Genomic DNA, 57,671 nt, shown 5'->3' on the forward strand with positions numbered 1-57,671 from the left:
CCGGCAGGCCGGAAATGAAGGCGCGCGTGCCGTCGATCGGGTCGATGACCCAGACATATTCGCGGTCGAGACCGACATTGCCGTGCTCTTCGCCAAGAATGCCATGCTCCGGAAAATGCGCCTCGATCAGCGCACGGATCGCCGCTTCAGCCGATTGGTCCGCTTCCGTCACAGGATCGAAGCCGCTTTCGAGCTTGTTGACGACGCTGGTCCCGATCCGAAAGCGCGGCAGGGTTTCCGCCTTGGCGGCATCTGCAAGACGATCGAAGAAGGCGCGGTCAGGCAACATGGCGATCTCTCTGAAAAACATGGAGTAAGGTACGTCCTGAATAGACGAAAATTGTCGAAAGGCAAACGACCGAGCACGCTCATCTGCGGGCGTCTACGGCGCCAGCACGGGAGCCTTTCGCACTGCACCACGGTCGCTTTGCGCTTCAAACGCGACTTTGGCAAATTCAATCGGTTGATTCGCCATTTCCGGCTGAAAAACTTTTGACGCGATGCAAAAGTTTTCACCGGCAAACTTGACATTTGTGCAGTGCAATAATATGGTTCTCCTACAGTCACCTGTGACTGTAAATACCCTCCTTGGGTGTTTCCTCCCTAGACTTGACCGCGCCGTTGGCGCGGTTTTTTTTGAACCTCCCCGACAGAAATACCAAGCGCCGCCAGCACCTTGCTGGACGTCACCCTTGTCTGTTCTTCCTGGTTTCTAGGAAAGGCTACTCGGCCGCCAGCGGCAGATAAGCGCCGTAGTCTTCGACGTGGCGGGCAAGCGAGCCGATGAAGGTCGTGAGGTCGGCAACCAGCGCGCCGAAGCCGGGTTTGCGCACCAGCGTCGCCTCGTCGACATAGAGTGCCCGGTTGATCTCGATCTGCAGCGCGTGCAGCCCACGCGTCGGCCGACCGTAATGCTCGGTAATGAAGCCGCCGGCATAGGGCTTGTTGCGCACGACACTGTAGCCGAGCTGCTGCAGCAGATCGACGGCAGCACGCGAAAGCTCGCCGGCAGCACTGGTGCCGTATCGATCGCCGATGATGAAATCCGGTCTCTGGGCGCTGCCCGGCAGATGCACGTTCCCCGGCATCGAATGGCAATCGATCAGCACCGACAGGCCGAACTGCACATGCGTGCGGGCGATCAGCTTGCGCAGGGTGGCGTGATAGGGCTTGTAGATCGTCTCGATGCGCATCAGCGCATCCTCGACCGGGAACCGCCCGCGATAGATCTCCATGTTCTCGGCCACCAGCCGCGGGATCGTTCCGAGCCCGCCTGCAACGCGCATTGAGCTGATGTTGGCATGGGGCGGCAGCGACCCCTCGAACATGCGCGGATCGAGCTCATAGGGCTCGCGGTTGACGTCGAGGAAGGCGCGCGGGAAATGCGCAAGCAGCATCGGCGCGCCGAGGAACGTCGCGTTCTGGAACAGCTCGTCGACATAGTGGTCTTCCGACCGACGAATCGAAAGCGCATCGAGCCTGGACTGGTCTAGGAAACTCTTGGGATAGGACCGGCCGCTATGCGGCGAATTGAACACAAAGGGAATGCGCTGGATTGGAGGTTCAAGGACCTCGAACAGTTCCCTCTCCGCAATTTCCCCCATCTGAACCCTTTTTTACCATATGCGGTACTTGCAATTGTCATCATGTTGCCAGTTGGCCCGCTCTGTGTCCATAGTGGCCAATCACAGCACCAAGGGGAATTGACGTCCCCCGTTCACGAGATATTTACCGCGCTGCGGTTTGGATAAAACGCCGCAATCTACGCGCAATGAACTGAATTAAAGAGAAGCACGGCCGATTCATGACTGCGAAAATCCTTCTTGCCGAAGACGACAACGACATGCGCCGATTCCTGGTGAAGGCGCTGGAAAAGGCCGGCTACAAGGTCATGTCCTATGACAATGGCGCCAGCGCCTATGACCGGCTTCGCGAAGAGCCCTTCTCGCTGCTCTTGACCGACATCGTCATGCCCGAGATGGACGGGATCGAACTGGCGCGGCGCGCCACCGAACTCGACCCGGACCTCAAGGTCATGTTCATCACCGGCTTTGCCGCGGTTGCCCTCAACCCGGACTCCAAGGCGCCGAAGGATGCCAAGGTGCTCTCCAAGCCCTTCCACCTGCGCGACCTCGTGGACGAGGTCAACAAGATGCTGGCTGCTGCCTGATCAGGACAGTTTTCCACAGGCGCGCCTTTCCGCGACTGTAAAGAATGCGACTTCGGACCGACCGCCGCGATCCACAGGGATCTCCGGCGGTCTTTTCGTTTCAATACCTTAGCGGAAACCCAACAAATCCGGGCTCTTGCCGGTGTCGCATCGACGCCGTTCCCGTGGGGAAAATCATTGCCTCTAAATTTCTGTCAAAAAACCTTCGAAAACCCTATTGACGCGACAACGGCTTTTGTGGTCTATGCGCCACATCGGATGGGCGTGTAGCTCAGCGGGAGAGCACTACGTTGACATCGTAGGGGTCACAAGTTCGATCCTTGTCACGCCCACCATTCGAATTCAAAAAGGCCTTTCGAGAAATCGAAAGGCCTTTTCTCGTTTCCCCTATTTCTTCCCCCTTCAGCTTGCGCATTCGCAAAGGCGTCGATCAAAGCGCTGCCCACCACGTTGCCCACAGCCGGCGCTCAGACTTTGGTCCGACAGAGGACGGCAAAGGTCCGGGGCGCATTGTCGAATCGGCTTCGCGATGACTTGATGCCGATGCGCCCGGAAGCAAGCCCGCCTCCTGGACGCAACCGGTCCCAGGGCGATGCCCCGTAGCCCCAATACGCCGCTCTGGGACCCCGTTTTTCCTCAACATGACTGACACCGCCTGCTGTCGCGGCCACCCGAGCCAAGGGGCGGTCGTCCGTTACGAAAATTTGTGGCTTGCGTCATGGAAGGCACGTCTTGTCGCCCTAATTTCGGGCTGCAATCTCAACGCTTTGCCAAGCGCCAAGCGCAAGGCTGAGCAAGCCACCGAACAGACGACGGGCAGCACCCTCGCACACCTCTCCAGGACGAGTGTGCTGCCGAACCGAGCACCTCTCCATTCGAGCGAAAGGAACGGACCATGCCGGCAGTCAAGAATATCGTGCTTGTACACGGCGCCTGGGGCGATGCCTCCCATTGGCGCCACGTGATCCCGCCGCTGCACGCCAAGGGCTACAGGATCGCGGCGGTGCAAAACCCGCTGACCTCGCTTGCCGACGATGTCGAGCGCACCCGCAAGCTGGCGGAATCGCTGGACGGTCCGACTCTGCTCGTCGGCCATTCCTATGGCGGCGCGGTGATCAGCGGCGCCGGCCACGCGTCCAACGTCGTCGGTCTGGTCTATGTCGCCGCTTTCGCGCCGGATGAGGGCGACAGCCTCGGCAGCATCTTCGCAAGGCGTGATCCGCCGTCCGGCGCCGCCAGCATCCGCCCCGACAAAGACGGCTTCCTCTGGCTGGCGCAGGATACGTTCCGTGAGAGTTTCGGCCAGGATCTGAGCGAGACCGAAGCTTTGGTCATGGCGGTCGCGCAGAAACCGATCGCCGGGCGTTGCTTCGAGGACAAGGCAGGGGCTCCCGCCTGGAAGACGAAGCCCAGCTGGTACCAGGTCTCGCGCCACGACCACATGATTCCGCCGGAAACTGAACAATGGATGGCCGAGCGCATCAAGGCGAAGAAGATCATCACGCTCGATGCCAGCCACGCCTCCCTTGCCTCGCACGCCAAGGAAATCGTGGCGCTGATCGACGAGGCGATCGCTTCGCTCGGCTGAATGTCCGGAAGCGCAGCGTCCCGACAAGAGAAACACCGTCGGCTCCGAGCCGACGGTGTTCCTTCTGTCTCATTGGACCTCAGGCATAGGCGCCGCGCTGGCGCTGTCGCGTGGCCCTCGGCCCGCGCGAAAACGTATCGAGATCGATCGCCGCCCCTTCCGGCGCCCGGCACACCTCCTCCGGATGCCGGTCGCTCGCCTCGACGGCGAAATGGATCGCGGCGCTCTCATTGGTAAAGAGGCCGCCGACGAGGCCCTTGCGGTCGGATACGACCCACCAGCCGTGCCGGTCGCGGCCGACGACGAAACGCGCCCGCGCCAGGAAACCACGGCGGATCTGCTGCATACTGCCCATGATCGAACAATCCTTGTTGAGGAAAAGACGGCTTAACCGGCGATCCACGGCAGTGCGGCCTGAATGCCGTAGGCAAGGCCGAGCACGATGGCGAGCCGGATGCCGATGCCGAGAAAGGCATCGCGAACGGCGCTGTCCTTAGGCGGAAGGTGCTCGGCGCGCTCGCTGTTTTCGATGCGCCGGCGCCCAGCGGCGCGCGCAGCAAGATGGGGAAAACGGGACATGGTCTTTCCTTTCGGGTGAGATGGATGCGGACGGCGGGAGCCGCCGCGGCAATCGGGCACGACAGATCCGTGCGAGGACGAACCGTCAGCCAGCAAGCGCGATGCGCACCCCGCGGCCGATCTGGGTGGAGGCTGGAAGCTCGGTCAGCGGTTCGAGCGCCGCGCGGATCTCGGCCGCCGTCTCCGGCGCCACCTGCGTCAGCGGCAGACGCACCTCCGGGCTGAGCGCCCGCACCAGGTGCAATGCGTATTTCACAGGTCCGGGATTGGTCTCGCGCTCCAGCGCCGTGAGCAGCGGCCGCTGGCGCTCATGAAGGGCGAGCGCCGCTGCGACATTTCCGGTCGCGACGGCCTGATGCATGGCGACCACCAGCCGCGGCACGACATTGGACGCCACCGAGATGGTGCCGTGACCGCCGCTAAGATTGAACGGCAGCGCCGTCTGGTCGTGACCCGAGAGCTGCTTGAGCCTGGCCTTCAGGGCCGGCGACGACGACAGGAAGCGGCCGATGTCGCCGGTGGCGTCCTTGATGCCGACGACATTTTGAAGCTCCGCCAGCCGCTCGATCGTCCGTGGGGCGAGATCGACCCCGGTGCGCGAGGGCACGTTGTAGATGATGACGGGAAGATCTACCGCTCGGGCGACCGCCTCGAAGTGGCGATAGAGCCCCTCCTGCGACGGCTTGCTGTAGTAGGGCGCAACGACGAGCGCCGCATCCGCACCGAGGGCCTTGGCTTCCGCCGTCAGTTCAATCGTCGTCGCAGTACTGTTGGTGCCGGTTCCGGCGATAACCGGGATCTTGCGTTCCGCCACCTCGACGCAACGTTCGATCACCATGGCCCGTTCCGCCCGCGACAGCGTCGGCGCCTCACCGGTGGTGCCGCAGGCGACAATGCCGGAAATGCCGTGTCGGATCTGCCATTCCACGAGCGACATCAGGCCGACGACATCAACCTTGCCGTCCCGGAACGGCGTGACGAGCGCCGTGATCGCGCCTTCGAGGCGCAGCGAATGCATGTTCATGGAAATATCCTTCAGGTGGGAAGTTGGCCACGGCCGGCAGCAGCCGCAAGCTGATGGCCGCGGCAGGAGCGCAGGAAGGCGCCAAGGATCGCCGCGGCAAGGTCGGCATGCCGTGCCTTGAAGGTGATGCGGCCGGCTCCGGGTGGCTGATAGCGCAGCGCGCAGGTCCACAGCCCGAACTCGTGACTGAGCGTTCGAAGGCACAGTTTCGGCTCGGTCGCCGACGTCAGGTGAATGACGGCATCGACCAGTGCATCGGCAGCCATCAGTTCACGGAACCGGCGCGACGGCCATTCTCCAGCCGCCAGATCCGGCATGTCCGCGATCACCCGCACGGCTTCCCAGACATGGTGCTCGCGCAGGCGGCGAACGGCGGTCAGTCGAAGCATCAGCGCATCGAGCGCTTGCGCAACCGTTTCGCCACCGGTCAGCTCCTGGTCCACATCGACCTTACGCAGGGCCGGAAGAATATGACGACGGATGTTTAAATCCTGAAGAGACATGGCACGCATCCCTATTCGATGCGGCAAGGCTAGACCCGGCAGGCGTCCGGTTTCGATTGCGACTTCCGGCGCCCGGCATAAGATTTCCGTAAAGCGCTCAAGTGGGTGTTGTGGAAGACGCCGGCCGCGGTCTAGATTTGGTTTCCGAACAGGCGAAGGCCCGGCGCGACAGCGCGCGCGGCGTCGAAATAATCTGACGCAAAAGATGACGCGCACGCAATTTTGCGCTAGGTAGCCCATTCGGTGGCGATCAGGGATCGCCATTCCCGAGCAATACCCCTTGTCCGTGAAGGAACATGCCATGCCTGCCTATCGCTCACGTACCACCACCCACGGCCGTAACATGGCCGGCGCCCGCGGCCTCTGGCGCGCGACGGGCATGAAGGACAGCGATTTTGGCAAGCCGATTATTGCGGTGGTGAACTCGTTCACCCAGTTCGTGCCGGGCCACGTGCACCTCAAGGATCTTGGCCAGCTCGTTGCCCGCGAGATCGAGGCTGCCGGCGGCGTCGCCAAGGAATTCAACACCATCGCCGTCGACGACGGCATCGCCATGGGCCACGACGGCATGCTCTATTCGCTGCCCTCGCGCGAGATCATCGCCGATAGCGTCGAGTACATGGTCAACGCGCACTGCGCCGACGCCATGGTCTGCATCTCCAACTGCGACAAGATCACCCCCGGCATGCTGATGGCCGCACTTCGCCTCAACATCCCCGCCGTCTTCGTTTCCGGCGGCCCGATGGAAGCCGGCAAGGTCGTGCTCCACGGCAAGACGCACGCGCTCGACCTGGTCGATGCCATGGTCGCCGCAGCCGACGACAATGTTTCCGATGAAGAGGTCAAGGTTATCGAGCGCTCGGCCTGCCCGACCTGCGGCTCCTGCTCCGGCATGTTCACGGCCAACTCGATGAACTGTCTGACCGAAGCCCTCGGCCTGTCGCTGCCCGGCAACGGCTCGACGCTCGCCACCCACGCCGACCGCAAGCGCCTGTTCGTCGAAGCCGGCCACCTGATCGTCGACATCACCCGACGCCACTACGAGCAGGACGACAACAGCGTCCTGCCGCGCAATGTCGCCTCGAAGAAGGCGTTTGAAAACGCCATGGCGCTCGATATCGCCATGGGAGGCTCGACCAACACCGTGCTGCACATTCTCGCCGCCGCCCATGAGGGCGAGGTCGATTTCACCATGGCGGACATCGACCGCCTGTCGCGCAAGGTTCCGTGCCTGTCGAAGGTCGCTCCGGCGAAAAGCGACGTGCACATGGAAGACGTGCACCGCGCCGGCGGTATCATGTCGATCCTCGGCGAACTGGAAAAGGGCGGCCTCATCAACCGCGATTGCCCGACGGTGCACAGCGCCACGCTCGGCGACGCCATCGACCGCTGGGACATCACCCGCACGTCGAGCGAAACGGTCCGCAATTTCTTCCGTGCAGCACCGGGCGGCATCCCGACCCAGGTCGCCTTCAGCCAGGAAGCCCGCTGGGACGAGCTCGACACCGACCGCGAAAAGGGCGTCATCCGCTCGGTCGAACATCCCTTCTCCAAGGATGGCGGCCTCGCCGTCCTCAAGGGCAACATCGCCATCGACGGCTGCATCGTGAAGACCGCGGGCGTCGACGAGAGCATCCTGAAATTCTCGGGCCCTGCCCGGGTATTCGAAAGCCAGGACGCGTCGGTCAAGGCGATCCTTGCCAACGAGATCAAGGCCGGCGACGTCGTCGTCATCCGCTATGAAGGCCCGAAGGGCGGCCCGGGCATGCAGGAAATGCTCTATCCGACGAGCTACCTGAAATCGAAGGGCCTCGGCAAAGCCTGCGCGCTGATCACCGACGGCCGCTTCTCCGGCGGCACTTCGGGCCTGTCGATCGGCCACGTTTCGCCGGAAGCGGCCAATGGCGGCACGATCGGCCTGGTGCGCGAGGGCGACATGATCGATATCGACATCCCGAACCGCACGATCAGCCTGCGCGTCGACGAGGCGGAACTTGCCAAGCGCCGTACCGAGCAGGACGCCCAGGGCTGGAAGCCGACCGAACAGCGCAAGCGCAAGGTGACGACGGCGCTGAAGGCCTATGCGGCTTTCGCCACCTCCGCCGACCGTGGCGCCGTGCGCGACCTCGGCGAGCACTGACCAGCCACGTTCTGGCAGCGCTCGAGAGGCGCAAGAAACAACGAAGGGCTCCCGCGCGGCGGGGGCCCTTTTCTTTGATCTCGTCCTAGGGATAGGCCCGGCTTTGCCGGACAGGAACCATCTGTTATTTTAGTTTACCCTAAAATCACACAGGTGGATCATGGCGGACGAGTCTGGATTGCTCGGCACCTGGAAGATGCTTTCCTGGACGCGCGAGGTCGTCGCCACTGGCGAGGTCAGCGATGCCATGGGTCCTGACCCCATCGGTTATCTCTCGTATTTTCCGGATGGCCGGATGACTGCCGTCGTGGTGAAGCGCGATCGGCCACAGCTCAAAGGGCTCGTGCCCTCTCACAACGAAAAAGCGGCACTGTTTGATTCCATGCTCGCCTATTCCGGCTCCTATTCGCTCAAGGACGGCCGGATCATCCATCATGTCGAGGCAAGCTGGAACCCGGCCTGGGGCGTCTCCGACCTGATCCGCCCCTTTGTCCTGCAAGGCGACAAGCTGGTGATCTACGGCGCGCCGGGCGTGGACCCGGCAACCGGCGAGGAGGTCATCTACCACCTCGAATTTCGCAAGATGTGACCAGCTTGGCCACGGGCGTCAGAGATGACGCGTCTCGGCCGGCGCGTGGAACCAGTTGTTGTTGCGCCCGTCCATGTATTGCACCGGTGCTTCGGCCAGCACCGCCGGGTCGAGATCGTCGAGGCAGGCGACGTTGACGGAATAGTAGGCGCCGCCGATCTCCTCGATGTAGCCGTGACCGAAGGCGGCAACGCCGCAGGTCCTGCAGAAGCGGTGATGCACGCTGTTGCTGCCGAACTGGTAGTCGGCGATGTTGGCTTCGTCGCACTGCAGCCGGAAGGCGTCGGGCTTCACGACCACCCCCCAGTAGCGCCGCTTCCAGCAAATCGAGCAGTTGCATTTGCCGGTGCCGGCATCGAGGTCGATATCGGCCTCATAGCGGATGTTTCCGCAATGGCAGCTTCCTTTGTAAGTCAGTTTCATAGCTGTCGCTCCCGCTGGTGGGCCCGTCAGCCCCCATATTGCCGCCCACCCGGCAGGCGATATGCCTGCCGGGTGAAGCTCATGCAACGCAAATGCCATATTGACAACATATTGTCAATTAGAACCGAATCCAAGCACGTGTCAGAGATGACGGACTTCGGCGGGTGTTTGATCCCATCGGTCGTTCCGACCATCCAGATATTGCACCGACACCTCGGCAAGTACCGATGGATCGATATCATCCAGCGTGGCAACATTGACGCTGTAATAGGCACCACCGAGTTCCTCGACATAACCGTGGCTATAGGAGGCGATGCCGCAGGCTGGGCAGAAACGGTGATTGCCAACCTTGGCGCCGAACTGATACCGGCCAACCTGATCTTCCGGCGACAGGAGGCGAAAATCTTCCGGCTGGACCTGCGCACCCCAGTAGCGGGCTTTGCCGCAGAACGAGCAATTGCATCGCGTCGTCCCGGCATCGAGATCGAAAGTCGCCTCGTATCTGAGCTTGCCGCAATGGCAACCGCCGCTGTAAGTCCTTCTCGCCATGCTCTCATCTCCCTTGCTAAAATGACTTGCTGAAACAACTGCATCATGACAACATGATGTCATATAAACATTCACACGACGCTGGTGCTGTCAACATGAAAGATCCTGATCGGACACCCGCCGGAGACGCCTTTGCGGAGTTCGCCATATCGGTATTACGGCTGGCGGGGCCCCTGACGCAGGCCGGCGATGCGCTCGCCAAACCTTCCGGACAAACGAGCGCCCGCTGGCAGGTGCTGGCCGCGGCAAACCATGCGCCGATGTCGGTGGCCGATGCGGCACGCGCGCTCGGCCTTGCGCGCCAGGGCGTGCAGCGCATCGCCGATCTCCTGGAGGCCGAAGGGCTAATCGCCTACAGGGACAACCCGACCCACCAGAGGGCGAAGCTCATGGTCCTGACCGCGGCGGGAGATACGGCGCTGCACGATATCAAGGAGCGGCAGGCGGCCTGGGCGGATGGCCTGGGCGGCGCGCTCGGCGAAAGGCGGCTACGCCAGGCTTCCGCCTTGATCGCCGAGGTGATCGAGGTACTCAGGGAACGCCCCACGCCAGAGCGGTCCGAGGCCTGACCGGCTGCCGGTCAGGCCAGCCTTAGGAGATCCGCACGCAGGCGGTCCGGACCACCGTCCCCGAACACCGGATCGAGCGCCTCATGGAGGTCCCGCCAGATCGGCACTGCGCGCGCCAGCAGCCCCTGCCCCTCCAGCGTCAGCCGCAATCGGCGCGACCGCCGGTCGTCGGCATCCGGGAAGCTTTCGACCAGGCCGCGTCGTTCCAGTGGCTTCAGCGCCGCCGTCAAGGTCGTCCGGTCCATGGCGAGAAGCGATGCCACCGAGCCCATATTGGGCGCTACCGGGCGGTTGAGCGACATCAGCAGAGAGAACTGTCCGTTGGTGATATCGAGCGGGCGCAGCCCCTCGTCGAACCGGCGGGCAAGGGCGCGCGCGGCACGCTGCACATGCAGGCAGAGGCAGGTGTCCTTCACATGCAGGGTGGTATCGAACGAAACGAGCGGCATCTTTGACATGACCGATTAATGTTGATATCAACGTAAATAGTCAAGTGCAACGTTGGAAGGAGGAACGGGGATGAGACAGGACCACGCAGTGGTATCGCCTGGAGAGTGGCTGAAGGCGCGCAGAGACCTGCTTGCGCTGGAAAAGGAACACACCCACGCACGCGACAAGGTCAATGCCGCCCGGCTGGCCTTGCCCTGGGTGAAGATGGAAAAGACCTACGTCTTCGATACGCCGGCGGGCCGCAGATCACTCTCCGAGCTTTTCGACGGCCGCAGCCAGCTCATGGTCTATCATTTCATGTTCGGCCCCACCTGGGAGGCCGGCTGCCCCGGCTGCTCCTTCCTGGTCGATCACTTCGCCGGCATGCTGCCGCACCTCAACCATCACGACGTCACGCTGATCGCCACATCGAACGCGCCGCTGGTCAAAATCGAAGCCTACAAGAAACGCATGGACTGGCATTTCCCCTGGGTCTCGGCGCAAGGCAACGGCTTCAACCATGACTTCCACGTGGCCTTTTCGGCAGACGAACTCGCCAGTGGTAAGGTCGGTTACAATTTCACCGACATCGAAAGCGCCAATGCGCATGAGGAACTGCCCGGTCTCAGCGCCTTTCAGAAGAGCGAGGACGGCACGGTCTACCACACCTATTCGTCCTATGCCCGAGGGCTCGAGGAACTGGTGGGCACACTGATGCTGCTCGACCGCGCGCCGAAGGGCCGCAACGAAGACGGTACGATGGACTTCGTCCGGCGCCACGACGAATACGACAAGGAGCCGGGCCGCAAGGCGGGCTGACCTTCGCATCCGCCGCGGGCGGAACTTTTCGCCCGCGAAATCGTTGTGAGAACGCTCGCGTGCCGGGCCGATTGCCTGTGCCCGCACGAATCCTGTGCCCAACAAGGAAATCCCGTGAGAGCAGAACCGGAAGAACCGCACCGCTGGCTTGAGCAATTGCTGGGCGACTGGCACGTTCGCACGGCCGGATCCGATGGCGAGCCCGACGGCAGCGGCCCCTGGACCGAACATGTCCGGTCCCTCGAAGGCCTTTGGATCGTCTGCGAAGGTCAGGGAACGATGCCGGGTGGCAGTTTCGGCCAGACGCTGATGACGCTCGGCTTCAATCCGCAGACCGGGCGTTACGTCGGCACCTGGATCGGATCGATGATGAAGCACATGTGGATCTATGACGGCGAACTGGACGCGGCCGGCACGTCCCTCTCCCTCTCCTGCGAAGGGCCGGATTTCGAGACCCCCGACCGGACCGCGCGCTACCGTGACGTCATCACGCTTGACGGTCCATCCCGGCGGCTACTGACGGCGCAAATGCAGACAGCGGACGGACGCTGGAAAGATTTGATGACCGCGGAGTACCTGCGCCGGGATTGAAAGCGATGCTGGCGGCCGCCCTTCGGCTTTGCGGTCACACATCCCGTCAGGCTGCCCCTGCGACAGTTCATTCGAACAGGCAACCAAGCGGCGCGAAATACGCCGCGCCAAGGCAATCGGAGGAAGGCAATGGCAGATCACGGCAAATTCGTTTGGTACGAGCTGATGACAACCGACATGGCGGCCGCCGAAACGTTCTACAAGGACGTCGTCGGGTGGAATGCCGCCGATTCCGGCATGGCCGGCATCAGCTACACCCTGTTCAACGTCGGCGAGATTCCGGTGGCCGGCTTGATGACCATGCCGGAAGGCGCGCTTGAAATGAACGTGCCGCCCGCCTGGCTAGGTTATATCGGCGTCGACGATGTCGATGCGACCGCCGCCAGCATCGCCGCCAAGGGCGGCAAGGTGCACCGGGCGCCGGACGATATCCCCGGCATCGGGCGTTTCGCCGTCGTCACCGACCCGCACGGCGCGGTGTTCTCGGTCTTCAAGGGGACGGGCGATCCACCGCCGGTCACCGACCCGATGGCTCCCGGATTGATCGGCTGGCACGAGCTTGCCTCCGGCGACCTCGACACTGCCTTTCCCTTCTATTCCGAACTCTTCGGTTGGACCAAGGACCAGGGCATGGACATGGGCGAGATGGGCATCTACCAGATCTTCGCCCATGGCGGCGCCCCGATCGGCGGGATGATGACCAAGCCGAAGGAAGTGCCCGCGCCCTATTGGCTCTACTATATCAACGTGCCGGCCATCGATGCCGCCATCGAACGCATCAAGGCTGGCGGCGGCAAGATCGTGCTGGAGCCGATGGAAGTCCCGGGAGGTGCCTGGATTGTTCAGGCGCTCGACCCGCAAGGCGCCCTCTTCGCACTGGTCGGGCCGAGGCGCTGAGACTGTTGCATGTCTCCTTAAATCTTCCTCGATTTAAGGCAAAAGACACGCAGCAGATCAAAGTGCCACGGCGACATTTGAGGGTTTGATGGGACGCGAGGCACTCCAGGCGCAGCACAGATCACGTTGCCGCGAAGAGTTACAGAAGTAAATCACGGCAGACCAAGTCCAGGCCCGCTTTCAGCAAGAAAACGGGCCTGATTTATTGCGATCATGGATCGGAAAGCGAACACCGAGACCGCCAAAACCGTAGCCTGCCCTGCGCCGGACGCATCCCTCGGTTGCGGATTAGCCCCTAGTATTTCAGGGTATTTCAAGCTTATTTAACACCTTATACGATAACAGGGGCGACAAGCACACTGATTTCGGATGGGTTTCTTGTCGGGTGACAAGAATTTGTCGTGACTGTCGAGACGACGAGCGGCGACATGAGTGGAGCAACTTCGCGCAGATGAGCAGTAAGGGCAGCAGCTATGCGTCCCCTCAGATGGGCGTCGGGGAAGCACGCACGGCCAAGGCCCTGCGACGCAAGCTCCAATGGCTGGTGGCCATTGTCGTTGCCTGCACGGGCATTCTTGCGACCGAAATCATCGCCGCGTCCTACAGCGATTTCGTCATCGCGCGCCGCAATCTGGCGGAAGTCATGGCCTTTTGCCGCGTCCTCGACGCCGCGAACTATCTCTCGGCCGAACGTGGTCCGTCGAACGGCATGCTCGGCCTCGGCGTGGCGCCCGGGTCCACCGTTCAGGCGCGGCTGGCGGAGTTTCGTAACCGCAGCGACGCGGCACTCGCCGAGATCACCGCCGACATCGACAATGCCAGCCGTTCCGAACCGGCCGGCGCACTCTCGCCCATCCTGGTCGAGGTGCACCGTCGCTTGATGCTTGCGCGTGCGGAAGTCGATCGCATTGCAGCCCTTCCGCCGGAAGAGCGGAATCTTGCCGAAATCGAAGGGTCGATCGAGGCCATGTTCGGCGTGATCGATGCGCTCCGCCCCGCGATCGACTGGAACATTCAGCGCCTGACCAATACGGACCCGAACCTTGCGGGCATTGCTCTTGCGGCCCAGATGCTCGCCAATCTGCGTGAAGACGGTGGCCGCCTCGGCTCGCAGGTCATGGCGCCCGTTGCCGTCGGCAAGCCGCTCGCGATCAAGAACCTGGCCGACAGCGAGCGCACACGCGGCAGGCTACAGGAGGTCTGGGCGATCGTCGGCAAGCCGGGCGCGCTTCCCGGCCTCGATCCGGCGAAGATCGGCGATCTCGCCAAGATCGACCACGAATTCTTCGGCGAAGGTTTTGCGATCATCGACAACATCGTCGCGGTCGGCAAACGCTCGGGCAACTACCCGCTGACCGCCGAACAGCTCACCGACATTTTCGTCCCGAAGATGAAGCCGCTTGAAGATCTGCGTCGCGCCTTCATGGATTCGACCGTCGAGCGCCTGTCGACCAACAAGACGCGCGCGTCGATCAAGCTCGCCGTCGCGAGCCTTGCGACCTTCTCGCTTTTCCTGGTGCTCCTGGTGTTGATGCGCCGCGCCCGCTCGCTGGTCTTCGAACCGCTGCTCCTCGCGCGCCACAGCATCATCGAGCTCGCCAACGACCGCCCGATCCCGCGCCTCCAGGGCAAGGGCGGAGAAGGCGAAATGGGGCGCCTGTTCGATGCGATAGACATCCTGCGCCAGCGCCTCGACGAGCGCACGCTGCTGATGCAGCATCTCGAGCGCCAGGCGGAAACGGACGAATTGACCGGCCTGCTCAATCGCCGCGCATTGGAGCTGATCGGCGGCGCGGAGGACACGAACGGCAAGGATCAGGACGCCTGTCTGATCCTGATGGATATCGACCATTTCAAGCAGATCAACGATACCCACGGCCACCTGATCGGCGACATCGTGCTTCAGGAAACCGCACGCATAATCCGCAATTCCGTGCGCAATTCCGATCTCGTCGCCCGTTTCGGCGGCGAGGAGTTCGCCGTGATCACGCCCGGCGACAGCATCGAATCCGCTCTTGCCCTTGCCGAAAGGATCAGGGTCAACCTCGCACGCGAACCGATCGTCCTTGCAGACGGGCAGAAGCTGAATGTTACCGCCAGCTTCGGCGTGGCCGAAGGCCGAAGCGCGGACGGTGGCTGGAAGCACCTGATCGAACTTGCCGATACGGAGCTCTATCGCGCCAAGTCCGAAGGCCGCAATCGCGTCTGCGGCCAGCCGGACGAAGCCGCGAACTCGCCGTTCAAGGCGGTGAAATCCGCGCGCGCTTAGCCAGGAAATCGAGCACCACCCGCACACGCGCCGGCAGGGCTCCACCCTGCCCGTGGAACACCGCATGGAAGGCCTCGATGTCGCCCGGGTTCAAATGCTCGGCAACCGCCGTCAGCCGGCCGCAACGGATATCCTCCTTGACCGTAAACGTCGGCAGTCGCGCCAGGCCGACGCCGGCGAGCGCAAGCTGGCGCAAGCCCTCGCCGTCACTCACGCGGACCTGCTCCGTCGGTGCCAGCGTGATCGGCTCCCCGTTCGACAGGAGTGGCCAGCCATCGATCGAACGGGCGTAGCTATGGCTCAGCCTGTTCATCGCTTCGAGATCCTCAACACTCTCGGGCGTGCCGAACCGTTGAAGATAGGACGGCGCGCCGACGATCGTCATCGACGTGCTGCCGAGCTTGCGGGCGATCAGGCTTGAAGACTTCAGCGGACCAGCACGCACGGCGATGTCGGCCCGCTCCGCCATCAGGTCGACCACGGCATCGGTCTGCAAAATGTCGAGCGAGACAGACGGGAAGGCCGAAAGAAAATCCGACAGCACCGGCATCAGCACATGCACCGCATAGGAAGCGCTGACGTTCAGACGCACGCGACCCTCCGGCGTCTCGCCTGAACCCGCCTCGCGCTCCGCCTCGTCGATATCGGCAAGGATGCGCACCGCCCGCTCGTAGAAGGCGCAGCCCTCCGCCGTCAGTTGCAACCGCCGCGTAGAGCGGTTGACGAGCCGGACGCCGAGCCTTTCTTCAAGCCGCTGCACGAGCTTGCTGACGGCCGAGGGGGTCATACAGCAGACCTTTGCGGCGGCCGAAAAACCGCCTAGTTCCACCGCCTTGGCGAAAACCGCCATCTCCCCCGAACGATTGATCGACAAGCGCGACATGTGACTTCAGCTCACAAATGATGTTCTTTCATTATGTCTACATCGCAAATAGCAACGACACCACCTTCTCCTCGTGGGCGAGCGGACATCCGGTCTCGCAAAGGCCAACCATCGAGGAGTTTGACGACATGGAATACAGACGGCTTGGATCATCGGGACTGAAAGTGCCTGCCTTGAGCTTTGGCGCCGGCACGTTCGGCGGCAAGGGGCCGCTCTTCAGCGCCTGGGGCAACAGCGACGCCGCGGAAGCCAGGCGGCTGATCGACATCTCGCTCGAGGCCGGAGTCAGCCTCTTCGACACCGCCGACGTCTATTCCGACGGCGCATCCGAGAGCGTGCTTGGTGCGGCCGTCAAGGGCCGGCGCGATGCCGTGCTGCTCTCCACCAAGATGGCATTGCCGATGGGCGACGGCCCGAATGACGCCGGCACGTCGCGCACGCGTCTCGTCAAGGGCGTCGACGATGCCTTGAAGCGGCTCGGCACCGACTATATCGACCTGTTGCAACTGCACGCCTTCGACGCGGGAACGCCGGTCGAAGAGGTGCTTTCGACACTCGACGGTCTCGTCACTGCCGGCAAGCTGCGCTACGTCGGCGCCTCAAACTTCGCCGGCTGGCAGCTGATGAAATCGCTGGCGGCGTCGGAGAAGCACGGCCTCGTGCGTCATGTGGCCCACCAGGTCTACTATTCGCTTGTCGGACGCGACTACGAGTGGGAACTGATGCCGCTTGGTGCCGACCAGGGCGTCGGCGCGCTGGTCTGGAGCCCGCTCGGCTGGGGGCGCCTGACCGGCAAGATCCGCCGCGGCAAGCCGTGGCCGGAAGGAAGCCGCCTGCATGACACAGCCGCCTTCGGCCCGCCGGTCGATGACGAAAAGCTCTACGATGTCGTCGACGTGCTCGACCAGCTTGCGGAGGAAACCGGCAGGACGATCCCACAGATCGCCATCAACTGGCTGCTGCAGCGCCCGACGGTCTCGAGCGTCATCATCGGCGCCCGCAACGAGGAGCAGCTTCGCCAGAACCTCGGCGCCGTCGGCTGGTCGTTGTCGCGGGAACAGATCGCCCGGCTCGACGCGGCGAGCAAGACGACTCCGGCCTACCCCTACTTCCCCTACTACCGCCAGGAGGGTTTCGCGCGGATCAATCCGCCGATCGTCTGATCGTCAGGCAACCGCATTCGCACGCCCCGCACTGGCGTGCGAAAGCACTGCGCTGCCTCGATTTTCCAGGCACGCTTTCGCGCTTGCATTCTCGATTTGCATTGCACAAACTTCGTGGCGATGGGGGCACCAGACCCCCCACAACAGCGCCGCGCGCCGAAGGCGCGCTAAGGCCGCTGTCGCACTTAGAACGGCAGCATGTTTTGGTCCTTAAATCGAAGGTGATTTAAGGAAACATGCTGCAGGGGGATCAAATCCGGCATGTCGATCAAGGCCAGTATCTATCACCTGACCCACTACACCTATGACCGTCCCGTCAGGCTGTCGCCGCAGATCATCCGGCTGAAGCCCGCCGCTCACTCTAAGACAAAGGTCATCAGCCACTCGCTGAAGGTCTCGCCGGGCAACCATTTCGTCAACCTGCAGCAGGACCCCTACGGCAACTACCTCGCCCGCTTCGTCTTTCCCGATCCGGTGAGTGAGCTGAAGATCGAAGTCGATCTCGTTGCCGACATGACGGTCTACAACCCCTTCGACTTCTTCGTCGAGGAAGAGGCGGAGCATTGGCCCTTCCCCTACCCCGAAGATCTCAGCGACGATCTGAGGATCTACATGACGCCGGAGCCGCTCGGCCCGGCGCTCTCCGCCTTCATGGCAACGGTCGATCGTTCCCGCCAGCGTACCATCGACTTGGTCGTCGGGCTCAACGCGCGCCTGCAGCAGGAAATCGGCTATGTCATCCGCATGGAGCCAGGCGTGCAGGATCCGGAGCAGACGCTGACATCGGCGAGAGGATCTTGCCGCGATTCCAGCTGGTTGCTCGTACAAATCCTGCGCAATCTCGGCTTCGCTGCCCGCTTCGTCTCCGGCTATCTCATTCAGCTGACACCCGATCTGAAAGCCCTCGACGGCCCCTCCGGCACCGACCACGACTTCACCGACCTGCATGCCTGGGCGGAAGTCTATCTGCCCGGCGCCGGCTGGGTCGGGCTCGACCCGACCTCGGGCCTCCTGACCGGCGAAAGCCATATTCCGCTTGCCGCAACGCCGCACTATCGCAACGCCGCGCCGATCTCCGGCGGCTTCTTCGGCGATCCCGAGACCCGAACCGACTTCGCCTTCGACATGAAGGTAAAACGTGTCGCCGAGCACCCGCGCATCACCAAGCCGTTCTCCGACGAGAGTTGGGAGGCGCTGAATGCGCTCGGTGAAAGGGTTGACCGGGTGCTCGAGGAAAACGACGTCAGGCTGACGATGGGCGGCGAGCCGACCTTCGTCTCGATCGACGATTTCGAGGCGGAAGAATGGAACACCGCCGCCGTCGGCCCGACCAAGCGCGAGAAGGCGGACGATCTCATCCGCCGGCTGCGCGAGCGTTTCGCCCCCGGCGGGTTCCTGCATTACGGCCAGGGCAAGTGGTATCCCGGCGAAAGCCTGCCGCGCTGGACCTTCTCGCTCTACTGGCGAAAGGACGGCGTGCCGATCTGGAGCCGGCCCGATCTCATCGCCGAGGAAGCCGGCCGCCACGACGTGACCGAAAAGGATGCCGAACGCCTGCTGCACGCGATCGCCGGCGAGCTCGATGTCGCGGCCGACATGGTGGTGCCCGCCTTCGAGGATCCGGCCGAATGGCTCTTGAAGGAGGCGAACCTCCCGGACAATGTCGATCCCGCCAATTCGAAGCTCAAGGACCCGGAGGAACGCAGCCGCATGGCGCGTGTCTTCGAGCGCGGGCTGACGACGCCGACCGGCTACGTTCTGCCGGTCCAGGCCTGGAACGCGCAGGCCTCCGGACGACAATGGATGAGCGAGAAGTGGAGCACCCGCCGCGGTCGGCTCTTCCTCGTGCCAGGCGATAGCCCCGTCGGCTACCGCCTGCCGCTCGGCACTCTGCCCTATATCGCGCCCTCGCATTTTCCCTATATCCACCCGCTCGACCCGACCTTGCCGCGCGACGATCTGCCGGATTTCTCCGAGGAGATCAGCCGGCCGCAACAGGCACGCTTCCAACCCTTGGAAGCGCCGGAGACACCGCTGCCGGTCGCGCGGGACGAAATCGCCGGCCTGGTGCGCACCGCCATCAGCGTCGAACCGCGCGACGGCAGGCTCTGCGTCTTCATGCCGCCGACGGCAAGCATCGAGGAGTATCTCGACCTGATCGCGTCTGCGGAACGCGCCGCTGCCGCCATTGGCCTGCCGGTGCATATCGAGGGCTATGCCCCGCCGCAGGACGAGCGCATCAACGTCATCCGCGTCGCGCCCGATCCCGGCGTGATCGAGGTCAACATCCACCCGGCCGCCCATTGGCGCGACTGCGTCGATATCACGACCGCGATCTACGAGGAGGCGCGCCAGAGCCGGCTCGGTGCCGACAAGTTCATGATCGACGGCCGCCACACCGGCACCGGCGGCGGTAACCACGTGGTCGTCGGCGGCGCCAATCCCAATGACAGCCCGTTCCTGCGCCGCCCGGATCTCCTGAAGAGCATGGTGCTTCACTGGCAGCGGCATCCCTCGCTTTCCTACCTGTTTTCCGGCCTCTTCATCGGCCCGACGTCGCAGGCGCCGCGCATCGACGAGGCCCGCCACGACCAGCTCTATGAACTCGAAATCGCGCTGGCGCAGGTGCCGATGCCCGGCTCTGCAACGCCGCCGCCCCTGCCCTGGCTCGTCGACCGGCTGTTCCGCAACCTGCTCGTCGACGTAACCGGCAACACCCACCGGGCGGAAATCTGCATCGACAAGCTGTTCTCGCCCGATGGCCCGACCGGCCGTCTCGGCCTCGTCGAGTTCCGCGGCTTCGAGATGCCGCCGAACGCCCGCATGTCGCTTGCTCAGCAATTGCTGGTGCGCGCGCTGATCGCCCGCTTCTGGAAGCACCCGGTCGACGGACGCTTCGTGCGCTGGGGCACGGCGCTGCACGATCGGTTCATGCTGCCGCATCATGTCTGGCAGGACTTTCTCGACGTGCTCGCCGATCTGCGGGCGCATGGCTTCGATCTGAAGCCGGAATGGTTCGAGGCCCAGCTCGAGTTCCGCTTCCCCTTCTGCGGCGAGGTCGAATACGAGGGGGCTAAACTCGAGCTCCGCCAGGCGCTCGAACCCTGGCACGTGATGGGCGAACAGGGCGCGATCGGCGGCACCGTGCGCTATGTCGACAGCTCGATCGAGCGCCTTCAGGTCAAGCTCGATACCGCCAACCCCGAACGTTACACTGTCGCCTGCAACGGTCGGCCCGTGCCGCTCACACGCACCGGCTCGAACGGCGCGGCGGTGGCCGGCGTGCGTTACAAGGCGTGGCAGCCGGCGTCCGGGCTGCACCCGGTGCTGCCGGTCAACACTCCCCTTACATTCGATATCTATGATACATGGTCGAATCGGGCGACCGGCGGCTGCATCTACCATGTCGCCCACCCGGGTGGGCGCAACTACGACACGTTTCCGGTCAACGGCAACGAGGCGGAGGCGCGGCGCCTGTCGCGGTTCGAGCCTTGGGGCCATACGCCGGGAGGCTACCCGCTGCGCCCCGAAAGCCCGTCGACGGAATTCCCGATGACGCTTGATCTCAGGCGTCCACCAGGAGCGTAAATGCCGAAGAAGCAGACAGCCGCCGCAAGCCATCCGGGCACCGACGACGATCCGGTCTTCGGCTATCGGGCCCTTCCCGGTATTGCCGACGAAATGCTCGACCAGGAAGGCAATGTCCGCCCGGTCTGGCAGCGGCTGCTCGCGACGCTTGGACGGCTCGACGAGACCGAGCTTGCCAATCGCTTCGCCCGCGCCGACCGCTATCTGCGCGATGCCGGGGTGTTCTATCGCGTCTATGGCGCCAAGGAGAGTTCCGAGCGCAGCTGGCCGCTGTCGCACATTCCGGTTCTGATCGACGAAAAGGAATGGGCGCACGTCTCGCAAGGCCTGGTGCAGCGCGCCGAGCTGCTGGAAAAGGTGGTCGCCGACATCTATGGCGAGAACCGGCTGGTGCGCGAAGGGCTGCTGCCGCCGGCGCTCGTTGCCTCCAATCCGGAGTTTCTGCGCCCGCTTGTCGGCGTAAAGCCGGCCGACGGCCACTTCCTGCATTTCGTCTCCTTCGAGATCGGCCGCGGCCCCGACGGAAACTGGTGGGTCTTGTCCGATCGCACCGAGGCGCCCTCGGGCGCCGGCTTCGCCCTGGAGAACCGGGTCGCGACCACGCGCGCCTTCTCCAATCTCTATGCGGAAAGCCACGTCCACCGGCTGGCCGGTTTCTTCGGCGAGTTCCGCGACACGCTTCAGAGCCGCCGGCTGCATCCGGACGACCGCATCGCCGTTCTTTCGCCGGGGATAGCCAACGAGACCTATTTCGAACATGCCTATATCGCCCGCTATCTCGGCTTCATGCTGCTTGAAGGCGAGGATCTGACCGTCGTCGGCGGCCGGGTGATGGTGCGCACCGTCGCCGGTCTCAAGCCCATCGGCGTGCTCTGGCGTCGTCTCGACGCCGCCTTTGCCGATCCGCTCGAACTCAATCAGTCCTCCCATATCGGCACGCCCGGCATCGTCGAGGCGCTTCGCGCCGGATCGGTCTCGATCGTCAACGCGCTCGGCACCGGCATCGTCGAAACCCGCGCTTTCCTCGCCTTCACGCCTGCGATCTGCCGCCATCTGCTGGGCGAGGAACAGAAGCTGCCCTCGATCGCCACCTGGTGGTGCGGCCAAAGCGCGGAACGCGAACAGGTCGCCGCCAACCTCGACCGCATGGTCATCGGCCCCGCCTACCAGACACGCCCCTTCTTCGACGACAATGGACAGTCGGTGCTCGGCCGCACGCTCGATGAGAAGGCCCGGGCCTCGATCGCAGACTGGCTTTGCGCCGAGGGCGGCAAGCTCGTGGGCCAGGAAGTGGTCACGCTCTCGACCACCCCCGCCTGGGTGCGCGGGCGGCTGACGCCACGGCCGATGAGCCTGCGCGTGTTTGCGGCACGCACCCGCGACGGCTGGCAGATCATGCCGGGCGGCTTTGCCCGCATCGGCTCCGGTGACGATGTCGCTGCGATCGCGATGCAGGCGGGCGGCACCGCTGCCGACGTCTGGATCGTCAGCGACCGGCCGGTCGAGCGCACGACGCTGCTTCCGGCCGAGGAAAGCTTCACCCGCAACATGCCGGGCAGCCTGCCGAGCCGGGCGGCCGACAATCTCTTCTGGCTCGGCCGCTACATCGAGCGCGCGGAAGGGGCGCTTCGTATCCTGCGCGCCTGGCACGGCCGCTTTGCCGAAACCGCCGATCCGGACCTGCCGCTCCTGAAGGATGTCGGCGACTATCTCGCCGCTCTCGACATCGATGCGCGCCAGCCGGTGCCCGACAGCCTGCTTGCCAATATCTCCAGCGCGCTTTTCAGCGCCGGAAACATCCGCGACAGGTTCTCGCCGGACGGCTGGCTGGCGCTGAACGACCTGTCGCAGACGGCGCGCAAGTTCCACGCGACGGTGCAGGCCGGCGACGACGCGACGCGGGCGATCACCGTGCTCCTGCGCAAGCTCGCCGGCTTTGCCGGTCTCGTGCATGAAAACATGTACCGGTTCACCGGCTGGCGCTTTCTTTCGATCGGCCGCTACATCGAGCGCGGCCTGCACATGACGCGGCTGCTCGGCCACATGTCGGGGCCGGACGCACCCGACGGCGCCTATGACATGCTGCTCGAAATCGGCGACAGCGTCATGACCCACCGCCGGCGCTACAATGTCAGCACCGCCGCGTTGACCGTCACCGACCTCCTGGCGCTCGACCCGCTCAATCCGCGCTCGGTGCTTTACCAGTTGAATGAGATCAAGACCGAGGTCGAGCTCTTGCCGAACGCCTTCGTCAACGGACAGATGTCCCCCTTCTACCGCGAGGCGATGCGGCTGCATTCGGGCCTGGCGGTGATGACGCCGGAAGCCATGAACCTCGGCGTCTACAATCGGTTGGAGCGGGATCTCGAAAGCCTGTCCGATCTGCTCGCACGCACCTATCTCGGCTAGCCATGCTCTACGACATCAGCCTGAAGATCACCTATGACTACGAAGTGCCGGTGTCCGGCGGCCGCCACCTCGTGCGTGTGCTGCCGGCAACGCTGCCGGGCCGCCAGCGTCTCGTCGTCGGCTCGCTCAGCTGCCATCCCATGCCGGCCGAGCGCACCGAGAGCATCGACTTCTTCGCCAACCCGTTCACGTCGATCCTCTTTCGCAATTCGCATGCCGACCTGACGATCCGCATGCAGGCGCGCGTGCAGGTGGAGGCCCAGGCCTTGACCGCGGACTTTTCCCCCGACCTTACCGGCCTGCCGGCAGAGCTTGCCGCCTGCTGGTCCGTCGATGCCGACGCTCCGCACCACTTCGCCGGCCCGAGCCCGCTCTTGCCCGAGGCCACCGAAATCGCCGCCTATGCTCGCGACACGGTCACCGACGGAATGACCGTGCGCCAGATCGCCGTCGCACTGTGCGACCGCATCCATCGCGACTTCACTTATGATGGTGAGGCGACGACCGTGAACACGACGCCGGCAGAAGCGTTCAAGCTCAAGCGCGGCGTCTGCCAGGACTTCGCCCATGTCATGATCGTGGCACTCAGAAGCCTCGGCATCCCTGCCGGCTATGTTAGCGGTTTCCTAAGGACGATCCCTCCGCCCGGCAAGGAGCGCCTGGAGGGGGCCGATGCCATGCATGCCTGGGTGCGCGTCTGGTGCGGCACAACCGGTGGGTGGCTCGAACTCGATCCGACCAACAATATTCCGGCTGGAACCGACCATATCGTCGTCGGCCATGGCCGCGACTATGGCGATGTCGCGCCCGTCATCGGGGTCCTGAAAAGCTACGGCAGCCAGACGACGAAACAGGCGGTCGACGTCATTCCGGTACCGTGACCCGATTTGGCACAGGCCAGTTCCCGCTTCAGGACAGATCGGATGCCGCAAAACCCCTTACAACAACTGGTTTTCCGGCGATCCATTAAAATTGCACGCATTACCGGAACGATATCGTAAGCCATCGCCGCTATTGATGCCCCCAAGCTTGCAACGTGTTCCTTTGGGGTGTGCAAAGATGGGAAGACGATACACGGTAGGCCGGTCCTTCGTAGCCATGCTCAAGGACCGGGGTGGCAATTTTGGTGTGATGGCTGCACTCGCGGCGCCATTGGTCTTGGCAGCCGGCGGCGTCGCCGTCGATCTGGCCACCATGATGACGACGAAGAACCAGATGCAGGATGCGGCCGATGCGGCGGCTCTTGCGGCTGCGTCGGCATTGGTTGCCAGCAAGGATGGACTGACGCCCGAGAAGGCCAAGGAAATCGCCTTGAACTTCCTGAAGGCGCAGTCGACCGCAAGTTCGACGGATGTGCCTGGCGGCAACGACCCGGGCATGGGTACAGCCTCGGCGGGCGGCGTGACCGATCCGACGGAGACCCAGGTTCAGCCGACGGTCGACATCGTTACCACGCCGGTCGGCAAGAGCGACAAGGCCTTCAAGGTCACGATCGTCAACAAGCAGACCATTCAGCTCAACCCCATGACGCGGTTGCTCGGACAGAAGTCCGTCAATCTGGAAACGGTAGCCGTTGCCGAGAGCGCGACGGAAACCAAGAACGCCATGTCGATGTATCTCGTGCTCGACCGCTCGGGCTCGATGGCCTTCGTGACGAATGTGAAGGACGAGAAGCGCACCAAGTGCAAGAACTGGACGGCGGAGAACTGGGGCAAGAGCATCTCTGAGACCAGCCCTTGCATGATCGACAAGATCACGACCTTGAAATCCGCGGTTGAGACGCTGCTGAAGCCACTCACCGAGATGGACCCCGACAACAAGTATGTCCGTGTCGGCGCTGTTTCCTATAGCAGCTCCATCTTCCCGGAAGAGAAACTGGCCTGGGGCACGACGAAGGCCAGTACCTACGTCAAGAACCTGGAGGCGAACGGCGGCACGGATTCGAGCGGCGCCTTCGCCAAGGCCGTCACGGATCTGAAGCTCAAGGGCGAAAACGACGCGCACACGGCATCCAACGGCCTGACGCCGAAAAAGTACATCGTCTTCATGACCGATGGGGCGAACACACATTTCGAAGGAAAGGCGTTGACCATCCCGGCGGCGCCAAAGCCGGAACCGGAACTCGACAAATACAAAGCCCAGGATTCCAAATCCGACACGGCAACGCTCAAGGCGTGCCAGGATGCCAAGGACGCCGGCATTCGCGTCTTCACCATCGCCTTCATGGCGCCGATCCAGGGAAAATCGGTGCTCAGCCGATGCGCCAGCAGCACAGCCGACTACAAGTCGCCGGAAGATGCCGCAGCTCTGGTCAAGGTTTTCGGCGAAATCGGCGCCACCACCTCGGGCAAGATGGCACGCCTGACAAGGTAAGACAGACCACATCGCTGATGATGCCGCCCGGCCCCACCGGGCGGCATTTTGCGTTTCGGCGGGACACGTTCTCCACCGTCTGAGGCAAGTCTAATCCATTTAAAAACATCTGTTGCAAGCGCTTCGGATCGATGCATAAATTGCCTTTATCCCCGGTCGGGTCCGGCCTGCGATCTCCCAACGCAAAAGGGTAAAGACAGTTTCATGATGAACAGGCTCTCCACCAACGACGTGCCGCAGCCCGCCCCAAGGTCGTCTGAACCTAGCCAGCTCGCCGTCGAAATCCTCGAACGTCTGAAGTACCGCATCGGCAAGGACCCGAAGGTCGCCAAGCCTCATGACTGGCTGACCGCGGCAATCCTGGTTGCGCGCGACCGGATCACCGACAAGTGGATGGACTCCACCCGCAAGACCTATTCAACCGGTGCAAAGCGCGTCTACTACCTCTCGCTTGAGTTTCTCATCGGCCGGCTGATGCGCGACGCCATGACCAATATCGGCCTGATGGACGAGATGCGCGATGCACTCGCCTCCCTCGGTGTCGATATCGACGTCGTCGCCCAGCTCGAGCCGGACGCAGCGCTTGGCAACGGCGGTCTCGGACGACTGGCCGCCTGCTTCATGGAATCGATGGCGACCGTCGACGTACCCGCCTATGGCTACGGTATCCGCTACATGCATGGCCTCTTCCGCCAGCAGATGGCCGATGGCTGGCAGGTGGAACTACCCGAAACCTGGCTTGCCCACGGCAACCCCTGGGAATTCGAACGCCGCGAAAGCTCCTACGAAATCGGCTTCGGCGGCGTCGTCGAAACCGCCAATGTCGACGAGGAAATCCAGCGTTTCGTGTGGAAACCGGCCGAGCGCGTCATCGCCACCGCCTTCGACACGCCCGCCGTCGGCTGGCGGGCAAAACGCGTCAACACGCTTCGTCTCTGGACCGCGCAGCCGATTGACCCGATCCTGCTGGCCGCCTTCAACGCCGGCGACCACATCGGGGCGCTGCGCGAAAGCAACAAGGCGGAAAGCCTGACCCGCGTTCTCTATCCGGCCGACGCTACACCGGCCGGCCAGGAACTGCGGCTGCGCCAGGAATACTTCTTCTCCTCGGCCTCGCTGCAGGACATCCTACGCCGTCACCTGCAGCAATATCCGGATTTCAGCTCGCTGCCGGATGCCGTCGCCATTCAGCTCAACGATACCCATCCGGCGATCTCGATTGCCGAACTGGTGCGGCTGTTGACCGACCTGCATGGCCTCGATTTCGAGCAGGCCTGGGACATCACCCGCCGCACGATCTCCTACACCAACCACACGCTTCTGCCCGAAGCGCTCGAAAGCTGGCCGGTGCCGCTGATCGAGCGGCTTTTGCCGCGCCACATGCAGATCGTCTATGCGATCAACGCCAAGATCCTGATCGAGGCCCGCCGCCAGAAGGGCGCGACGGACGACGAGATCCGCAACATCTCGCTGATCGACGAAAGCGGCGAACGGCGGGTGCGCATGGGCAACCTCGCCTTCGTCGGCTCGCACTCGATCAACGGCGTTTCGGCGCTGCACACCGAGTTGATGAAGGAAACGGTCTTTGCCGACCTGCACAAGCTCTACCCGGACCGCATCAACAACAAGACCAACGGCATTACCCCGCGCCGCTGGCTGATGCAGTGCAATCCCGGTCTCTTCGGACTGATCCGCGAGGCGATCGGCGACGAGTTCATGGACAATACCGAGGCGCTGCAGGCGCTCGACGCCTTCGCCGACAAGGCGGATTTCCAGGAGCATTTCGCCGCGGTCAAGCGCGCCAACAAGGTTCGCCTCGCCCAGCTCGTGCAGAGCCGTCTCGGGATCCGGCTCGACCCGTCGGCGATGTTCGACATCCAGATCAAGCGCATCCATGAATACAAGCGCCAGCTCTTGAACATCATCGAGGCCGTGGCGCTCTACGACCAGATCCGCTCCCATCCGGAGCTCGACTGGGTCCCGCGCGTCAAGCTTTTCGCCGGCAAGGCGGCGCCGAGCTATCACAATGCCAAGCTGATTATCAAACTCGCCAACGATGTCGCTCGTGTCGTCAACAACGACCCGGCGGTGCGCGGCCTCCTGAAGATCGTCTTCGTGCCGAACTACAACGTCTCGCTTGCCGAGATCATGGTCCCCGCTGCCGATCTTTCCGAGCAGATCTCGACGGCCGGCATGGAAGCATCGGGCACCGGCAACATGAAGTTCGCGCTGAACGGCGCCTTGACGATCGGCACGCTCGACGGCGCCAATGTCGAGATGCGCGACTGGATCGGCGAGGAAAACATCAAGATCTTCGGCATGACCGCCGAAGAGGTGGCGCGCGCGCGAGCCGAAGGCCACAATCCTCGTGCCATCATCGAAGGCTCGCGCGAGCTGTCGCAGGCGCTGCAGGCGATTGCCTCCGGCGTATTCTCGCCCGACGACCGCAATCGCTTCGCCGGCCTCGTCGACGGCATCTACAATCACGACTGGTTCATGGTCGCTGCCGATTTCGAAGCCTACGCCAAGGCACAGCGCGAGCTCGACCAGCTCTGGACGACGCCGTCCGACTGGCAAGCACAGGCAATCCGCAACACGGCACGGATGGGCTGGTTCTCGTCCGACCGCACTATCCGGCAATATGCCGGGGAAATCTGGAGAGCCGGATGACGTCTTCGGCCGGCAAGGACCCGGAACCCGCAGCTTCAGGTCTGCTGTCAGCGCCGGATGTCGCGGCCATCCTCTCGGGCACGCACGAGGATCCCTTCGCGGTTCTCGGCGTGCACCCCGCCGGCAAGGCCATCCTTGCCCGCTGCTTCATCCCCGATGCCGAGACGGTGACCGTAGAAACGCTCGCCGGCAAGGAACTGGGCGCGCTCGAACGGCGCGACGATGCCGGTTTCTTCGAGGGGCCGATCGCCCTCAAGAAGCCTCAGCCGGTGCGCTACCGCGCCCGCAACGAGGGCGGCGAATGGGTGGTGATCGATCCCTATAGCTTCGGGCCGGTGCTCGGGCCGATGGACGATTACTACATTCGCGAGGGCTCGCATCTTCGGCTGTTCGACAAGATGGGCGCACACGCGATCGAGCATGACGGCGCGCAAGGCTATCATTTCGCCGTCTGGGCGCCGAACGCCAAGCGCGTTTCGGTGGTCGGCCAATTCAACGACTGGGACGGCCGGCGGCACGTCATGCGGCTGCGCGCCGATACCGGCATCTGGGAGATCTTCATTCCCGGCGTTGAAGGTGGCCTTGCCTATAAATACGAGATCCTCGACCGCAACGGCACGTTGCTGCCGCTGAAGGCCGATCCCTTTGCCCGGCGCTCCGAGCTCCGCCCCAACACCGCCTCCGTCACCACGCCGGAAATCGCGCAGGTGTGGGACGACGAGGCGCACCGCAAGCATTGGGCGTCTGCCGACGCGAGGCGCCAGCCGATCTCGATCTACGAGGTCCATGCCGGCTCCTGGCAACGCCGCGACAATGGCGACATGCTCTCCTGGGACGAACTTGCCGACCGGCTGATCCCCTACTGCGTCGATATGGGCTTCACCCATATCGAGTTCCTGCCGATCTCGGAGTTCCCCTTCGACCCGTCCTGGGGCTACCAGACGACCGGCCTCTATGCGCCGACCGCCCGCTTCGGCGAGCCCGAAGGTTTTGCCCGTTTCGTCAACGGCTGCCACAAGGTCGGCCTTGGTGTCATCCTCGACTGGGTGCCCGCACATTTCCCGACCGACGAGCACGGCCTGCGCTGGTTCGACGGCACCGCACTCTACGAACACGAGGATCCGCGCCAAGGCTTCCACCCCGACTGGAACACGGCGATCTACAATTTCGGCCGCCAGGAAGTGCTGTCGTTCCTCGTCAACAATGCGCTCTACTGGGCGGAAAAATTCCATGTCGACGGCCTGCGCGTCGATGCGGTCGCCTCGATGCTATACCTCGACTACTCGCGCAAGCACGGCGAGTGGGTGCCGAACGAATATGGCGGCAACGAGAACCTCGAGGCCGTCCGTTTCCTGCAGACGCTGAACACGGAAATATACGGCTCTCACAAGGGTATCCTGACGATCGCCGAGGAATCGACCTCCTGGCCGAAGGTCTCCCATCCGGTCCATGCGGGGGGTCTCGGGTTCGGCTTCAAGTGGAACATGGGCTTCATGCACGACACGCTGCAATATCTGTCGCGCGAGCCGGTGCACCGCAAGTTCCACCACAACGACCTGACCTTCGGCCTGCTCTATGCCTTCAACGAGAACTTCGTGCTGCCGCTGTCCCATGACGAGGTCGTGCACGGCAAGGGCTCGCTGATCGCCAAGATGGCCGGCGACGACTGGCAGAAGTTCGCCAATCTCCGGGCCTACTACGCCTTCATGTGGGGCTATCCCGGCAAGAAGCTCTTGTTCATGGGTCAGGAGTTCGCGCAGTGGCGCGAATGGTCCGAAGACCGCGCGCTCGACTGGAACCTGCTCGAATACCACCTGCACGAGGGCATGCGGCGGCTGGTGCGTGACCTCAACGGCACCTATCGGGCCAAGCCCGCCCTTCATGCGCGTGACTGCGAGGGCGAAGGCTTCGAGTGGCTGCTGGCCGACGACCGCGACAACTCCATCTTTGCCTGGCTGCGCAAGGCGCCCGGCGAAAAGCTCGTTGCCGTCATCACCAATTTCACCCCCGTTTACCGGGAAAGCTACGCCATCCCGCTGCCGGTCAAGGGTCGTTGGAAGGAGATCCTGAACTCCGACGCGGAAATCTATGGAGGAAGCGGCAAGGGCAACGGCGGCGCCGTTTTTGCCGAGAAGAACAGCACGGGAGCGATCATGGCCAACATCACCTTGCCGCCGCTGGCGACACTGATGCTGGAACAGGAGTAGTTTATCCGATCCGCTAGCCGAAGGAGCGGGCGGGAGACTGCAAAAATCGAGGGCCGCAAGGCGTCGCAGAAGGACGCCGTGACGACCCCTTGAGGTCAATGAATGGGGAGGACAAATGGTGGAAAAGCGTACGCAACCTCTGGCACGTGATGCCATGGCCTATGTTCTCGCCGGCGGTCGCGGCAGTCGCCTGAAGGAACTGACCGACCGACGGGCGAAGCCGGCGGTCTATTTCGGCGGCAAGGCCCGTATCATCGACTTCGCGCTGTCGAATGCGCTGAACTCCGGTATCCGCCGCATCGGCGTCGCCACCCAGTACAAGGCGCATTCGCTGATCCGCCACCTGCAGCGCGGCTGGAACTTCTTCCGCCCTGAACGAAACGAAAGCTTCGACATTCTGCCCGCCAGCCAGCGCGTTTCCGAAACGCAATGGTACGAAGGCACGGCTGACGCGGTCTACCAGAACATCGACATCATCGAGGACCATGGCGTCGAATACATGGTGATCCTTGCCGGCGATCACATCTACAAGATGGACTACGAACTGATGCTGCAGCAGCACGTCGATTCCGGCGCCGACGTCACCATCGGCTGCCTCGAAGTGCCGCGCATGGAAGCGACCGGCTTCGGCGTCATGCATGTCGACGAGAAGGACCGCATTATCGCCTTCGTCGAGAAGCCTGCCGATCCGCCCGGCATCCCCGGCAATCCGGAAATGGCGCTTGCCTCGATGGGCATCTATGTCTTCCACACGAAGTTCCTGATGGATCTTCTGCGCCGCGACGCCGCCGATCCGAAATCGAGCCGCGACTTCGGCAAGGACATCATTCCCTATATCGTCGACAACGGCAAAGCCGTCGCACACCGCTTTGCCCAGTCCTGCGTGCGCTCCGATTTCGAGCGCGAGGCCTACTGGCGCGACGTCGGCACGATCGACGCCTACTGGCAGGCCAATATCGATCTTACCCATGTGACGCCGGAACTGGACATCTACGACAGCACCTGGCCGATCTGGACCTTCGCCGAGATCAAGCCGCCGGCCAAATTCGTGCATGACGACGAGAACCGCCGCGGCTCGGCGACATCGTCGCTCATCTCCGGCGACTGCATCATCTCAGGCGCAGCTCTCAACCGCAGCCTGTTGTTCACAGGTGTGCGGGTAAATTCATATTCCCGTCTGGAGAATGCCGTAGTTCTTCCCGATGTGAAGATCGGTCGCCATGCGACGCTGCGCAACGTGGTCATCGACAGCCGTGTCGTGATCCCGGAAGGCCTCGTCGTCGGGGACGATCCGGTGCTCGATGCCAAGCGTTTCCGGCGTTCGGAAAACGGCGTCTGCCTGATCACGCAAACGATGATCGACAAATTGGGAATGTAGGCACTTCATGAACGTCCTGTCCGTTGCGTCCGAAGTCTATCCGCTGATCAAGACCGGGGGGCTCGCCGATGTCGTCGGCGCGCTTCCGGCAGCGCTTTTGCCGCACGGCGTCAAGACCCGCACCCTGGTGCCCGGCTATCCGGCCGTGCTGCAGAAGCTGAAGAAGAAAAAGAAGGTTGGCAGTTTCGAGAACCTGTTCGGCAATCCGGCGGCAGTTCTCGCCGCTGAAATCGACGGGCTCGACCTGCTGGTCCTCGACCAGCCGGAACTCTACGCCCGCGACGGCGGTCCTTACGTCGATGCGACCGGCCTCGACTATGTCGACAATTTCCGCCGCTTTGCCGCACTCTCGCTTGCGGCGGCCGAGATTGCCGGCGGCGATGTCGTCGCGGGCTTTAAACCCGATATCGTTCACGCCCATGACTGGCAGACCGCGCTGACGCCGGTCTACATGCATTTCGGCCCGGCAGCCGCAACGCCGACTGTGATGACCATCCACAACATCGCCTTCCAGGGCCAGTTTGGCGCCTCGGTCTTCCCGGAGCTTGCCCTTCCCCCTGAAGCCTTCTCGATGCAGTTCGTCGAATATTACGGCGATGTGGGCTTCCTGAAGGGCGGCCTGCAGACCGCCGACGCCATCACCACCGTCAGCCCCTCCTATGCGCAGGAGATCCTGACGCCCGAATTCGGCATGGGTCTCGAAGGTCTGTTGAAGAGCCGCGTCGCCGACCTCTCCGGCATCGTCAACGGCATCGACGCCGATATCTGGGATCCGCAGACCGACCCGCACATCGCCCAGCACTTCAGCGCAACGAGCCTGAAGCAGCGCGCCGCCAACCGGCGTGCGCTCGAGGAACGCTTCGGCCTTGAAAAAGGCAACGGCCCGATCTTCTGCGTCGTCAGCCGGCTCACCTGGCAGAAGGGCATGGATCTGGTCGCCGAGATCGCCGACGAGCTCGTCGCCATGGGCGGCAAACTCGTGGTGCTCGGCTCCGGTGATGCGGCGCTCGAAGGCGCGCTGCTCGCCGCCGCCTCCCGCCATCGCGGCCATATCGGCATGGTCACCGGCTACAACGAGCCGCTGTCGCATCTGATGCAGGCGGGCTCCGACGCGATCCTCATTCCGTCGCGCTTCGAGCCCTGCGGTCTTACCCAGCTCTACGGCCTGCGCTACGGCTGCGTGCCGGTCGTCGCCCGCACCGGCGGCCTCGCCGATACCATCATCGACGCCAACGAAGCCGGGCTTGCGGCCAAGGTCGCCACCGGCTTCCAGTTCGCGCCTGTCAATGCCGATGGGTTGCGGCTTGCGATCCGGCGGGTGCTGCGTGCATACAGCGAGCCCAAAGTCTGGTCGAAAATTCAGACGCAGGGCATGAAATCGGACGTTTCCTGGGCCACAAGTGCCGAGCGTTACGTCTCTCTTTATTCCGGACTTCTCGGGAAAGGTTAAGTCAGCATGATAAGAACGGTTACCACAACCCCCTACGGCGACCAGAAGCCTGGCACGTCAGGGCTGCGCAAGAAGGTCCCGGTCTTCCAGCAGAAGAACTATGCCGAGAACTTCATCCAGTCGATCTTCGACGCGCTCGAAGGCTTTCAGGGCGAAACCCTTGTCATCGGCGGCGACGGCCGCTTCTACAACCGCGAAGTCATCCAGATCGCCATTAAGATGGCGGCGGCCAACGGCTTCGGCCGCGTGCTCGTCGGCCGCGGCGGCATCCTGTCGACGCCGGCTGCCTCCAACGTCATCCGCAAGTACAAGGCCTTTGGCGGCATCGTGCTGTCGGCCAGCCACAATCCCGGCGGCCCGACCGAAGACTTCGGTATCAAGTACAACATCGGCAATGGCGGCCCGGCACCGGAAAAGGTCACCGATGCGATCTTTGCCCGCAGCAAGGTGATCGACAGCTACAAGATCTCCGACGTTGCCGACATCAACCTCGATGCCGAAGGCACGCAGGCGCTTGACGGCATGACCGTGACGGTCATCGACCCGGTCGCCGACTATGCCGAACTGATGGAAAGCCTGTTCGACTTCGACGCCATCCGCAAAATGATCGGCGGCGGCTTCCGCGTCGTCTTCGACGCCATGAGCGCCGTCACCGGGCCTTACGCCAAGGAGATCATCGAGAAGCGTCTTGGCGCGCCCAAGGGCTCGGTGATGAACTTCATTCCGCTGCCCGATTTCGGCGGCCACCATCCGGATCCGAACCTCGTGCACGCCCGCGCGCTCTACGAGACAATGATGGGACCGGATGCACCGGATTTCGGCGCCGCCTCCGACGGCGACGGCGACCGCAACCTCGTCATCGGCCGCGGCATCTTCATCACGCCCTCCGACAGTCTGGCCATGCTTGCCGCCAACGCGCATCTGGCGCCCGGCTATGCCAAGGGCATTGCCGGCATCGCCCGCTCGATGCCGACCAGTGGTGCGGCCGACCGCGTGGCCGAGAAGCTCGGCATCGGCCTCTACGAAACGCCGACCGGCTGGAAGTTCTTCGGCAACCTGCTCGACGAGGGCATGGCGACGATCTGCGGCGAGGAAAGCGCCGGCACCGGCTCCAACCACGTGCGCGAAAAGGACGGCCTCTGGGCGGTCCTGCTGTGGCTCAACGTTCTCGCCGCCCGCAAGGAAAGTGCGCTCGACATCGTCAAGAGCCACTGGGCGACCTACGGCCGCAACTACTATTCGCGCCACGACTACGAAGAGGTCGACAGCGATGCCGCCAATGGCCTGATCGCCAACCTGCGCGACCAGCTTGCCACGCTGCCCGGCAAGTCCTTCGGCGCGCTCAAGGTCGCGACCGCGGACGACTTTGCCTACAACGATCCGGTCGACCATTCCGTCAGCAAGAACCAGGGTATCCGTATCCTGTTCGAAGGCGGCTCCCGCGTCGTCTTCCGCCTCTCGGGCACCGGCACATCGGGCGCAACGCTGCGCGTCTATATCGAGCGCTTCGAGCCGGACGCTTCGCGTCACGATATCGAGACGCAGACGGCGCTTGCCGATCTCATCGCCGTTGCGGAAGAGATCGCCAGCATCAAGACCCGCACCGGCCGCACCGAGCCGAGCGTCATTACCTGAGAAACCAGACGATCGGGGCCGCCTTCGGGCGGCCCTTTTCTGTTGCCGCCTACCCTCACTGCCTCGCCTGGCGGAGGGGGCAGACGGGATATGAGTTCGATACCAGGAAGAGGGAAGCTTTCATGCCGACGATCGGAAACCCACCCCTCGGTGCCACCGTCACCCCCGACGGCACGGTGTTTTCGGTCTGGTCGCGCAACGCCGCCCGTATCGACCTCTGCCTCTTCGACAAATCAGGTGCCAAACAACTGCGCCAGCTGCCGATGACACGGAACGGCGACATTCACAGCCTGACGGTTGCCGACGCGCCGAAGGGAACGCGCTACGGCTTCCGGGCCGATGGCGTCTATTCGCCCGATCACGGTCTCTGGTTCGATCCGTCCAAGCTTCTCGTCGATCCCTACGCCCTGGAGCTCGACCGCCCGTTCCGCCACGATCCACGCCTGACGATCTTTGGCGAAGACACCGCCGACCTCGTACCGAAAGCGATCGTCACCGAGGTGAAGGCCGCCAAGGTGAAGGCGCCGCTCTTCAAGGCCGGCGGCCTCGTCTACGAAATCGCCGTCAAGCCTTTCACCTTCCTCCATCCCGACGTGCCCGAAGCCAAGCGTGGCACGGTGGCGGCGCTTGCCGAGCCTGCCATCATCGCGCACTTGAAGCGCCTCGGCGTTTCGACGGTCGAACTGATGCCGATCGTTGCCTGGATCGACGAACGCCATCTGCCGCCGCTCGGGCTGAAGAACGGCTGGGGCTACAATCCGATCGCCCCGATGGCGCTCGATCCGCGCCTCGTGCCGGGCGGCCTCAAGGAATTGCGCAAGACCGTCGAAGCGCTGCGCAAGGAGGGCATCGGCGTCATCCTCGATCTCGTCTTCAACCACTCCGGCGAGAGCGACCGCTTCGGCACGACCTTGTCGATGCGCGGCCTCGACAACCTCACCTATTACCGCCATGTAACCGACGGGCCGGGCGAGCTGATCAACGACACCGGCTGCGGCAACACGATCGCCTGCGACAACCCTGTGGTCGAGGCGCTGATCCTCGACAGTCTGCGCCATTTCGTCCGCGCCGCCGGCGTCGACGGCTTCCGTTTCGACCTCGCCTCGATCCTCGGCCGCGACATGGGGGGCTTCCACCGCGATGCTCCGCTCTTCCAGGCGATCGCGGCCGATCCGCTGCTTGCCGACCGGGTGATGATCGCCGAGCCCTGGGATATCGGCCCGGGCGGCTACCAGCTCGGCAACTTCCCCGCCCCATTCCTTGAGTGGAACGACCGCGCCCGCGACGATATCCGCATCTACTGGCGCGGCGACCGCCATTCGATCGGCGCGCTGGCGACAGCGCTTGCCGGCTCGTCGAACAGTTTTTCCCGTTGGGGCGAGGCAGGAACCCGCACGGTCAACTTCATCGCCGCCCATGACGGCTTCACGCTGGCCGATCTCGTCTCCTATGCCGGCAAGCACAACGAGGCGAACGGTGAGGAAAACCGCGACGGCCACAACGAGAACCACTCTTGGAACAACGGCGCCGAAGGACCGACCGCGGATCCGGAAATCAAGGCGGCTCGCCGCCATGACGTGATGGCGCTCGCCGGCACGCTCTTTGCCACCCGCGGCACGATCATGCTGACCGCCGGCGACGAAGCCGGGCGCAGCCAGCACGGCAACAACAACGCCTATTGCCAGGACAACGCCATCACCTGGCTCGACTGGACGGCGATGGACGACGAGATCGTTGCCCACACCGCAGCCCTCTCAGCCATGCGCTCTCGCTTCGACGTTTTCGACGAGACTACGTTCCTGACCGGAAGCGGCGACGTCGAGTGGTGCCGTCTCGACGGTCACCCGATGACGGTTGGCGACTGGGAGCATCCGGCAACGGACAATCTGATGATGGTGCTGGCCACCCGCGACCGAACCCAGAAGCGGGCAACGCGGCTGGCCGTCGTCATCAATCGCAGCCATGCGCCGCATCCCCTCCGCCTGCCCGACAGCGTCAATGGGAAATGGCAGGACGCGCTCGCAGCGTCAGCCCCCGCCGATCACGTAGCGCCGCGCTCCGTCACCTTCCTCGTCGAAGTTTTCTAAGCTTTTCCACCACTTGCAGGTTGCAACGGGCGAGCCTATAGATCGCTTGGAGGGCTTGTTTCGAGGCGTTCACATGCTGCAGGACATATCACTTTCTGAGATCAAGGTACTGGTCGGCAAGGAAGTCGGCGTTTCCGACTGGATCACGGTCACCCAGGAAACGATCGACAAATTCGCCGAAGCAACCAGCGACTATCAGTATATTCACGTCGACCCGGTGCGGGCCGCTGCCGAAACGCCCTTCGGCGGCACGATCGCGCATGGCTTCCTGTCGCTCTCGCTGCTTTCGGCGATGAACTACAATTGCCTGCCGAAAATCCGCGAACAGACGATGGGCATCAACTACGGCTTCGAGAAGGTGCGCTTCGTCGCGCCGGTGAAGAGCGGCGCCAAAGTGCGCGGCCACTTCACCATGGCCGACGCGCGCTTTCGCGGCGCCAGCATGCTGATGATCACCTATGACGTCAGCGTCGAGATCGAAGGCGAGCGCAAGCCGGCGCTGACGGCAACCTGGCAGACCATCATCCAGTTCGATCCTAAGGATCGACCCGCCGATGCCTGAGGCGGTTTGAGCAGGCAGATCCCATGACAGCAGCAGTCAACGTCGCGCCGGCCGACGGACGTTTCGTCAGCGACTTTGCCGGCTGCGACTTCTCCTTCGAGATCAGGTCCGAGGCGCTGCCGCCCTTCACCGGCCCCGGTCTTCGCGACATCGCCCCGGTCGAGCGCTACATCAAGGCTTACGAATCCGACCCGGACGAGCTTGTGGAGGCGGCGGCCGGGCCGGATGCCGCTCTCTTCGCAGCACGTCTCGACGGCCGGCTCGCCGGTTACGCCGCGCTCTCGAAGGCCTGGAACGGCTTTACCGAAGTCGACGATATCGCCATCGACCGCGATGCGCGCCGAGCCGGCGTCGCGCGGGCCCTCATGGACCGGGCGGTGTTATGGGCGCGGGAACGGGGCCTGCCGGGGATCAGGCTCGAGACCCAGTCGAACAATGTCGCCGCCTGCCGCTTCTACGAGCGCTACGGCTTCGAACTTGCTGGCTACGACCGCCATCTCTATTCGGCATTGACGCCGGGAACGCACGAGATTGCGCTCTTCTGGTACTTGCGCTTCGCGTAAAAAGGCCAGGCGGCTGTCGTGGTCGCAAAATCAGTAAATGGAGAAGTCATTGCGCCAGCGTATCATCGTCTGCCCGCTCGTTCAGAACAGGGGCGCCTACTTGCTCTGCAAGATGCCGCCGGATCGCGGCGTGTTTCCCGGGCAATGGGCGCTTTCGGGTGGCGGCCTCGAGCCGGGCGAACGTCTCGATGAGGGCTTGCGCCGTGAAATCCGCGAAGAACTTGGAAACCGCCTGGAGATCGGGACCATCAAGCCCTGGACCTTCCGGGACGACATCCGGACAAAGTCGTATGCCGACGGCTCAACCGAAGAGCTGCATATGATCTATCTGATCTTTGACTGCGAGGCCGAAAATCGCGAGGTCAGCCTCAACGACGAATTCGTCGAACATGCCTGGGTCGCGCCCGAGCAGCTCCAGGATTACGACCTCAACGAAGCGACGAAGCGCACATTCCAGGAAAAAGGCATCCTGCCGGCTACGCGGTAAGCGCCAACGGTTGCCGACAGACTTGAAGGCCGGGAAACGCGTGAGCGCTTCCCGGCCTTTTTATCTCAATGCCCGGCGTCGGCCGCACCCTCGGACAGCAGCCCGAAGACGAAGGGCGAGAACGACCGCCAGCACTCGACCCGGAACTGATCCTCGGCCGTGCGGAAGAGGATGATCTCGGCCTTACCGAGGATAGTGCGCGAGCAGCCGCCAACCGGGAAGATCGCCAGGGACAGATCCTGCGGGCAGCCGCTGTTGATCGCCACATCCGCGCCCGGACCGCTGACGATGACGGCGACGTTGCGATGCGAAATGTCGACTGCCGAATGCAGCGTGCCGCTCGAGGCGGCCGCCGCCATCAGGTCGGCTTCGCTCTCGTCGAACACCAGCCACTCGTCGGGGCCGATCCACAGCGCATGACGCTGGCCGGAGGAGGCCGAGGTCTTCGGCCGGGTCGGCAGCGTCACGCCAAGGGCCGCCGAAAGGGCCGGCAGTGCGTCGGCGCCGGCGCGCAGCGAAATGCGCGTTGCTGCCGGTGCAGGCGTCAGGATCGCCTCGGCCGAGCCCCCGCGCGCGGTGAGTGCCGCCTTGCGGCTTGCAGTAACCTGGTCAGCCATGGAGGCGGCCCCCTTCCTTGTCAAAGAACACCATGTCGCTCACTTCGACGGCAATGGTGCGATCGGTCATCGGCACGTAGAGCGTCTGGCCGAGGCGCGCGCGGCCACCGGCCACCATGGCCAGCGCAATCGAGCGACCGCAGTTTGCCGACCAGTAGGACGAAGTCACGTGACCGAGCATGGTCATCGGCTTCGGCTGGTTCGGGTCGGCGACGATCTGCGCGCCTTCCTCCAGCACCACCTTCGAATCCTTGGTGAGAAGACCGACGAGCTGCTTGCGGCCGTCCTTGACGAGATCCGGGCGTTTCAGGCCGCGGATACCGACGAAGTCGGGCTTCTTCTTCGAGACAGCCCAGGAGAGGCCGGCATCGTCCGGCGTCAGCGTACCGTCGGTATCCTGGCCGACGATGATGTAGCCCTTCTCGGCGCGCAGCACGTGCATGGTTTCCGTGCCGTAGGCGCAGGCGCCCATCGGCTCTGCCCGCGCCCAGATCGCCTCCCAGACAGCCTGGCCGTAGTCAGCCGGCACGTTGACTTCGAAACCGAGCTCGCCGGTGAACGACATGCGGAAGAGCCGTGTCGGCACGCCGCAGATCTTGCCTTCGGCGACGCTCATATGCGGGAAGGCCTCGTTGGAGAGGTCGATGCCCTCGACGAGCGGCGCGATTATCTCGCGCGCCTTCGGACCCTGCACGGCGATGACGGCCCATTGTTCCGTCGTCGAGGTGAGCCAGACCTTCAGATGCGGGAACTCGGTCTGCAGATAGTCTTCCATGTGGTTCATGACGCGCGGCGCACCGCCGGTTGTCGTCGTCACGTGGAAGCGGTCCTCGGCCAGGCGGCCGACAACGCCGTCGTCATAGACGAAGCCGTCGTCGCGCAGCATGATGCCGTAGCGGCAGCGGCCGGGCTTCAGGTTGTCCCAGGCGTTGGTGTACATGAGATTGAGGAACTGCGCCGCATCCGGGCCAACAACCTCGATCTTGCCGAGCGTCGAGGCATCGAAGACACCGGCGACATCACGCACCGTCTTGCACTCGCGCGCCACCGCCTCATGCATGTCTTCGCCGGAGCGCGGGTAGAACCAGGCGCGCTTCCAGTTGCCGACATCCTCGAACTCGGCGCCATGCGCTTCCTCCCAAGCATGGATGGGTGTCTTGCGCGCAGGGTCGAAGAGAGCGCCGCGCGAATGGTTGACGATCGCGCCGAAGGTCACCGGCGTATAGGGCTGGCGGAAGGTCGTCAGGCCCACCTGCGGAATGTCCTTGCCGAGCGCTTCTGCAGCAATCGCCAGGCCATGCATGTTGGAAAGCTTGCCCTGGTCGGACGCCATGCCGTTTGTGGTGAAGCGCTTGATGTGCTCGATCGAGTGCATGCCTTCGCGCACCGCCAGACGGATGTCCTTGGCGCAGACGTCGTGCTGGAAGTCGATGAACGCCTTGACGGTCGTGTCCGGCCCCGCACCTTCAGCGGCACCGATCATGCCGCCGGTCCAACCGTAGCGGTTTTCGCCCGAGAGCGTCACCTGCGCTCCGCCTTCGGCACCGGCCGCACGCGCGGTCAGTTCGCCGGCGGCAAGCGCTTCGTCGATGGTTGCCTGCAGGTCGTCGGTGCCGTTGCAGGCACCGATCGAGAGGCAATCCTGCAGATAGGTGCCCGGCAGGAAGCGTTGCGTCGCCGCATCGAACTTCACCTTGCCGCGCGACTGCGAGAACAGGTGCACCGACGGCGTCCAACCGGCCGAGACCAAAAGCGCGTCGACGGCGAACTTGCGGGCCGAGCCGCCGCCGTTGCGGGCGACGCTGATCGAATTGACCCTAAGCTTACCGCCGGCCTTGATCACAGAATGGCTGGTCAGCACTTCGATGCCGAGCTTGCGCGCTTCAGCCAGAACCGCTTCACCAGGGTTTTCGCGGCAGTCGACGATGACGGGAACCGAGACGCCGGCCCGCTTCAGGTCGAAAGCCGCCTCATAGGCCGAGTCATGGGCGGTGTAGACGCCGACCTTGGAGCCGACGGCAACGCCGAAGTGGTTGAGATAGGTGCGCCCGGCCGAAGCGAGCATGATGCCCGGGCGGTCGTTGTTGGCAAACACCATGTGCCGCTCGATCTGGCCGTTGGCGAGGATCACCTTCTTGGCGCGCACCTGCCACAGCCGCTCGCGCGGCAGCGACTTGTCGAGCGCCGCCAGATGATCGGTCACGCGCTCGACGAGGCCGACGAAGTTGTGGTTGTAGTAGCCGAAGCCGGTGGTGCGGGTGAGCACCGTGACGTTGTCCATGGCGGCAAGCGTCTTGGCGGTCTGCTGCGCCCAGTCCCAGCCATCCTTGCCGTCGATGGTCGTGCCGCTCTCGTAGCGAAGCGCACCACCGACTTCCGGCTGCTCGTCGCAGATGATCACCTTGGCGCCGGCCTTGGCAGCGGCAAGTGCTGCGGATAGACCGGCAACACCCGCACCGATGACAAGCACGTCGCAATGGGCGTAGCGGCTGGCATAGTGATCCGGATCCGCTTCCGTCGGCGCGACGCCGAGGCCGGCAGCGCGGCGGATGAAGGGCTCATAGATCGCGTGCCAGGCGGCCTTCGGCCACATGAAGGTCTTGTAGTAGAAGCCGGCGGCGAAGAACGGCGACATCAGGTCGTTGAGGCCGCCGATGTCGAAGGCGAGCGACGGCCAACGGTTCTGCGAACTCACCTTCATACCGTCGAAGACTTCCTGCACCGTGGCGCGCACGTTCGGCTGACGCCGGGCGGCATCACGCGAAACGTCCATCAACGCGTTCGGCTCCTCGGCACCGGCCGAAAGAATGCCGCGCGGGCGGTGATACTTGAACGAACGGCCGACCAGGTGAATGCCGTTGGCAAGTAGCGCCGAGGCAACCGTGTCGCCTTCGAGCGCCGTCAGCGTGCGGCCGTCGAAGGTGAAGCGCGCGGTGCGGGCGGGGGTCAGGCGGCCGACGCCTGGAATGCGGTTGGCGCCCATCATTTCGCGGCTCCCTTGTCCTGGCCGTTCTTGTCCTGCTCGCTCTGGAGAATGGCGGCGATGTCGGGCTTTGGCTCGCCCGCCTTGTAGGTGGTGTAGAAACGGTCGCTGACCGTGTCGCGGGCGGCGTTGAAGAAGCGGCCGCAGCCATGGATATGACGCCAGCGCTCGAAGATCAGACCCTTGGGGTTCTGACGCAGGAAGAAGTATTCCTCGAACTGTTCGTCGGTGATGTCGGCGATGTTTTCCGGACGGGCGATATGGGCGTCGCCGGCACCGCGGAATTCGAGCTCGGAACGCTCTTCCTCGCAATAGGGGCAGTAGATCAGAAGCATCTCGAAATCCTCAGTGCGCAACGGCGGCGGCAGCCGCCTCGTCGATGAGCCGGCCAGTGCGGAAACGCTCCAGCGTCAGCCCGGCGGCGAGACGATGCGGCTCGCCCTTGGCGATCAGATGGGCGAAGAGGTGGGCCGAGCCCGGCGTCGCCTTGAAGCCACCCGTACCCCAGCCAGCGTTGAGGTAGAGGCCCGGAACCGGCGTCACACCCTGGATCGGCGAGCGGTCCTGGGTGACGTCGACGATGCCGCCCCACTGCCGCATCATCTTTACGCGGCGGAACATCGGGAAGAGCTCGCAGATCGCATCGAGCGTATGGGTAATGATCTGCAGACCGCCGGTCTGCGAATAGGAATTGTACTGGTCGGTGCCGGCGCCGATGACGAACTCGCCCTTGTCGGACTGCGAGATATAGGCATGCACCGAGTTCGACATGACGACGCAGGGGAAGATCGGCTTCAGCGGCTCGGAGACCAGCGCCTGCAGCGGCTGGCTCTGCAGCGGCACACGCACATCCGCCATCTGCATCAGCACCGAGGTGTGGCCGGCGGCGGAGATGCCGACCTTCTTGGCGCCGATGTAGCCGCGGCTGGTGTCGACGCCGACGACCCGGCCGGTCTCGTCGCGGCGGATGCCGGTCACTTCGCAGTTCTGGATGATGTGGACACCACGGTCGGAGGCCGCGCGGGCATAGCCCCAGGCAACGGCGTCGTGGCGGGCCGTGCCGCCGCGGCGCTGCAGGGCGGCACCGTTGATCGGGTAGCGCGCGGTCTTGGCGATATCGAGCGGCGGGCAATAGGCCTTGGCCTGTTCCGGCGTCAGCCATTCGTTGTCGATGCCGTAGAGGCGGTTGGCATGGATATGGCGCCTGAACGACTGCTGGTCATGGATGTTGTGCGACAGCATCATCACGCCGCGCGGCGAATACATGACGTTGTAGTTCAGGTCCTGCGACAGGTTTTCCCAGAGCTTCAGCGAATGCTCGTAGATGTCCATGCTCTCTTCATAGAGATAGTTGGACCGGATGATCGTCGTGTTGCGGCCGGTATTGCCGCCGCCGATCCATCCCTTTTCGAGCACCGCGACATTGGTGATGCCGTGCTCCTTGGCAAGATAGTAGGCAGCACCGAGACCATGGCCGCCGCCGCCGATGATGATGGCGTCATACTCCTTGCGCGGCTCCGGCGACGCCCAGTGCGGGCCCCATCCCTTGTGGCCGCGCAGCGCCTCGCGCGCCACGGCGAAAACTGAATATTTGCGCATCGGCCCGTTACTCCCGGTGTTCATTATCGTTGGCGTTAGAAATCGCAAATCCGGGGCCTGCGCAACGTTTCTTTTGCGACGCATTTGCGTGGACTTGCGCGCAGTTGCGACATGACTATGGATCGGTTAAGCGACAGACGGGAACCAGCACCGACCCTGCATCTCAGGATTTTTCAGCGTCTCCTCATGTCGTCGCTGGACTTTCGCCTGACGATCTGATATCCGCTCATCTAATCGTAAAGCTTCCAGCTTAGCGAATGTCATTCTTTTGCCTCCGTACCTGACGGAGCTGCAAAATAACTCGAACCAAGGAACGGGATTCACGTGCAGGTACTAGTCCGCGATAACAATGTCGATCAGGCGCTCCGCGCTCTTAAGAAGAAGATGCAGCGCGAAGGCATTTTCCGCGAAATGAAGATGCGTGACTACTACGAGAAGCCGTCCCAGAAGCGCGCTCGCGAAAAGGCTGAAGCCGTACGCCGCGTCCGCAAGCTGGCACGCAAGCGTGCACAGCGCGAAGGCCTCCTGGCTCGCTGATTTGTCGTTTTTTCGACGCTATTCGATGTAAGTCGTGGCGGGGGCGAAATATCGCCACCGCCTTTTTTTGGTATGGACATCTTTTCCGCCGACAGGCTAGCGTGCTCGACGCTGCCACCGACGGACGACCGACCGGAGTGTTTGGACCGGTGGTCTGCCAAGGCCGACTTTGGCCCGGCTTGAGGAGCCCGCGGGGAGTTCAGCGGCTCCAGAAACGGAAAGCCGATGGCTTTCGAGACCTTGTCGATTTGAGGGATCAACCTTTGACACTTGCTGCCATGACTGCGGACGTCTCCGGTTTTAATGTCCATGAGGCGTCTCGCCGCCACCAGCGCAAGCCGAGGCTTGCCGCCATGCTGCTTCTCGGCTCGGCCCTCCTCATCGCCGGCTGCACGACCGACGGCCCGGACTCCGTCACCAACAAGGTCGAGCGCGAACAGGGCTCGCAGGAAAACATCGCCTCGCTTTCGAGCGTCATCGCCTCCAACCCGAGCGATCCGGAAGGCTACAATGTCCGCGGTTCGGCTTACGGCCGCGCCGGCGAATACCGCCGCGCCATTGCCGATTTCGACCAGGCGATCAAGCTGAACCCGCGCTTCTACCAGGCCTATGCCAACCGGGCGCTGGTTCACCGCAACATGGGCAACACCCAGGCAGCGCTTGCCGACTACAACACGGCGCTGCAGCTCAACGCCAACTACGACGTCGCCTATATCGGCCGCGGCAATCTCTATCGCCAGGCCGGCCAGCTCGATTCCGCCTTCAACGATTTCAACAAGGCGATCCAGCTCGATACCACCGATCCGCGCGCCTATCACAATCGCGGCCTGATCTACCAGGCACGCAACCAGCACGGTCAGGCGATCGAAGACTTCTCGACCGCGATCTCGCTTTCGCCGAGCTCGCCGGAACCTTATAACGGCCGCGGCATCTCCTATGTCGCCCAGGGCGACGACGACAACGCCTTCTCCGACTTCAACACCGCGATCAACCTCAACGGCAAGGTCGCTGAATCCTGGGCCAACCAGGCGCTGATCTACGAGCGCAAGGGCGACAAGGCCAAGGCGTCGAAATCCTATTCGCACGCGCTGCAGCTCGACCCGAAATACGAGCCGGCCCGCGCAGGCCTTGCCCGCGTCAAGGCATCCTGAGCCAACCCGATCACGCATTTCGAAACGCCCGCGACCACATCGCGGGCGTTTTGCTTTGCAGGCCCTGAGCGCTGCACGGCGGAACCTTCCTGCCGGCCATCCGTTTGCTTGAAGCATCAAAAACGGAGACCAAGCCATGATCAAACGAACCCTCGTTACTGCGCTGGCGCTCGCCGCGCTTGCCACAGGCCCGGCCGCCGCACAGAACTATGTCGCCCTTGGCCGCCTCGTTTGCGGTTCGGAAGGCGGCACCGGCATGATCCTGACCTCGACCAAGAACCTGATGTGCACCTTCACGCCCGCCAATGGCGCGCCGAAGGCCGTCTATGCCGGCACGATCCGCAAGATCGGCATCGACATCGGCAAGACGGGCAAGAGCACGATGATCTGGGATGTCTTTGCCAAGACCGGCACCCCGGTCAGCGAATTCGCGCTCGCCGGTGAATATTACGGCGTCGGCGCCGATGCGAGCATGGCCGTTGGCGCGGGTGCCAAGGTGATCGGCGGCGGCACCAACAAGGCCTTCATGCTGCAGCCCGTCAATGTCCAGGTGCAGGAAGGCCTGAACGTCGCCGTCGGCATCGACGAGTTGACGCTGGCGCCGGCTGGCTAAGGCGGCCTCGACAAAAGCACCGACGCACGTAGCGCGCGCCATATCCTTCAACGCAAAACGCCCGCCGAAAGGCGGGCGTTTCTTTATCGGTCGATGCGAGCAGCCCTCAGGCGTGCAGCGCCTTGACGATGTCTTCCGTCACCTTCTTGGCATCACCAAGCAGCATCATCGTGCCGTCCTTGTAGAACAGCGTGTTGTCGATGCCGGCATAGCCGGAGCCGAGCGAGCGCTTGACGAACAGGCAGGTTTTGGCCTTGTCGACATCAAGGATCGGCATGCCGTAGATCGGCGAGGACTTGTCGTCGCGCGCCGCCGGGTTGGTGACGTCGTTGGCGCCGATAACATAGGCAACATCGGCCTGCGCGAACTCGGAATTGATGTCCTCGAGCTCGAACACCTCGTCATAGGGAACGTTTGCTTCGGCGAGCAGCACGTTCATATGGCCGGGCATGCGGCCCGCGACCGGGTGGATCGCATACTTGACCTCGACGCCGGCCGCCTTCAGCTGGTCGGCCATTTCGCGCAACGCATGCTGGGCCTGGGCGACCGCCATGCCGTAGCCGGGCACGATGATCACCTTGGAGGCGTTCGCCATCAGGAAGGCCGCGTCATCCGCCGAGCCCTGCTTGACCGTGCGCTGGACGCCGTCGTCGCTGCCGGCCGCCGCCGTCTCGCCGCCGAAGCCGCCGAGGATGACCGAAATGAACGAGCGGTTCATGCCCTTGCACATGATGTAGGAGAGGATCGCGCCGGAGGAGCCGACGAGCGCCCCGGTGATGATCAGCGCCAGGTTGCCGAGCGTGAAGCCGATACCGGCCGCCGCCCAGCCCGAATAGGAGTTGAGCATCGAGACCACCACCGGCATGTCGGCGCCGCCGATCGGGATGATGATCAGCACGCCGAGCGCCAGCGACAGCAGGACGATCAGCCAGAACACCGTCGTGCTCTGGGTCAGCACCAGCATGATCACCATAACGACGAGCGCGGCCGCAAGACCGGCATTGATGGCATGGCGGCCCGAAAGCATGATCGGCTTGCCGGACATGCGACCGTCGAGCTTCAGGAAGGCGATTACCGAGCCGGTAAAGGTGATGGCGCCGATGGCGACGCCGAGCGACATTTCGACCAGCGCCTGCGCGTGGATGTCACCGATCGTGCCGATGCCGAAGCTTTCGGGCGCATACATGGCGGCTGCCGCCACCATGACGGCCGCAAGACCGACCAGCGAGTGAAAGGCGGCGACGAGCTGCGGCATCGACGTCATGGCGATACGGCGGGCAATGACCGCACCGATGCCGCCGCCGATGGCAAGGCCGAGCACGATCAGCATCAGGCCGCCGAAGCTCGGCTTGGCGAGCAACAGCGTCGTGACGATGGCGATGCCCATGCCGACCATGCCATAGGTGTTGCCCTTGCGGCTGGTGGTCGGATGCGAGAGACCGCGCAGCGCCATGATGAAGAGGACGCCGGAGACGAGATAGAGGAAGGCTGCGAAGTTGGCGTTCATCGGGCCGGCCTCACTTGTCTTTTTTCTTGTACATGGCGAGCATGCGCTGGGTGACGAGGAAGCCGCCGAAGATGTTGACGGAGGCCAGCACCAGCGCAATGAAGCCGAAGCCGGTCGCAAGCCCAGAGGCCGAAATGCCGACGGCCAGCAAAGCGCCGACGACGATGACTGAGGAGATCGCGTTGGTGACCGCCATCAGCGGCGTGTGCAGCGCCGGCGTCACCGACCAGACGACGTAATAGCCGACGAAGATCGCCAGTACGAAGATCGCCAGGCGAAAGACGAAAGGATCGATCGACCCGCCGGTGGCGCCATGGGCAACGACGCCAGCGGCGTCCGGCACGTATTCGGCGGCGGTGCGAACCGCTTCCACGGCCCGGTCGAGATCGGCGAGCGCCTTGTCGAGAAGTTCATTCGCCATCACTTGTCCCCCTTGCTGGCACCGAAGTTCGGATGCACGACCTGACCGCCATGGGTGAGCGCCGTCGCCTTGACGAGTTCGTCCTCCATTTTGAGAGCCAGCGCCTTGGTCTCCTTGGAGACCATCGTCTCCAGGAAGGTGACGAGGTTCTTGGCATAAAGCCCGGAAGCGGAAGCGGCGATGCGGCCCGGTACATTCAGATGGCCGATAACCTTGACGCCTTCGACCTCGGCAACCTTGCCGGCCTCTGCACCTTCGACGTTTCCGCCGCGCTCGACCGCAAGATCGACCGCGATCGAGCCTGGCTTCATGCTCTTCAGCATCTCGCGGGTAACGAGCCGCGGCGCCGGGCGGCCGGGAATGAGCGCGGTGGTGATGACGATGTCCTGCTTGGCGATATGCTCGGCGACGAGTGCCGCCTGCTTGGCCTGGTAGTCCCTGGACATTTCCTTGGCGTAGCCGCCGGCGGTTTCGGCCGCCTTGAACTCGTCGTCTTCGACGGCGATGAACTTGGCCCCGAGCGAGGCGACCTGTTCCTTGGCGGCCGGACGCACGTCCGTCGCCGACACCACGGCGCCGAGGCGGCGAGCCGTCGCGATCGCCTGCAGGCCGGCGACGCCGGCGCCCATGACGAAGACCTTGGCGGCAGGCACCGTACCGGCCGCCGTCATCATCATCGGCAATGCCCGGTCATATTCGTAGGCCGCATCGATCACCGCCTGGTAGCCGGCGAGGTTGGCCTGGCTCGACAGCACGTCCATCGACTGCGCGCGGGTGATGCGCGGCATCAGCTCCATCGCAAAAGCGGTCAATCCGGCATTCGCCATCTCGGCGATCGCCGCCTCGTTGCCGTAGGGATCCATGATGGCGATGACGATGGCGCCCGACTTGTAGCCGCCGACTTCGGCAGTCGTCGGTCGACGGACCTTGAGCACGACATCCGCCGCCTTGGCGTCTGCCGTCGTGCCGATCCGGGCTCCGGCCTTTTCGAACTCTGCATCCGGAATGCGCGACGGCACGCCGGCCCCCGCCTCGACGACGACGTCGAAGCCGAGACCTTTCAGTTTCTTCACGGTATCCTGTGATGCGGCAACGCGACCCTCGTTCGGATCCGTTTCCTTGGCGACGAAGACGATCTCGCTCACAAGTCCCCCCCCTCCTGGCCGCAATCGAGCCAGGGCCGGAATGCGGGCATTCTCTCTGACTGCAAAGCGGGTGGGCCTATCGGGCCGACACGCCCTCATGTGCGCGGCACATCTGTGCCCGGCGCAATCGTCTGGAGCAAGCCGTCGCCTGGATGCGGGACCTTGGGCGGTCCAGCGGCATCGAGCCTCGATCGGACTCTGCGGGCCTGCTCTTCACTCCTCCCTCACGTGGGTGAGGATTATCCGCCCGTGCCCTTTGCGGGCATCCGGGCCTCAAGCCACATGCGACGGCACCTCCAGCCAGCGACATGCAACTTCTTCCGGGCAAACGCCCGGTCGCCGAGGAAGCACCACCTACGCTCCCTCAACGGTCGGTTCGATCGCGCCGGTCAGCGAAGGAAGAAGAAACCGGCGACGTTGATCAGGATGAAAAGCACGATCGAGGAGATCAGGCCCATCGTCGTGAAGAAGCCGGCAGCCATCGCGATCAGCAGGGCGACGCAGAAAAGCGTGCCGTACTTCGAGGCGCTCAGGAACATGAGGTAGGTCTTCTCGTGTTCCGGATAGTCCATCGGAGCGCCCAAATCGACCGGTCCAGAATGATGCTCAGCCATCGTTCAAAATTCTCCCTGAATGCCGCGGCGCCACCTTGGGGTCATCGCCGCCCCCTAATCGAAGCATGGTCCCGCGAAAAGCCGCGAAACCCTTATAGCTGCCCTTACACAATGCGCAGGGCCGGCGCAACGAAAACCCGTTCTTTAGCCGCACCTGATGGGCGAAATGTCGCGCCATTCCGCAAGGGGTGGCACGCCTCGGCGCGCCCGAAATTCGCCTGCGCAATCAAGGCCGCTTAGCGAAAAACGGACGTCCGGTAGGAGCGGCCGTATCCGGTCTGCGCCATGCGCGCGGTCGGCAGGATCGTCAGCGGCGCAAACGGCACTTCGTTGCGGTCGGCAAACATCATGCGGCGTTCGAACGGCTCGGAATCGAAAACCGGGTAACGGTCGAGGATCGAAGGCCGCTGCCCCCGCACCTGCGCCACCAGAAGCGCGCCGTCGGCATTGTAGACGCCGAGGTTCTCGCGCTTGGCGACAACCGTCTCGGATGCAAAGATGCGCTTGTAGAAAGCTGCGTGGCGCGGACGGCACGCCGTCAGGCAGCGGTCGGCCGCGAAATACTCGCAGGCCATGGCGACCGGCCGCAGCGTCAGATAGGGAAGCGCCCGCATCTCGTCGCCGATCACGTCAGGATCGACCGCCAGCCGGCCGGGATCGACCAGCACCATGCCGGCATCGAGGAACGCGTCGATCTCGGGTGCGAAGATCACGCCCGACGTGCTGGCGCGATGATCCGGCGTCACGTGATGAACGCGCACGGTGCTGACAAGCACTTCGTCGAGATAGAGACCGAAGACATAGGCGTGACTGTCGAAATCGAGATCGTCGATCAGCGTCGAGCCGGTCAACTCCATCAGATTGACGGACTTGTAGGACTTGTAGCGCAGCCGCGCAATGTCCTCCATGTCCTCGCCGGTTTCGACCCGCCGGTATTCGACGCGATCGAGCAATTGCATCAGTTTTTCAGAAAAGCGCCCAGGCTCCGCCTGGTGAACCGTCTCACCCATACTCAACACCTCATGGTTAACAAATCGTTAACCTATTGACGGGAGATGGGTCGGCAACCGCAAATCGAAACAGTTCACCGTTAACTTTTCGTTAACCATAAAAATCCGTGAACGTATTTGTTCGATTTGAAATCAAGCGCACCAAATCGGGATGAATTTGGCGCGCCTAATCAATGGCTTGCTACCGGAAAACCAGCAACAAAACAGGACGGATTCCAGAAGATTTCAGGGGTTAGGCGATGCGCTTGCTGGTGGTTCTTGCGCCTCGTTTTGGCACACCATTCTTGCAAAGCGTAGCAATGGCCGAAGCCGGCATGGGCGCGGCAAAGACGAAACCCTGTATCAAATCGGCACAATTGTGCTCGTTGATAAGTTGTAGCTGGTCCGCCGTCTCGACGCCTTCGACGACGATGCGAAGGCCGAGCGCGCGGGCCAGGTTGGCGGTCCCGCGCAGGAGCTTGAAGCGCCGCGAATCCTCGCGGATGTTGCGCACGAAGGAACGGTCGATCTTGATGATGTCGACCGGCAGGGCATCGAGATAGCTGAGGCTCGAATAGCCGGTGCCGAAATCGTCGATGGCGATCGTGATGCCGAGCCCGCGCAACTCGCGCAGGATCGCCTGCACCTTGAGCGGCTCGTCCATCAGGCAGCTTTCCGTCACCTCCAGATGTAGCCGCGCGGCATCGAGACCGGTGAGGTGAAGTGCGTTCGTCACCATCACCACGACTTCGCTGCTGCGCAGGTCGAGCACCGACAGGTTGACCGACACGGATACGTCGCTCGGCCAACTCATGCAGTCCCGGCACGCCTGATCGAGCACAAAGCGGGTGATCTCGGTGACCAACCCGAGCTCTTCGGCGAGCTGGATGAATACGTTCGGCGGCACCGGCCCGCGTTCGGGATGCGTCCACCGCGCCAGCGCCTCGCAGCACTCCACACGCCCGCCGTTCGGCGCGAACATCGGCTGATAGGAGAGCGTCAGGCTGCGGGCGTTGATCGCCTCGCGCAAATCGGCCTTCAGCTTCTGGCGGTCGACGTAGCGCGCATCCATCTCAGCTTCGAAGGCGGTGCAGCCGCCGCGGTTGCGCAGCTTCGTTTCCGAAAGCGCAAGATCGGCCTTGATCTGCAGGTCCTCGAGCTTGAGGTCGACGCTCGAAGCGATGACGAAGCCGGCGCTCATCGTCATGCTGAAGGTGAAGCCGCCGGCTTCGTAAGTGTCGCGCAGATCGGCATGCAGTCCGCGCATCCGCTCTTCGAGAGCAATCGCGTCACTGCCATCGGGAATGAACACGACAAACTCGTCGCCCATCAGCCGCGCGACGATCGCATCGTCGCCGGCGAGCACCCTTAGCCGGCCGGCAATCGCCTGAAGCAGTCGGTCGCCGACGATATGGCCACGCATGTCGTTGACGTGCTTGAATTCGGTTACGTCGAGAACCATCAGCCCGACCAGCCGTTCGGCCGTGTCGTCGGCGCTCACCGTCGCCTGCACCAACTCTCCGAAATAGTCACGGCTCGGCAGCCCCGTGAGCTTGTCGAACCGCACCATATGCAGGATCTGCTTTTCCGCCTGGACGCGCGCGGTCACGTCTTCAAAGATCAGCACCGTGTCGCCGTTGTCGCGGCGGCTCGCCGAAAACTCCAGATGCAGCTCTTCGCTGACCGGGATCAGCACCTGCGGCCGCTTGCCCTTGAGCAGAAGGTCGAGCTGGCGCGAAATGACCTTGGTCTTGTCCGGATCGAGGCGCATGCGCCGTGCACCGCGCCGGATCACGTCGCCGAGCAGCCAGCCCTTGAGCTCGGTGCGGTCGCCGAGCGCCAGCAATTCGCAGGCCCGCTCATTGGCCACGACCACGCGACCATCGGCATCAAGCATGAAGAGCCCGTGCGTCATGTTGTTGAGCGCGGTGTCGAACTGGCCGGCGATCGTGGCGATCTCGCGCGCCGCCATCACGTTCTCGTAGAGAAAGGCGCGCACGTTGTTGGCCATCATCCAGGTGGACAGGATGAAGGGCAGGATCAGCACGGCAAGCGCCAGCATGAACACGTCCTGCAGCGTGATCAGACCGATGACGATCGGCAGACAGGCCGAGGAAGACAAGAGGAGCACGGCCCGCTCGGAGCCGTAATTGCGACCGACGAGCGAAATCATCGACGCAAGCGTCACCGAAATGGTGGCGAGCTCGGAAAAGGAGTCCTGGCTGATGGCGATGGAGTAGCCACAGGCAATACCGCAGGTGAGCGTGACGCTGACGCCGCCGACGATGTAGCGGTTCTCCCACTTGCGGACCATCGCCCGATCGGCATTGGAGAAATCCTGCCGGTCGAACCGCGCCATGTCGAGATTGCGCAGCGCCCAGAGGACGAAGATCACACCGGAGCAGGCGAGATAGAGCGGATCACTGGTTTTCAGATAGACGAGCAGGAACGTCACGACATGCGACAGCATGCCGATCACCAGCGTTTTGCGATGTTCGTAGAGCGAGCTCACGGATGACAGATACACGTCAGTCGGAAGAGCGCTCTGTCCAAGTCGCATCATGAACCAAGCTCCGGTTTACCGGATTGTTAGGGGTGATGACTTAACGAAAGATTTCGTCTAACGCCCCGAAAAATGTACCGAATCCCAGCAAAATCACGGGTCTTCGCCGGCATCGCCCAAGAGTTCAACTCAGTAGTGCGAACCGCGCGGGACAATACTCGGTTTCTACAACCAAACATAGGCATTCGCACAATAAAACGGCTTGATCGCAACTTCGACAATTCTGCGACGCCGGTAGTTGATCCCAAACTTGCGCCTATGATGGTTACTCGTTCTTGAAGAATTACCTGTGATTTCCTGCCGTTTCGGACCGCTCCTCCTGTCTCGATGCCCAGGATCGGCGCGACGATCGCGCTCACCACCTTCTCAGTTGACTTTCATCTGCAACTGAAGGCAAGGCTTTTCTCAAGCATCCAACGGAGCCTGATGATGTCGAAACCTGTCGTTGCCATCCCCTGCGATTTCCGCGAATTCGACGGCAATGTCTGGCATGTCGTTGCCCATCAATATGTGCGCGCCGCCGTCGAAGGCGCCGGCGTTATGCCCTTCCTCATCCCGGCGCTCGAGACCGGCAACGACATCGACGAGATCCTCGACCGGGTCGACGGCGTGCTGGCCAGCGGCGCCCGTTCGAACGTCCATCCCGCGCTTTATGGAGCCGAGGCCAAGGAGAGCGACGGCCCCTTCGATCCCGGCCGCGACGCGACCAGCCTGCCGCTCATTACGCGCGCGCTGGAACGCGGCGTGCCGCTTCTCGCCATCTGTCGCGGCATCCAGGAACTGAACGTCGCGCTCGGTGGCACGCTCGCCTCCGAAATTCAGGACCAGCCTGGCATCTGGGATCACCGCAAGCCCGACGTGAAGGAACTCGACGTCGCCTACGGCATCCGCCAGGACGTGATCGTCAAGGAAGGAAGCTGCCTTGCGCCGGTGCTCGGCGCCGGCCGCATCCGCGTCAACTCGCTGCATCGCCAGGCGATCGGCGCAGCCGCGCCCCGTCTTGCGGTCGAAGCGGTTGCCGACGACGGCACGATCGAGGCGGTTTCGGTGATCGGCTCCAAGGCCTTTGCCGTCGGCGTACAATGGCATCCGGAATACTGGGTGCGCACCGACACGCCGTCCGCGAGCCTGTTCAAGGCATTCGGCGATGCGGTCAGGACCTATGCGGCCGGTCGTCTGGCGGCTTGATCTGGCCGCTTGAGCTTAAGCTCGGCCCGTCGTCCTCGGGCCTTAGTGCGCGCGACGCGTGAACGGCGTTTCCGGCACTGGCGTCAGCGCCTTGCCGGTCGAAAACCACGCCAGAATGTTGTCGGCGACGAGATCGGCCATGGCGTTGCGCGTCACCACCGACGCCGAGGCCACATGCGGCAGCAGCGAAACATTCGGCAGGGCCACCAGCGCCTCGGGCACCTGCGGCTCGTTCTCGAAGACATCGAGACCGGCACCGGCGATCACGCCGCCCTGAAGCGCTGCGATCAAAGCCTGTTCGTCGACCGTCGAGCCTCGCCCGACATTGATCAGCACCCCGTTGCTTCCGAGCGCGGCAAGCACCTCGGAATTGACCGTGCGCCGCGTCGCCTCGGTGCCCGGCACGATGACGACGAGCGTGTCGACCGCACCGGCCATCCCGACAAGTGTCGGATGGTAGGCATAGGCAAGGCCCTCGCGCGGGCTGCGGGTGTGATAGGCGATCGACACGCCGAAGGCTTCGAGCCGCTTGGCAATTGCGAGACCGATGCGTCCGAGACCGTAAAGACCGACGCTTCGACCCCGCAGCGACAGCGGCGATAGCGGGAAGGCGCCCTCGCGGCTCCAGCGACCCTGGCGCAGCCATTGCTCCGCCTGCGGCAATTGACGGAGCGTGTTGAGCAGCAGTCCGACCGCGGTATCGGCCACTTCTTCCGTCAGGACGTCGGGCGTGTTGCTGACGGCAATTCCCTTGGCCGCGGCATGCCCGACTTCCACCCCGTCGTAGCCGACGCCGAAATTGGCGATGATCTCAAGCTGCGGCAGGGCGTCCATCAGTGTAGCCGGCACGCGCCCGGAAACGGCGATCGCCTTGACGTCCTGCATCTGCGGCGTCACCAGCGTCGCATCGGCACCTTCGATCCGCACCACGTCGAACCGTTCCGCCAGACGATCGATCACCCGCGGATTGATTTTTCCGGGCACGAGAACGCGAATGCGGGCAGACATGGCAATTTTCCTTGCGGGTGATGGACCTCAGGCGATGACCCGCAAGGGGCCGGTCGACTGCCGGATGCGCATCTCCGGCTTGATCAGGTGAATTCCATCCGGCTCATGGCTGCCGGAGAGCTTGTCGAGTAGTGCGCGGGCAGCACTGCGGCCGACATCGGCCTGCCCATTCCAGACGGTGGTGAGCGCCGGCGTCGCGATCGACGCCTCTTCCAGGTCGTCGTAGCCGGTCACGGAGATGTCGACGCCCGGCACGAGACCGGCGCGCGCGATGCCGTTCATCATGCCGATCGCCACGAGGTCGTTCCAACAGACGACCGCGGTCGGCTTCTGCGGCAACGAAAGCAGGTGCACTGCGGCCTCGAAGCCGCCCTGCTTCGTGCGGGGCCCGGGAATGCGCAGTTCCGGATCGACCTCGATATTGGCCTTGCGCAGCGCGTTGACGTAGCCCTGGTAGCGGTCGCGTCCGGTGGACGTCTCGTCCGTGCCGCCGACCATGGCGATACAGCGGTGGCCAAGGCCGATCAGGTGGTTGGCGGCAAGCGAGATGCCGTAGGCGTCGTCGCCGCGGAAGATCGGCACGTCCACACCCTCGATCGAGCGGGCGATCAGGATCGCCGGCATGCCGTTGTCCTCGGCGAGCTGGATGTCCTCCAGCGGCGTGCCGATCGCTGGCGACATGATCACGCCGTCACCGCCGAGCTGCAACAGCGTTTCGATGAAATCGCGCTGCTTGTCGACGGAATCGTAGTGATTGGAAAGAATGAAGGTCTGCTTGTCGCGGTCGAGCTCGGCCTCGATCGCCTTGAGGATTTCCCCGTAGAACGGGTTCATGATGTCGTGCACGACGACGCCGATGATGCCCGATCGCGATGTCCTGAGACTGGCGGCGCGGCGGTTGTAGATATAGCCGAGCGCGCGTGCCTGTTCCTTGATCTTGTCGCGGGTGACGGTCGCCACCAGCGGGCTGTCACGCAGGGCCAGGGATACCGTCGCCGTCGAAAGACCGAGTGTTTCCGCGATCGTCGAAAGCTTGACCTTTTGCGCCACGATGCCCCCTATAAGCCCTGTTTCGCCCCATCCGCAGCACCCCAGCCAGGAGCGGTGCGACAAACCGTTCGGCATCCTTCGCGCGCCGTTGCCAGCGCACGCGTGCCATAAATTTAAATCCCTATTTAAACTGTTTAAATCGCCGCGGCAATATGCGGCAGATCCGGCTCAGTCGGCCGCGCGCGCAGCCTGGAGATTGCTGTCGACGGCGCGCAGCAGCTTCATCAGCGTGCGAACCTGCTTGTCGGTCAGGCCGCGGGTCGCAAGCTTTTCCGAATGCTGACCGGCCTCGGCGATTGTCTGAAGCCGGTTGCGGCCGGGCTCGGTGAGATAGACCTTCGTGAGCCGGGCATCATCGTCGTCCGGCCGCCGCTCGAGAAATCCCTGCGCTTCCATGCGGCCGATCGTACGGGTCATGGTCGGCGCCTTGACGCCGAGCTTGACCGCGAGCCCGCCGGCCGTCAGGCCATCGGTCTCGGCCAGCGCCAGCATGACGCCATCCTGTCCGGCATAGAGGCCGCTTTCGAGCAGATTGCGGGAGAGCACGGTGCGCATCGACCGCGCAGCCTGGACAAGGACGGCGGCAAGATCGTGAGGCTCGATCAGGAGCTCGTCCTTCTTCTTGCCGTTCTTGCCCTTCTTTTCGGCCTTGTTCTTCTTGCCCATTGGACCTCCTGCCGAATCCCGTCTCGCACTCTTATAACAATACAGCTTGCGATTACGAACTGTATGACTCAAATAACAATTTTACGACAATTGACGTGGAGGATCGAAGAGAAATGTCGATGCCCGAGCCGCGATGGCAGGACAATCCGGCCGACCTTCCACCAGACGCCCGCCGCGACTGGATCGCCGTGCTGCCGCTCGGCGCGCATGAGCAGCACGGACCGCACCTGCCCTTCGAAACCGACACGCTGATTGCCGAGGGGATCGTCTCCCGCACGATCGCCGCCCTTCCCGCCGATCTGCCCGTCACCTTTCTGCCGGCCGAGCCGGTCGGCTACTCGATCGAACACATGGATGTCGCCGGCAGCCGCACGCTTGATTACGGAGAGGCGGTCGAGCGCTGGCTCGGCATCGCCGCCGGACTTC

At 63.4% G+C, this 57,671-nt stretch carries 51 protein-coding genes and 1 tRNA gene (2 of these 52 cut by a window edge); 29 read left to right on the top strand and 23 right to left on the bottom strand.

Going from position 1 to position 57,671, the window contains the following annotated elements; all coding sequences use genetic code 11:
- Both hisN and IB267_RS28065 read right to left on the bottom strand, forming a co-directional pair.
- A protein-coding gene (gene hisN, locus IB267_RS28060) for a histidinol-phosphatase (RefSeq protein ID WP_192450887.1) crosses the window boundary here: on the bottom strand, positions 1–289 show its start. It extends 485 nt beyond the left edge of the window; the window shows 289 of its 774 coding nt (coding positions 1–289); it begins with the start codon at positions 287–289; the stop codon falls past the left edge of the window.
- Between the two features lie 433 nt (positions 290–722).
- The gene (locus IB267_RS28065) at positions 723–1,604 is read right to left on the bottom strand and encodes an N-formylglutamate amidohydrolase (protein WP_192450751.1); all 882 of its coding nucleotides are present in this window, start codon (positions 1,602–1,604) and stop codon (positions 723–725) included.
- Positions 1,605–1,804: 200 nt separating this feature from the next.
- Here IB267_RS28065 and cpdR1 point away from each other — a divergent pair, with 200 nt between their 5' ends.
- From cpdR1 to IB267_RS28080, 3 genes are all read left to right on the top strand, one after another.
- Positions 1,805–2,170 (top strand): response regulator CpdR1, encoded by a 366-nt coding sequence (gene cpdR1 / locus IB267_RS28070; protein ID WP_034786813.1) that lies wholly within the window; start codon positions 1,805–1,807, stop codon positions 2,168–2,170.
- 260 nt (positions 2,171–2,430) lie between these two features.
- Positions 2,431–2,505, top strand: a tRNA-Val gene (locus IB267_RS28075).
- Positions 2,506–3,065: 560 nt separating this feature from the next.
- Complete coding sequence (locus tag IB267_RS28080) at positions 3,066–3,758, top strand: alpha/beta fold hydrolase (RefSeq protein WP_192450752.1); 693 nt, start codon at positions 3,066–3,068, stop codon at positions 3,756–3,758.
- Between the two features lie 79 nt (positions 3,759–3,837).
- On the opposite strand, the gene IB267_RS28085 is transcribed toward IB267_RS28080, so the two are convergent.
- From IB267_RS28085 to IB267_RS28100, 4 genes are all read right to left on the bottom strand, one after another.
- On the bottom strand, positions 3,838–4,113 hold the full coding sequence (locus tag IB267_RS28085) for a hypothetical protein (RefSeq protein WP_192450753.1): 276 nt from the start codon (positions 4,111–4,113) through the stop codon (positions 3,838–3,840).
- A gap of 32 nt (positions 4,114–4,145) precedes the next feature.
- Entirely contained in the window at positions 4,146–4,337 is a 192-nt protein-coding gene (locus IB267_RS28090; protein ID WP_192450754.1) for a hypothetical protein, read from the bottom strand.
- Between the two features lie 85 nt (positions 4,338–4,422).
- Positions 4,423–5,361, bottom strand: coding sequence for a 4-hydroxy-tetrahydrodipicolinate synthase (gene dapA, locus IB267_RS28095; protein ID WP_192450755.1), 939 nt, complete (start codon positions 5,359–5,361; stop codon positions 4,423–4,425).
- An 11-nt stretch (positions 5,362–5,372) separates the two neighbouring features.
- The gene (locus tag IB267_RS28100) at positions 5,373–5,864 is read right to left on the bottom strand and encodes a hypothetical protein (RefSeq protein WP_192450756.1); all 492 of its coding nucleotides are present in this window, start codon (positions 5,862–5,864) and stop codon (positions 5,373–5,375) included.
- A 301-nt stretch (positions 5,865–6,165) separates the two neighbouring features.
- On the opposite strand from IB267_RS28100, the gene ilvD reads away from it, so the two are divergent.
- A complete protein-coding gene (ilvD, locus tag IB267_RS28105) occupies positions 6,166–8,004 on the top strand; it encodes a dihydroxy-acid dehydratase (protein WP_192450757.1) in 1,839 nt (612 codons plus the stop codon).
- A 160-nt stretch (positions 8,005–8,164) separates the two neighbouring features.
- Entirely contained in the window at positions 8,165–8,593 is a 429-nt protein-coding gene (locus IB267_RS28110) for a lipocalin-like domain-containing protein (protein ID WP_192450758.1), read from the top strand.
- Positions 8,594–8,611: 18 nt separating this feature from the next.
- Here the strand turns inward: IB267_RS28110 and IB267_RS28115 are convergent, their stop codons facing one another.
- Both IB267_RS28115 and IB267_RS28120 read right to left on the bottom strand, forming a co-directional pair.
- Entirely contained in the window at positions 8,612–9,016 is a 405-nt protein-coding gene (locus tag IB267_RS28115; protein WP_043610686.1) for a GFA family protein, read from the bottom strand.
- Between the two features lie 141 nt (positions 9,017–9,157).
- Positions 9,158–9,565 (bottom strand): GFA family protein, encoded by a 408-nt coding sequence (locus IB267_RS28120; RefSeq protein WP_192450759.1) that lies wholly within the window; start codon positions 9,563–9,565, stop codon positions 9,158–9,160.
- Between the two features lie 95 nt (positions 9,566–9,660).
- On the opposite strand from IB267_RS28120, the gene IB267_RS28125 reads away from it, so the two are divergent.
- Positions 9,661–10,134 (top strand): MarR family winged helix-turn-helix transcriptional regulator, encoded by a 474-nt coding sequence (locus IB267_RS28125; RefSeq protein WP_192450760.1) that lies wholly within the window; start codon positions 9,661–9,663, stop codon positions 10,132–10,134.
- A gap of 11 nt (positions 10,135–10,145) precedes the next feature.
- On the opposite strand, the gene IB267_RS28130 is transcribed toward IB267_RS28125, so the two are convergent.
- Positions 10,146–10,592 (bottom strand): MarR family winged helix-turn-helix transcriptional regulator, encoded by a 447-nt coding sequence (locus IB267_RS28130; protein ID WP_192450761.1) that lies wholly within the window; start codon positions 10,590–10,592, stop codon positions 10,146–10,148.
- A 61-nt stretch (positions 10,593–10,653) separates the two neighbouring features.
- Here IB267_RS28130 and IB267_RS28135 point away from each other — a divergent pair, with 61 nt between their 5' ends.
- The 4 genes from IB267_RS28135 to IB267_RS28150 all read left to right on the top strand — a co-directional run bounded on the left by IB267_RS28135 (position 10,654) and on the right by IB267_RS28150 (position 15,139).
- On the top strand, positions 10,654–11,382 hold the full coding sequence (locus IB267_RS28135; protein WP_192450762.1) for a thioredoxin family protein: 729 nt from the start codon (positions 10,654–10,656) through the stop codon (positions 11,380–11,382).
- A 114-nt stretch (positions 11,383–11,496) separates the two neighbouring features.
- A complete protein-coding gene (locus IB267_RS28140; RefSeq protein ID WP_043610693.1) occupies positions 11,497–11,973 on the top strand; it encodes a DUF1579 domain-containing protein in 477 nt (158 codons plus the stop codon).
- Between the two features lie 129 nt (positions 11,974–12,102).
- On the top strand, positions 12,103–12,870 hold the full coding sequence (locus IB267_RS28145) for a VOC family protein (protein WP_192450763.1): 768 nt from the start codon (positions 12,103–12,105) through the stop codon (positions 12,868–12,870).
- Between the two features lie 451 nt (positions 12,871–13,321).
- Positions 13,322–15,139, top strand: coding sequence for a GGDEF domain-containing protein (locus IB267_RS28150; RefSeq protein WP_192450764.1), 1,818 nt, complete (start codon positions 13,322–13,324; stop codon positions 15,137–15,139).
- Here the strand turns inward: IB267_RS28150 and IB267_RS28155 are convergent.
- A complete protein-coding gene (locus IB267_RS28155; RefSeq protein ID WP_192450765.1) occupies positions 15,111–16,022 on the bottom strand; it encodes a LysR family transcriptional regulator in 912 nt (303 codons plus the stop codon). The genes IB267_RS28150 and IB267_RS28155 overlap by 29 nt on opposite strands.
- Before the next feature lie 128 nt (positions 16,023–16,150).
- Here IB267_RS28155 and IB267_RS28160 point away from each other — a divergent pair, with 128 nt between their 5' ends.
- The 14 genes from IB267_RS28160 (at position 16,151) to nudI (ending at position 38,594) form a co-directional block, all read left to right on the top strand.
- On the top strand, positions 16,151–17,185 hold the full coding sequence (locus IB267_RS28160; protein ID WP_192450766.1) for an aldo/keto reductase: 1,035 nt from the start codon (positions 16,151–16,153) through the stop codon (positions 17,183–17,185).
- Between the two features lie 261 nt (positions 17,186–17,446).
- Positions 17,447–20,773, top strand: coding sequence for a DUF2126 domain-containing protein (locus IB267_RS28165; RefSeq protein WP_192450767.1), 3,327 nt, complete (start codon positions 17,447–17,449; stop codon positions 20,771–20,773).
- Entirely contained in the window at positions 20,774–23,182 is a 2,409-nt protein-coding gene (locus IB267_RS28170) for a circularly permuted type 2 ATP-grasp protein (protein WP_192450768.1), read from the top strand.
- A gap of 2 nt (positions 23,183–23,184) precedes the next feature.
- Positions 23,185–24,063 carry a transglutaminase family protein gene (locus IB267_RS28175; RefSeq protein ID WP_192450769.1) on the top strand — a complete coding sequence of 293 codons (879 nt, stop codon included), beginning with the start codon at positions 23,185–23,187 and terminating at the stop codon, positions 24,061–24,063.
- Between the two features lie 217 nt (positions 24,064–24,280).
- Entirely contained in the window at positions 24,281–25,555 is a 1,275-nt protein-coding gene (locus IB267_RS28180) for a pilus assembly protein TadG-related protein (RefSeq protein WP_371742659.1), read from the top strand.
- A gap of 204 nt (positions 25,556–25,759) precedes the next feature.
- Positions 25,760–28,225 (top strand): glycogen/starch/alpha-glucan phosphorylase, encoded by a 2,466-nt coding sequence (locus IB267_RS28185; protein ID WP_371742652.1) that lies wholly within the window; start codon positions 25,760–25,762, stop codon positions 28,223–28,225.
- Positions 28,222–30,432, top strand: a complete 2,211-nt coding sequence (gene glgB / locus IB267_RS28190; protein ID WP_192450771.1) for a 1,4-alpha-glucan branching protein GlgB — start codon at positions 28,222–28,224, stop codon at positions 30,430–30,432. Before IB267_RS28185 ends, glgB begins: the two co-directional genes overlap by 4 nt.
- 115 nt (positions 30,433–30,547) lie before the next feature.
- A complete protein-coding gene (gene glgC, locus IB267_RS28195) occupies positions 30,548–31,810 on the top strand; it encodes a glucose-1-phosphate adenylyltransferase (RefSeq protein ID WP_043610706.1) in 1,263 nt (420 codons plus the stop codon).
- Positions 31,811–31,817: 7 nt separating this feature from the next.
- Positions 31,818–33,260, top strand: coding sequence for a glycogen synthase GlgA (glgA, locus tag IB267_RS28200; protein ID WP_192450772.1), 1,443 nt, complete (start codon positions 31,818–31,820; stop codon positions 33,258–33,260).
- Between the two features lie 6 nt (positions 33,261–33,266).
- Complete coding sequence (locus IB267_RS28205; protein ID WP_192450773.1) at positions 33,267–34,895, top strand: alpha-D-glucose phosphate-specific phosphoglucomutase; 1,629 nt, start codon at positions 33,267–33,269, stop codon at positions 34,893–34,895.
- A gap of 122 nt (positions 34,896–35,017) precedes the next feature.
- Positions 35,018–36,982: a glycogen debranching protein GlgX gene (gene glgX, locus IB267_RS28210; protein ID WP_192450774.1), complete on the top strand. Its 1,965-nt coding sequence runs from the start codon at positions 35,018–35,020 to the stop codon at positions 36,980–36,982.
- Positions 36,983–37,055: 73 nt separating this feature from the next.
- Positions 37,056–37,544 (top strand): MaoC family dehydratase, encoded by a 489-nt coding sequence (locus IB267_RS28215; protein ID WP_043610712.1) that lies wholly within the window; start codon positions 37,056–37,058, stop codon positions 37,542–37,544.
- A gap of 23 nt (positions 37,545–37,567) precedes the next feature.
- The gene (locus tag IB267_RS28220; RefSeq protein WP_192450775.1) at positions 37,568–38,107 is read left to right on the top strand and encodes an N-acetyltransferase; all 540 of its coding nucleotides are present in this window, start codon (positions 37,568–37,570) and stop codon (positions 38,105–38,107) included.
- A 49-nt stretch (positions 38,108–38,156) separates the two neighbouring features.
- Positions 38,157–38,594, top strand: coding sequence for a nucleoside triphosphatase NudI (gene nudI / locus IB267_RS28225; RefSeq protein ID WP_192450776.1), 438 nt, complete (start codon positions 38,157–38,159; stop codon positions 38,592–38,594).
- A 65-nt stretch (positions 38,595–38,659) separates the two neighbouring features.
- Here the strand turns inward: nudI and soxG are convergent, their stop codons facing one another.
- From soxG to IB267_RS28245, 4 genes are read right to left on the bottom strand one after another with little or no spacing between them, the layout of a single operon-like run.
- Entirely contained in the window at positions 38,660–39,211 is a 552-nt protein-coding gene (gene soxG, locus IB267_RS28230; protein ID WP_043610718.1) for a sarcosine oxidase subunit gamma family protein, read from the bottom strand.
- Complete coding sequence (locus IB267_RS28235) at positions 39,204–42,197, bottom strand: sarcosine oxidase subunit alpha (protein ID WP_192450777.1); 2,994 nt, start codon at positions 42,195–42,197, stop codon at positions 39,204–39,206. Before IB267_RS28235 ends, soxG begins: the two co-directional genes overlap by 8 nt.
- Positions 42,194–42,529 (bottom strand): sarcosine oxidase subunit delta, encoded by a 336-nt coding sequence (locus tag IB267_RS28240; protein ID WP_192450778.1) that lies wholly within the window; start codon positions 42,527–42,529, stop codon positions 42,194–42,196. The genes IB267_RS28235 and IB267_RS28240 overlap by 4 nt, the downstream gene beginning before the upstream one ends.
- A 10-nt stretch (positions 42,530–42,539) precedes the next feature.
- The gene (locus IB267_RS28245) at positions 42,540–43,793 is read right to left on the bottom strand and encodes a sarcosine oxidase subunit beta family protein (protein ID WP_192450779.1); all 1,254 of its coding nucleotides are present in this window, start codon (positions 43,791–43,793) and stop codon (positions 42,540–42,542) included.
- Between the two features lie 324 nt (positions 43,794–44,117).
- On the opposite strand from IB267_RS28245, the gene rpsU reads away from it, so the two are divergent.
- The 3 genes from rpsU (at position 44,118) to IB267_RS28260 (ending at position 46,094) form a co-directional block, all read left to right on the top strand.
- On the top strand, positions 44,118–44,330 hold the full coding sequence (rpsU, locus tag IB267_RS28250) for a 30S ribosomal protein S21 (protein ID WP_034786884.1): 213 nt from the start codon (positions 44,118–44,120) through the stop codon (positions 44,328–44,330).
- A 263-nt stretch (positions 44,331–44,593) separates the two neighbouring features.
- Positions 44,594–45,481 (top strand): tetratricopeptide repeat protein, encoded by an 888-nt coding sequence (locus tag IB267_RS28255; protein WP_034786887.1) that lies wholly within the window; start codon positions 44,594–44,596, stop codon positions 45,479–45,481.
- A 136-nt stretch (positions 45,482–45,617) separates the two neighbouring features.
- The gene (locus IB267_RS28260) at positions 45,618–46,094 is read left to right on the top strand and encodes a DUF992 domain-containing protein (RefSeq protein WP_043610725.1); all 477 of its coding nucleotides are present in this window, start codon (positions 45,618–45,620) and stop codon (positions 46,092–46,094) included.
- Positions 46,095–46,200: 106 nt separating this feature from the next.
- On the opposite strand, the gene IB267_RS28265 is transcribed toward IB267_RS28260, so the two are convergent.
- The 6 genes from IB267_RS28265 to IB267_RS28290 all read right to left on the bottom strand — a co-directional run bounded on the left by IB267_RS28265 (position 46,201) and on the right by IB267_RS28290 (position 53,333).
- Entirely contained in the window at positions 46,201–47,601 is a 1,401-nt protein-coding gene (locus IB267_RS28265) for an NAD(P)(+) transhydrogenase (Re/Si-specific) subunit beta (RefSeq protein WP_192450780.1), read from the bottom strand.
- 10 nt (positions 47,602–47,611) lie between these two features.
- The gene (locus tag IB267_RS28270; protein WP_192450781.1) at positions 47,612–48,022 is read right to left on the bottom strand and encodes an NAD(P) transhydrogenase subunit alpha; all 411 of its coding nucleotides are present in this window, start codon (positions 48,020–48,022) and stop codon (positions 47,612–47,614) included.
- Entirely contained in the window at positions 48,022–49,167 is a 1,146-nt protein-coding gene (locus IB267_RS28275; protein WP_192450782.1) for a Re/Si-specific NAD(P)(+) transhydrogenase subunit alpha, read from the bottom strand. Before IB267_RS28275 ends, IB267_RS28270 begins: the two co-directional genes overlap by 1 nt.
- A gap of 389 nt (positions 49,168–49,556) precedes the next feature.
- Positions 49,557–49,781, bottom strand: a complete 225-nt coding sequence (locus tag IB267_RS28280) for an aa3-type cytochrome c oxidase subunit IV (RefSeq protein WP_192450783.1) — start codon at positions 49,779–49,781, stop codon at positions 49,557–49,559.
- Positions 49,782–50,017: 236 nt separating this feature from the next.
- Positions 50,018–50,791, bottom strand: coding sequence for a hypothetical protein (locus IB267_RS28285; RefSeq protein ID WP_192450784.1), 774 nt, complete (start codon positions 50,789–50,791; stop codon positions 50,018–50,020).
- 232 nt (positions 50,792–51,023) lie between these two features.
- Positions 51,024–53,333 carry a bifunctional diguanylate cyclase/phosphodiesterase gene (locus IB267_RS28290; protein WP_192450785.1) on the bottom strand — a complete coding sequence of 770 codons (2,310 nt, stop codon included), beginning with the start codon at positions 53,331–53,333 and terminating at the stop codon, positions 51,024–51,026.
- A gap of 429 nt (positions 53,334–53,762) precedes the next feature.
- Here IB267_RS28290 and IB267_RS28295 point away from each other — a divergent pair, with 429 nt between their 5' ends.
- Entirely contained in the window at positions 53,763–54,521 is a 759-nt protein-coding gene (locus IB267_RS28295; RefSeq protein ID WP_192450889.1) for a gamma-glutamyl-gamma-aminobutyrate hydrolase family protein, read from the top strand.
- Between the two features lie 42 nt (positions 54,522–54,563).
- Here the strand turns inward: IB267_RS28295 and IB267_RS28300 are convergent, their stop codons facing one another.
- From IB267_RS28300 to IB267_RS28310, 3 genes are all read right to left on the bottom strand, one after another.
- Positions 54,564–55,529, bottom strand: a complete 966-nt coding sequence (locus IB267_RS28300) for a 2-hydroxyacid dehydrogenase (RefSeq protein WP_192450786.1) — start codon at positions 55,527–55,529, stop codon at positions 54,564–54,566.
- Positions 55,530–55,556: 27 nt separating this feature from the next.
- Entirely contained in the window at positions 55,557–56,579 is a 1,023-nt protein-coding gene (locus IB267_RS28305) for a LacI family DNA-binding transcriptional regulator (RefSeq protein ID WP_034786913.1), read from the bottom strand.
- A gap of 168 nt (positions 56,580–56,747) precedes the next feature.
- Entirely contained in the window at positions 56,748–57,245 is a 498-nt protein-coding gene (locus IB267_RS28310; RefSeq protein WP_034786917.1) for a MarR family winged helix-turn-helix transcriptional regulator, read from the bottom strand.
- 113 nt (positions 57,246–57,358) lie between these two features.
- On the opposite strand from IB267_RS28310, the gene IB267_RS28315 reads away from it, so the two are divergent.
- Positions 57,359–57,671, top strand: the 5' end (the start) of a protein-coding gene (locus tag IB267_RS28315; RefSeq protein ID WP_192450787.1) for a creatininase family protein. It continues 479 nt past the right edge of the window; only the first 313 of its 792 coding nucleotides appear in the window; its start codon is at positions 57,359–57,361; the stop codon falls past the right edge of the window.

Origin of the sequence: Ensifer sp. ENS09 (assembly GCF_014852425.1) — a bacterium.
Taxonomy (GTDB): Bacteria; Pseudomonadota; Alphaproteobacteria; order Rhizobiales; family Rhizobiaceae; genus Ensifer.

Bases quoted from the DNA above. Each gene is read 5' to 3' on its own strand.
- IB267_RS28065 (WP_192450751.1), bottom strand. From the start codon at position 1,604: ATGGGGGAAATTGCGGAGAGGGAACTGTTCGAGGTCCTTGAACCTCCA.
- cpdR1 (WP_034786813.1), top strand. From the start codon at position 1,805: ATGACTGCGAAAATCCTTCTTGCCGAAGACGACAACGACATGCGCCGA.
- IB267_RS28080 (WP_192450752.1), top strand. From the start codon at position 3,066: ATGCCGGCAGTCAAGAATATCGTGCTTGTACACGGCGCCTGGGGCGAT.
- IB267_RS28085 (WP_192450753.1), bottom strand. From the start codon at position 4,113: ATGGGCAGTATGCAGCAGATCCGCCGTGGTTTCCTGGCGCGGGCGCGT.
- IB267_RS28090 (WP_192450754.1), bottom strand. From the start codon at position 4,337: ATGTCCCGTTTTCCCCATCTTGCTGCGCGCGCCGCTGGGCGCCGGCGC.
- dapA (WP_192450755.1), bottom strand. From the start codon at position 5,361: ATGAACATGCATTCGCTGCGCCTCGAAGGCGCGATCACGGCGCTCGTC.
- IB267_RS28100 (WP_192450756.1), bottom strand. From the start codon at position 5,864: ATGTCTCTTCAGGATTTAAACATCCGTCGTCATATTCTTCCGGCCCTG.
- ilvD (WP_192450757.1), top strand. From the start codon at position 6,166: ATGCCTGCCTATCGCTCACGTACCACCACCCACGGCCGTAACATGGCC.
- IB267_RS28110 (WP_192450758.1), top strand. From the start codon at position 8,165: ATGGCGGACGAGTCTGGATTGCTCGGCACCTGGAAGATGCTTTCCTGG.
- IB267_RS28115 (WP_043610686.1), bottom strand. From the start codon at position 9,016: ATGAAACTGACTTACAAAGGAAGCTGCCATTGCGGAAACATCCGCTAT.
- IB267_RS28120 (WP_192450759.1), bottom strand. From the start codon at position 9,565: ATGGCGAGAAGGACTTACAGCGGCGGTTGCCATTGCGGCAAGCTCAGA.
- IB267_RS28125 (WP_192450760.1), top strand. From the start codon at position 9,661: ATGAAAGATCCTGATCGGACACCCGCCGGAGACGCCTTTGCGGAGTTC.
- IB267_RS28130 (WP_192450761.1), bottom strand. From the start codon at position 10,592: ATGTCAAAGATGCCGCTCGTTTCGTTCGATACCACCCTGCATGTGAAG.
- IB267_RS28135 (WP_192450762.1), top strand. From the start codon at position 10,654: ATGAGACAGGACCACGCAGTGGTATCGCCTGGAGAGTGGCTGAAGGCG.
- IB267_RS28145 (WP_192450763.1), top strand. From the start codon at position 12,103: ATGGCAGATCACGGCAAATTCGTTTGGTACGAGCTGATGACAACCGAC.
- IB267_RS28150 (WP_192450764.1), top strand. From the start codon at position 13,322: ATGAGCAGTAAGGGCAGCAGCTATGCGTCCCCTCAGATGGGCGTCGGG.
- IB267_RS28155 (WP_192450765.1), bottom strand. From the start codon at position 16,022: ATGTCGCGCTTGTCGATCAATCGTTCGGGGGAGATGGCGGTTTTCGCC.
- IB267_RS28160 (WP_192450766.1), top strand. From the start codon at position 16,151: ATGGAATACAGACGGCTTGGATCATCGGGACTGAAAGTGCCTGCCTTG.
- IB267_RS28165 (WP_192450767.1), top strand. From the start codon at position 17,447: ATGTCGATCAAGGCCAGTATCTATCACCTGACCCACTACACCTATGAC.
- IB267_RS28170 (WP_192450768.1), top strand. From the start codon at position 20,774: ATGCCGAAGAAGCAGACAGCCGCCGCAAGCCATCCGGGCACCGACGAC.
- IB267_RS28175 (WP_192450769.1), top strand. From the start codon at position 23,185: ATGCTCTACGACATCAGCCTGAAGATCACCTATGACTACGAAGTGCCG.
- IB267_RS28180 (WP_371742659.1), top strand. From the start codon at position 24,281: ATGCTCAAGGACCGGGGTGGCAATTTTGGTGTGATGGCTGCACTCGCG.
- IB267_RS28185 (WP_371742652.1), top strand. From the start codon at position 25,760: ATGATGAACAGGCTCTCCACCAACGACGTGCCGCAGCCCGCCCCAAGG.
- glgB (WP_192450771.1), top strand. From the start codon at position 28,222: ATGACGTCTTCGGCCGGCAAGGACCCGGAACCCGCAGCTTCAGGTCTG.
- glgC (WP_043610706.1), top strand. From the start codon at position 30,548: ATGGTGGAAAAGCGTACGCAACCTCTGGCACGTGATGCCATGGCCTAT.
- glgA (WP_192450772.1), top strand. From the start codon at position 31,818: ATGAACGTCCTGTCCGTTGCGTCCGAAGTCTATCCGCTGATCAAGACC.
- IB267_RS28205 (WP_192450773.1), top strand. From the start codon at position 33,267: ATGATAAGAACGGTTACCACAACCCCCTACGGCGACCAGAAGCCTGGC.
- glgX (WP_192450774.1), top strand. From the start codon at position 35,018: ATGCCGACGATCGGAAACCCACCCCTCGGTGCCACCGTCACCCCCGAC.
- IB267_RS28215 (WP_043610712.1), top strand. From the start codon at position 37,056: ATGCTGCAGGACATATCACTTTCTGAGATCAAGGTACTGGTCGGCAAG.
- IB267_RS28220 (WP_192450775.1), top strand. From the start codon at position 37,568: ATGACAGCAGCAGTCAACGTCGCGCCGGCCGACGGACGTTTCGTCAGC.
- soxG (WP_043610718.1), bottom strand. From the start codon at position 39,211: ATGGCTGACCAGGTTACTGCAAGCCGCAAGGCGGCACTCACCGCGCGC.
- IB267_RS28235 (WP_192450777.1), bottom strand. From the start codon at position 42,197: ATGATGGGCGCCAACCGCATTCCAGGCGTCGGCCGCCTGACCCCCGCC.
- IB267_RS28240 (WP_192450778.1), bottom strand. From the start codon at position 42,529: ATGCTTCTGATCTACTGCCCCTATTGCGAGGAAGAGCGTTCCGAGCTC.
- IB267_RS28245 (WP_192450779.1), bottom strand. From the start codon at position 43,793: ATGCGCAAATATTCAGTTTTCGCCGTGGCGCGCGAGGCGCTGCGCGGC.
- IB267_RS28260 (WP_043610725.1), top strand. From the start codon at position 45,618: ATGATCAAACGAACCCTCGTTACTGCGCTGGCGCTCGCCGCGCTTGCC.
- IB267_RS28265 (WP_192450780.1), bottom strand. From the start codon at position 47,601: ATGAACGCCAACTTCGCAGCCTTCCTCTATCTCGTCTCCGGCGTCCTC.
- IB267_RS28270 (WP_192450781.1), bottom strand. From the start codon at position 48,022: ATGGCGAATGAACTTCTCGACAAGGCGCTCGCCGATCTCGACCGGGCC.
- IB267_RS28280 (WP_192450783.1), bottom strand. From the start codon at position 49,781: ATGGCTGAGCATCATTCTGGACCGGTCGATTTGGGCGCTCCGATGGAC.
- IB267_RS28285 (WP_192450784.1), bottom strand. From the start codon at position 50,791: ATGGGTGAGACGGTTCACCAGGCGGAGCCTGGGCGCTTTTCTGAAAAA.
- IB267_RS28290 (WP_192450785.1), bottom strand. From the start codon at position 53,333: ATGATGCGACTTGGACAGAGCGCTCTTCCGACTGACGTGTATCTGTCA.
- IB267_RS28295 (WP_192450889.1), top strand. From the start codon at position 53,763: ATGTCGAAACCTGTCGTTGCCATCCCCTGCGATTTCCGCGAATTCGAC.
- IB267_RS28300 (WP_192450786.1), bottom strand. From the start codon at position 55,529: ATGTCTGCCCGCATTCGCGTTCTCGTGCCCGGAAAAATCAATCCGCGG.
- IB267_RS28310 (WP_034786917.1), bottom strand. From the start codon at position 57,245: ATGGGCAAGAAGAACAAGGCCGAAAAGAAGGGCAAGAACGGCAAGAAG.